Annotated in this window: 52 protein-coding genes and 1 riboswitch (1 of these 53 cut by a window edge); of the genes, 21 read left to right on the forward strand and 31 right to left on the reverse strand. The window is 54.4% G+C overall.

Annotation, left to right across the window (positions count from 1 at the left end):
• Nucleotides 1-45 precede the first annotated feature (45 nt).
• Both M6D89_RS05130 and M6D89_RS05135 read left to right on the forward strand, forming a co-directional pair.
• On the forward strand, nucleotides 46-651 hold the full coding sequence (locus M6D89_RS05130; protein WP_253966948.1) for an FMN-dependent NADH-azoreductase: 606 nt from the start codon (nucleotides 46-48) through the stop codon (nucleotides 649-651).
• A gap of 29 nt (nucleotides 652-680) precedes the next feature.
• Complete coding sequence (locus tag M6D89_RS05135; protein WP_253966949.1) at nucleotides 681-1,532, forward strand: pirin family protein; 852 nt, start codon at nucleotides 681-683, stop codon at nucleotides 1,530-1,532.
• A gap of 48 nt (nucleotides 1,533-1,580) precedes the next feature.
• Here the strand turns inward: M6D89_RS05135 and M6D89_RS05140 are convergent, their stop codons facing one another.
• Both M6D89_RS05140 and M6D89_RS05145 read right to left on the reverse strand, forming a co-directional pair.
• Nucleotides 1,581-2,138: a hypothetical protein gene (locus tag M6D89_RS05140; RefSeq protein WP_253966950.1), complete on the reverse strand. Its 558-nt coding sequence runs from the start codon at nucleotides 2,136-2,138 to the stop codon at nucleotides 1,581-1,583.
• A 32-nt stretch (nucleotides 2,139-2,170) separates the two neighbouring features.
• Entirely contained in the window at nucleotides 2,171-2,560 is a 390-nt protein-coding gene (locus M6D89_RS05145; protein ID WP_253966951.1) for a hypothetical protein, read from the reverse strand.
• A gap of 98 nt (nucleotides 2,561-2,658) precedes the next feature.
• Here M6D89_RS05145 and M6D89_RS05150 point away from each other — a divergent pair, with 98 nt between their 5' ends.
• A complete protein-coding gene (locus M6D89_RS05150) occupies nucleotides 2,659-4,488 on the forward strand; it encodes an ABC transporter ATP-binding protein (protein WP_253966952.1) in 1,830 nt (609 codons plus the stop codon).
• 120 nt (nucleotides 4,489-4,608) lie between these two features.
• On the opposite strand, the gene M6D89_RS05155 is transcribed toward M6D89_RS05150, so the two are convergent.
• On the reverse strand, nucleotides 4,609-4,866 hold the full coding sequence (locus M6D89_RS05155; RefSeq protein ID WP_253966953.1) for a hypothetical protein: 258 nt from the start codon (nucleotides 4,864-4,866) through the stop codon (nucleotides 4,609-4,611).
• A 17-nt stretch (nucleotides 4,867-4,883) separates the two neighbouring features.
• Nucleotides 4,884-7,097, reverse strand: a complete 2,214-nt coding sequence (rlmKL, locus tag M6D89_RS05160) for a bifunctional 23S rRNA (guanine(2069)-N(7))-methyltransferase RlmK/23S rRNA (guanine(2445)-N(2))-methyltransferase RlmL (protein WP_253966954.1) — start codon at nucleotides 7,095-7,097, stop codon at nucleotides 4,884-4,886.
• 419 nt (nucleotides 7,098-7,516) lie between these two features.
• Between rlmKL and rmf the strand changes: the two genes are divergently transcribed.
• Entirely contained in the window at nucleotides 7,517-7,738 is a 222-nt protein-coding gene (rmf, locus tag M6D89_RS05165) for a ribosome modulation factor (protein ID WP_253966955.1), read from the forward strand.
• A 93-nt stretch (nucleotides 7,739-7,831) separates the two neighbouring features.
• On the opposite strand, the gene M6D89_RS05170 is transcribed toward rmf, so the two are convergent.
• The 4 genes from M6D89_RS05170 to M6D89_RS05185 form a co-directional block, all read right to left on the reverse strand.
• Nucleotides 7,832-8,863: a quinone-dependent dihydroorotate dehydrogenase gene (locus M6D89_RS05170; RefSeq protein ID WP_253966956.1), complete on the reverse strand. Its 1,032-nt coding sequence runs from the start codon at nucleotides 8,861-8,863 to the stop codon at nucleotides 7,832-7,834.
• A gap of 62 nt (nucleotides 8,864-8,925) precedes the next feature.
• Nucleotides 8,926-9,132: a DUF2835 domain-containing protein gene (locus M6D89_RS05175; RefSeq protein ID WP_253966957.1), complete on the reverse strand. Its 207-nt coding sequence runs from the start codon at nucleotides 9,130-9,132 to the stop codon at nucleotides 8,926-8,928.
• A 197-nt stretch (nucleotides 9,133-9,329) separates the two neighbouring features.
• Nucleotides 9,330-10,799: an NAD-dependent succinate-semialdehyde dehydrogenase gene (locus tag M6D89_RS05180; RefSeq protein ID WP_253966958.1), complete on the reverse strand. Its 1,470-nt coding sequence runs from the start codon at nucleotides 10,797-10,799 to the stop codon at nucleotides 9,330-9,332.
• A gap of 104 nt (nucleotides 10,800-10,903) precedes the next feature.
• Complete coding sequence (locus tag M6D89_RS05185) at nucleotides 10,904-15,703, reverse strand: NAD-glutamate dehydrogenase (protein ID WP_253966959.1); 4,800 nt, start codon at nucleotides 15,701-15,703, stop codon at nucleotides 10,904-10,906.
• A gap of 261 nt (nucleotides 15,704-15,964) precedes the next feature.
• Between M6D89_RS05185 and M6D89_RS05190 the strand changes: the two genes are divergently transcribed.
• The 8 genes from M6D89_RS05190 to M6D89_RS05225 all read left to right on the forward strand — a co-directional run bounded on the left by M6D89_RS05190 (nucleotide 15,965) and on the right by M6D89_RS05225 (nucleotide 26,898).
• A complete protein-coding gene (locus M6D89_RS05190) occupies nucleotides 15,965-16,918 on the forward strand; it encodes an AAA family ATPase (protein WP_253966960.1) in 954 nt (317 codons plus the stop codon).
• Nucleotides 16,918-17,862 carry a DUF58 domain-containing protein gene (locus M6D89_RS05195; protein WP_253966961.1) on the forward strand — a complete coding sequence of 315 codons (945 nt, stop codon included), beginning with the start codon at nucleotides 16,918-16,920 and terminating at the stop codon, nucleotides 17,860-17,862. The genes M6D89_RS05190 and M6D89_RS05195 overlap by 1 nt, the downstream gene beginning before the upstream one ends.
• A complete protein-coding gene (locus tag M6D89_RS05200) occupies nucleotides 17,859-18,341 on the forward strand; it encodes a DUF4381 domain-containing protein (RefSeq protein WP_253966962.1) in 483 nt (160 codons plus the stop codon). The genes M6D89_RS05195 and M6D89_RS05200 overlap by 4 nt, the downstream gene beginning before the upstream one ends.
• Nucleotides 18,334-19,353, forward strand: a complete 1,020-nt coding sequence (locus M6D89_RS05205; RefSeq protein ID WP_253966963.1) for a vWA domain-containing protein — start codon at nucleotides 18,334-18,336, stop codon at nucleotides 19,351-19,353. Before M6D89_RS05200 ends, M6D89_RS05205 begins: the two co-directional genes overlap by 8 nt.
• Nucleotides 19,350-21,260: a VWA domain-containing protein gene (locus M6D89_RS05210; RefSeq protein WP_253966964.1), complete on the forward strand. Its 1,911-nt coding sequence runs from the start codon at nucleotides 19,350-19,352 to the stop codon at nucleotides 21,258-21,260. Before M6D89_RS05205 ends, M6D89_RS05210 begins: the two co-directional genes overlap by 4 nt.
• 5 nt (nucleotides 21,261-21,265) lie before the next feature.
• Complete coding sequence (locus M6D89_RS05215; RefSeq protein ID WP_253966965.1) at nucleotides 21,266-22,936, forward strand: BatD family protein; 1,671 nt, start codon at nucleotides 21,266-21,268, stop codon at nucleotides 22,934-22,936.
• Entirely contained in the window at nucleotides 22,933-24,042 is a 1,110-nt protein-coding gene (locus M6D89_RS05220) for a metalloprotease (RefSeq protein WP_253966966.1), read from the forward strand. Before M6D89_RS05215 ends, M6D89_RS05220 begins: the two co-directional genes overlap by 4 nt.
• 261 nt (nucleotides 24,043-24,303) lie before the next feature.
• Nucleotides 24,304-26,898 (forward strand): glycoside hydrolase family 9 protein, encoded by a 2,595-nt coding sequence (locus tag M6D89_RS05225; protein WP_253966967.1) that lies wholly within the window; start codon nucleotides 24,304-24,306, stop codon nucleotides 26,896-26,898.
• Between the two features lie 57 nt (nucleotides 26,899-26,955).
• Here the strand turns inward: M6D89_RS05225 and M6D89_RS17360 are convergent, their stop codons facing one another.
• Nucleotides 26,956-27,729: a CPBP family glutamic-type intramembrane protease gene (locus M6D89_RS17360; RefSeq protein ID WP_253966968.1), complete on the reverse strand. Its 774-nt coding sequence runs from the start codon at nucleotides 27,727-27,729 to the stop codon at nucleotides 26,956-26,958.
• 190 nt (nucleotides 27,730-27,919) lie between these two features.
• On the opposite strand from M6D89_RS17360, the gene M6D89_RS05235 reads away from it, so the two are divergent.
• Nucleotides 27,920-30,466 carry a sensor domain-containing protein gene (locus M6D89_RS05235; protein WP_253966969.1) on the forward strand — a complete coding sequence of 849 codons (2,547 nt, stop codon included), beginning with the start codon at nucleotides 27,920-27,922 and terminating at the stop codon, nucleotides 30,464-30,466.
• A 375-nt stretch (nucleotides 30,467-30,841) separates the two neighbouring features.
• Here M6D89_RS05235 and M6D89_RS05240 read toward each other — a convergent pair whose 3' ends face one another.
• The 5 genes from M6D89_RS05240 to M6D89_RS05255 form a co-directional block, all read right to left on the reverse strand.
• On the reverse strand, nucleotides 30,842-31,318 hold the full coding sequence (locus tag M6D89_RS05240; RefSeq protein WP_253966970.1) for a DUF6231 family protein: 477 nt from the start codon (nucleotides 31,316-31,318) through the stop codon (nucleotides 30,842-30,844).
• Nucleotides 31,319-31,412: 94 nt separating this feature from the next.
• Nucleotides 31,413-31,721, reverse strand: coding sequence for a hypothetical protein (locus tag M6D89_RS05245; RefSeq protein ID WP_253966971.1), 309 nt, complete (start codon nucleotides 31,719-31,721; stop codon nucleotides 31,413-31,415).
• On the reverse strand, nucleotides 31,705-32,142 hold the full coding sequence (locus tag M6D89_RS17450) for a class I SAM-dependent methyltransferase (RefSeq protein WP_418930351.1): 438 nt from the start codon (nucleotides 32,140-32,142) through the stop codon (nucleotides 31,705-31,707). The genes M6D89_RS05245 and M6D89_RS17450 overlap by 17 nt, the downstream gene beginning before the upstream one ends.
• A gap of 3 nt (nucleotides 32,143-32,145) precedes the next feature.
• Nucleotides 32,146-32,355: a class I SAM-dependent methyltransferase gene (locus M6D89_RS05250; RefSeq protein WP_253966972.1), complete on the reverse strand. Its 210-nt coding sequence runs from the start codon at nucleotides 32,353-32,355 to the stop codon at nucleotides 32,146-32,148.
• Between the two features lie 8 nt (nucleotides 32,356-32,363).
• Nucleotides 32,364-33,035 carry an HAD family hydrolase gene (locus M6D89_RS05255; RefSeq protein ID WP_253966973.1) on the reverse strand — a complete coding sequence of 224 codons (672 nt, stop codon included), beginning with the start codon at nucleotides 33,033-33,035 and terminating at the stop codon, nucleotides 32,364-32,366.
• 249 nt (nucleotides 33,036-33,284) lie between these two features.
• On the opposite strand from M6D89_RS05255, the gene M6D89_RS05260 reads away from it, so the two are divergent.
• Both M6D89_RS05260 and M6D89_RS05265 read left to right on the forward strand, forming a co-directional pair.
• Nucleotides 33,285-33,608, forward strand: a complete 324-nt coding sequence (locus tag M6D89_RS05260) for a helix-turn-helix transcriptional regulator (RefSeq protein ID WP_253966974.1) — start codon at nucleotides 33,285-33,287, stop codon at nucleotides 33,606-33,608.
• Nucleotides 33,602-34,918 (forward strand): type II toxin-antitoxin system HipA family toxin, encoded by a 1,317-nt coding sequence (locus M6D89_RS05265; protein ID WP_253966975.1) that lies wholly within the window; start codon nucleotides 33,602-33,604, stop codon nucleotides 34,916-34,918. The genes M6D89_RS05260 and M6D89_RS05265 overlap by 7 nt, the downstream gene beginning before the upstream one ends.
• Nucleotides 34,919-34,942: 24 nt before the next feature.
• Here the strand turns inward: M6D89_RS05265 and M6D89_RS17365 are convergent, their stop codons facing one another.
• The 3 genes from M6D89_RS17365 to M6D89_RS05280 form a co-directional block, all read right to left on the reverse strand.
• Complete coding sequence (locus M6D89_RS17365) at nucleotides 34,943-35,788, reverse strand: GIY-YIG nuclease family protein (protein WP_253966976.1); 846 nt, start codon at nucleotides 35,786-35,788, stop codon at nucleotides 34,943-34,945.
• A gap of 410 nt (nucleotides 35,789-36,198) precedes the next feature.
• Entirely contained in the window at nucleotides 36,199-36,951 is a 753-nt protein-coding gene (locus M6D89_RS05275) for a DUF748 domain-containing protein (protein ID WP_253966977.1), read from the reverse strand.
• Between the two features lie 30 nt (nucleotides 36,952-36,981).
• The gene (locus M6D89_RS05280) at nucleotides 36,982-37,338 is read right to left on the reverse strand and encodes a hypothetical protein (RefSeq protein ID WP_253966978.1); all 357 of its coding nucleotides are present in this window, start codon (nucleotides 37,336-37,338) and stop codon (nucleotides 36,982-36,984) included.
• A gap of 90 nt (nucleotides 37,339-37,428) precedes the next feature.
• Between M6D89_RS05280 and M6D89_RS05285 the strand changes: the two genes are divergently transcribed.
• The gene (locus M6D89_RS05285) at nucleotides 37,429-38,997 is read left to right on the forward strand and encodes an FMN-binding glutamate synthase family protein (protein WP_253966979.1); all 1,569 of its coding nucleotides are present in this window, start codon (nucleotides 37,429-37,431) and stop codon (nucleotides 38,995-38,997) included.
• Nucleotides 38,981-39,514, forward strand: a complete 534-nt coding sequence (locus M6D89_RS05290; protein ID WP_253966980.1) for a DUF3806 domain-containing protein — start codon at nucleotides 38,981-38,983, stop codon at nucleotides 39,512-39,514. Before M6D89_RS05285 ends, M6D89_RS05290 begins: the two co-directional genes overlap by 17 nt.
• 181 nt (nucleotides 39,515-39,695) lie before the next feature.
• Here M6D89_RS05290 and M6D89_RS05295 read toward each other — a convergent pair whose 3' ends face one another.
• The 3 genes from M6D89_RS05295 to guaB form a co-directional block, all read right to left on the reverse strand.
• Entirely contained in the window at nucleotides 39,696-40,319 is a 624-nt protein-coding gene (locus M6D89_RS05295) for a YceI family protein (protein ID WP_253966981.1), read from the reverse strand.
• Complete coding sequence (guaA, locus tag M6D89_RS05300; RefSeq protein ID WP_253966982.1) at nucleotides 40,306-41,883, reverse strand: glutamine-hydrolyzing GMP synthase; 1,578 nt, start codon at nucleotides 41,881-41,883, stop codon at nucleotides 40,306-40,308. The genes M6D89_RS05295 and guaA overlap by 14 nt, the downstream gene beginning before the upstream one ends.
• A gap of 80 nt (nucleotides 41,884-41,963) precedes the next feature.
• Entirely contained in the window at nucleotides 41,964-43,439 is a 1,476-nt protein-coding gene (guaB, locus tag M6D89_RS05305) for an IMP dehydrogenase (protein WP_253966983.1), read from the reverse strand.
• A gap of 178 nt (nucleotides 43,440-43,617) precedes the next feature.
• Here guaB and xseA point away from each other — a divergent pair, with 178 nt between their 5' ends.
• From xseA to M6D89_RS05325, 4 genes are all read left to right on the forward strand, one after another.
• Nucleotides 43,618-44,973 (forward strand): exodeoxyribonuclease VII large subunit, encoded by a 1,356-nt coding sequence (gene xseA / locus M6D89_RS05310; RefSeq protein WP_253966984.1) that lies wholly within the window; start codon nucleotides 43,618-43,620, stop codon nucleotides 44,971-44,973.
• 14 nt (nucleotides 44,974-44,987) lie between these two features.
• A riboswitch (TPP riboswitch) is annotated at nucleotides 44,988-45,104 on the forward strand.
• A gap of 44 nt (nucleotides 45,105-45,148) precedes the next feature.
• Nucleotides 45,149-46,294 (forward strand): glycine oxidase ThiO, encoded by a 1,146-nt coding sequence (gene thiO, locus M6D89_RS05315; RefSeq protein WP_253966985.1) that lies wholly within the window; start codon nucleotides 45,149-45,151, stop codon nucleotides 46,292-46,294.
• Entirely contained in the window at nucleotides 46,287-46,511 is a 225-nt protein-coding gene (gene thiS / locus M6D89_RS05320) for a sulfur carrier protein ThiS (protein WP_253966986.1), read from the forward strand. Before thiO ends, thiS begins: the two co-directional genes overlap by 8 nt.
• A gap of 1 nt (nucleotide 46,512) precedes the next feature.
• On the forward strand, nucleotides 46,513-47,304 hold the full coding sequence (locus tag M6D89_RS05325) for a thiazole synthase (protein WP_253966987.1): 792 nt from the start codon (nucleotides 46,513-46,515) through the stop codon (nucleotides 47,302-47,304).
• A gap of 31 nt (nucleotides 47,305-47,335) precedes the next feature.
• Here M6D89_RS05325 and M6D89_RS05330 read toward each other — a convergent pair whose 3' ends face one another.
• From M6D89_RS05330 to csdE, 11 genes are all read right to left on the reverse strand, one after another.
• Nucleotides 47,336-48,229, reverse strand: a complete 894-nt coding sequence (locus tag M6D89_RS05330; RefSeq protein ID WP_336297537.1) for an AEC family transporter — start codon at nucleotides 48,227-48,229, stop codon at nucleotides 47,336-47,338.
• 3 nt (nucleotides 48,230-48,232) lie between these two features.
• Nucleotides 48,233-49,615: a ribosome biogenesis GTPase Der gene (gene der / locus M6D89_RS05335; RefSeq protein ID WP_253966989.1), complete on the reverse strand. Its 1,383-nt coding sequence runs from the start codon at nucleotides 49,613-49,615 to the stop codon at nucleotides 48,233-48,235.
• Nucleotides 49,616-49,657: 42 nt separating this feature from the next.
• The gene (gene bamB / locus M6D89_RS05340) at nucleotides 49,658-50,800 is read right to left on the reverse strand and encodes an outer membrane protein assembly factor BamB (RefSeq protein ID WP_253966990.1); all 1,143 of its coding nucleotides are present in this window, start codon (nucleotides 50,798-50,800) and stop codon (nucleotides 49,658-49,660) included.
• A complete protein-coding gene (locus tag M6D89_RS05345) occupies nucleotides 50,797-51,465 on the reverse strand; it encodes a YfgM family protein (RefSeq protein WP_253966991.1) in 669 nt (222 codons plus the stop codon). Before M6D89_RS05345 ends, bamB begins: the two co-directional genes overlap by 4 nt.
• Before the next feature lie 33 nt (nucleotides 51,466-51,498).
• Complete coding sequence (hisS, locus tag M6D89_RS05350; protein ID WP_253966992.1) at nucleotides 51,499-52,782, reverse strand: histidine--tRNA ligase; 1,284 nt, start codon at nucleotides 52,780-52,782, stop codon at nucleotides 51,499-51,501.
• Between the two features lie 22 nt (nucleotides 52,783-52,804).
• Complete coding sequence (gene ispG, locus M6D89_RS05355; RefSeq protein ID WP_253966993.1) at nucleotides 52,805-53,917, reverse strand: flavodoxin-dependent (E)-4-hydroxy-3-methylbut-2-enyl-diphosphate synthase; 1,113 nt, start codon at nucleotides 53,915-53,917, stop codon at nucleotides 52,805-52,807.
• 12 nt (nucleotides 53,918-53,929) lie between these two features.
• Nucleotides 53,930-54,958 (reverse strand): RodZ domain-containing protein, encoded by a 1,029-nt coding sequence (locus tag M6D89_RS05360; protein WP_253966994.1) that lies wholly within the window; start codon nucleotides 54,956-54,958, stop codon nucleotides 53,930-53,932.
• A 6-nt stretch (nucleotides 54,959-54,964) separates the two neighbouring features.
• Entirely contained in the window at nucleotides 54,965-55,750 is a 786-nt protein-coding gene (gene pilW / locus M6D89_RS05365; protein ID WP_253966995.1) for a type IV pilus biogenesis/stability protein PilW, read from the reverse strand.
• Between the two features lie 17 nt (nucleotides 55,751-55,767).
• On the reverse strand, nucleotides 55,768-56,937 hold the full coding sequence (rlmN, locus tag M6D89_RS05370; protein WP_253966996.1) for a dual-specificity RNA methyltransferase RlmN: 1,170 nt from the start codon (nucleotides 56,935-56,937) through the stop codon (nucleotides 55,768-55,770).
• A 16-nt stretch (nucleotides 56,938-56,953) separates the two neighbouring features.
• Nucleotides 56,954-57,379 carry a nucleoside-diphosphate kinase gene (gene ndk / locus M6D89_RS05375; RefSeq protein WP_253966997.1) on the reverse strand — a complete coding sequence of 142 codons (426 nt, stop codon included), beginning with the start codon at nucleotides 57,377-57,379 and terminating at the stop codon, nucleotides 56,954-56,956.
• Nucleotides 57,380-57,568: 189 nt separating this feature from the next.
• A protein-coding gene (csdE, locus tag M6D89_RS05380) for a cysteine desulfurase sulfur acceptor subunit CsdE (RefSeq protein ID WP_418930339.1) crosses the window boundary here: on the reverse strand, nucleotides 57,569-57,671 show its 3' portion. The gene runs 326 nt beyond the window's last position; only the last 103 of its 429 coding nucleotides appear in the window; the start codon falls outside the window, past its right edge — the gene reads right to left on this strand; its stop codon occupies nucleotides 57,569-57,571.

Genomic DNA, 57,671 nt, shown 5'->3' on the forward strand with positions numbered 1-57,671 from the left:
CAAGGGTTTTAATAACACCATCGAATTCAGCAATGGGAGAAACTAATGAAAACTCTGTTACAGATTAAAAGCAGTTTGAACGGTGACGACGGACAATCAAGCTACCTGAGCAATCAATTTGTCCAACGCTGGAAAGCGCAACACCCAGACGGGCAGGTTGTGGTGCGGGATTTGGCCGCAAACCCGGTGCCTCACCTGGACGGCGAGCGCTTTAACGCTTTTTTAACGCCTGCTGACAAGCGCAGCGCGCAAGAGCAGAAAATCGTCGACTACTCGGATGAGCTGATTGCCGAAATCAAATCGGCGGACGTTATCGCTCTGGGCTTACCCATGTACAACTTTGGGATTCCGTCCACTCTTAAAGCCTATTTTGACCACATCGCCCGCTCGGGAGTCACCTTCCGCTACACCGCCGAAGGTCCAGAGGGGCTGCTGCCCAATATTCCAGTCTATATTTTGGCTGCGCGCGGCGGTATCTACCAGGGGACTCAGGCCGACTCGCAAACCGGTTATATGCAAACATTTTTGGCCTTTTTGGGACTGAAAAATACCCAGTTTATTTACGCCGAAGGCTTAGCCATGGGTGAAGAAGGCAAAGACAGTGCTCTTAATCAGGCTGTTGCAACCATCAAAGACTCGGTAGCCGCATAGAACAGCGGTCAAACAGGAGGCACATTCAAATGAGCCGACAACTAAGACAAGTGATACCCGCCGTTGCCACCAGCGACGGCGCCGGGGTGAAAATTAAGCGCAGCCTGGGGCAGTCTCAGGTCGCACGCCTGGACCCGATTTTAATGCTGGACGAGTTCAACTCGGACGACGCCGCGGATTATTTGGCGGGCTTCCCCTCCCATCCGCATCGCGGTTTCGAGACCGTCACTTACATGCTCGACGGCCATATGCTGCACGAGGACCATATGGGCAACAAAGGCGACTTGCGCGCCGGCGATGTGCAGTGGATGACGGCCGGTCGGGGCATTATTCACTCGGAAATGCCCCAGCAACTTGAAGGCCGTATGCGCGGCTTTCAACTTTGGCTTAATCTGCCGGCGGCGGAGAAAATGAAACCGGCAAATTACCGGGACATCCCCGCAGCTCAGATACCGACAGTGGCGCTCGATAATGATGTCAGCATCAAGGTGATTGTTGGCCCTTTAACACACAACGGAGAAACCACCGACGGGGCCATTAGCGGCGTATCGACTCAGCCTATTTATTGGGATGTCTCTCTCCCCGCTAACACCAGCACAACATTGTCAGTGCCCGAGCATCATCAGCTGTTCGTTTACTCGTACGAGGGAGAAATTGCCCTGGGGGACGATCAACGCCCACTGGACACCAGCCAAGCTGGAATTTTAACCTCAGGCGATACTCTGACACTGAAAAGCAAAGCTCAACCAGCACGCGTGCTGGTTATCGGTGGCAAAGCCATTGGCGAGCCGATTGCGCAATATGGACCGTTTGTGATGAACACCAGTGAGGAAATCGAACAGGCCATTAACGATTATCGCAGTGGCCAACTAGCAGGATAAAAAAATGGGGCCCTGATGGGCCCCATTATTGTTACGAGAGCGGATCCATTACTGAGCCGCAGGGGGTAAATTACCCTCTTCCATATTCTTGGCCATAAAAGCGGAAATTTTATCCCAGTTGTCACTAACCACTTCCACGTCTTCGGGCTTGGCATCTACCTCCCCTGCCATTTCCCGCATCATTTGTTGCTGCTCTTCGGGCATTTTAGCCATCAGCATTTCCCGCATCTGGTAGGCAATCGCCTGGCCGACCCGTGAGCTGACTCGCACGTACTCCCCGGCGCTATCCCAATCGTTGTCCTCTAACACCTTATAAATTTTATCGTATACGCCTTGCTCTTTGAGAACCTCATCTAGCACGTCGTCCTGTTTTTCCAAGCTCATGGCCATAAACTCTTCTTCAGAATACTTTTGCGCCAGCGCCGAGTTTTCCCCTATGGCCTGAAAAACATCTTGCATGGGGATAAACGCCTGGGTGGTTTCCAGCCAGCTGTCGATGGTATCGCTGTCGATTGTTTCCTCGGCCTGCGCCAAAGACACGCCAAAGGTTAACGCCAGCAGTAACACACAGCGGCTAAAAAAAGACTTTGATTTAACGTCGATCATAGTTTTACTCCATTTACGGCCTAAGCCTGTGTTCACGCCAAGCGCAATGTGACAGCGGCCACCATTGCCCACACGACGTAGTAAAGATAAATCACCAAAGGCGTCAACAGGCCCAGCGAAAGCCCGGCAACCCCATACCCTGTGGTGTAAGGATAAATGACGAATAATTGCACCAAGGCAGGGATCAACCCCAACACCCAGGCCTTAAAAAACCAGCGGCTACCGAAAACCGGCAACAACAGCAAAAACCCCCATAGCCCCCCCCATACTAAACGCGGGTAGAGCCAGGCAGCCGATAATGCCGGTGCTATGCGAACATTCAGCGCGTCGGTCAAGCCGTATCGCCCCGCCAGCCACAACGCCAACGCAGCAATCAGTGCACCTAAACTACCCGCACCATAGACCAACAACCATTTTCTCACGCTCAGCCCTCATATTATCGGGCAATAACACAAGTTTACCCGCAGCCTGTTACAATCAGGCCACAGCATATCCGCCCTTTACGGTAAGTTAAAGCCTCATGTTTTCATTTTTCGAACGATTGCTCAAACCCTTTCCCGAAGAACCTGTGCAGCAACCGCCGCGCGGCTTATTCGCCTTTTGTTGGCATTACACCCGAGGCGCCAAGCGTTACTTGCTGTTAATGGCCGCCTTGTCGGCCTGCATTGCCATCATTGAAGTTTTCCTGTTTGGCACTCTGGGCAATTTAGTGGACTGGTTAAACCACACCAACCCGGCAGACTTATGGCGCGATTACGGCACCCAGCTCACCCTGGTGGGATTAACCCTACTGATTGGGCTGCCGCTGGTTATTTTCTTTCACGCTAGCCTTATCCACCAAACCATGCTGGGCAACTTCCCCATGGCAATTCGCTGGAAGGCACACCGCTATTTAATTCAGCAAAGTGTGCACTTTTTTCAGGATGAATTTTCCGGGCGCCTGGCCACACGTTTAATGCAAACCTCGCTGGCGGTGCGCGAAACCGTGATGAAGCTCTTAGATGTAGCGGTTTATATCGGGGTTTATTTCGGCAGCATGATTTTTTTAATGGCCGCTCTGGACTGGCGCCTGGCCCTGCCCATGATTGCCTGGGTGATCGGGTATATCGGTCTATTAGCTTACTTTCTGCCACGCCTAAAACGCATCTCTAGCCGCCAGGCCGATGCCCGCGCGGAGATGACCGGGCGCATTGTCGATACCTACACCAACATCCATACGGTCAAACTTTTCTCTCACGCCGGGCGCGAGTCCAGCTACGCACGCCGAGGAATGGACAAGTTTTTACAAACTGTGCATCCGCAAATGCGAATGGTCACGGTGCTTAGCACCTGCGTCTGGACGCTTAACTCGCTGCTGATCTTCTCGCTGGGTGCACTGGGCATAATGCTGTGGAGCCAGGCGGCTATTAGCACCGGTGCCATTGCCACAGCGCTCGCCCTGGTGCTGCGTATTAACGGTATGTCGCAGTGGATTATGTGGGAAATTTCGGCGCTGTTCGAAAATATCGGCACGGTACAGGACGGCGCCAACACTCTGTCTAAACCTTTGCAGGTGACCGACCGCGAAAACGCCCAAGAACTAACCGTAACCTCAGGCCAGATCGATTTTACCAATGTCAGTTTTCATTACGACAACCAGACCCAGGTAATGGACAGTTTTAACTTGTCTATTAAACCGGGGGAAAAAATCGGTTTGGTCGGCCGCTCCGGTGCGGGTAAGTCAACCCTGGTAAATTTGCTGCTGCGTTTTTACGATTTGCAGAGCGGGGAGCTCAGCATTGATGGCCAAGCGATTAATCAAGTCAGTCAAAAGAGCCTGCGCCAGCACATTGGCATGGTGACCCAAGACACCTCCCTACTGCATCGCTCGATTCGCGACAATTTACTCTATGGCCGGCCCGACGCCAGCGAAGAAGAAATGATCCGCGCGGCGCAAAAAGCCCAGGCACACGACTTTATTCTTGCGCTTGAGGACTCCCAGGGACGCAAGGGATACGACGCCCATGTGGGCGAGCGCGGGGTAAAGCTCTCCGGTGGGCAGCGCCAGCGAATCGCGATCGCCCGGGTGCTGCTTAAAGACGCGCCTATTCTAATTCTGGATGAGGCCACCTCGGCACTGGACTCTGAAGTAGAGTCGATCATCCAGAATAACCTGACCACTTTAATGGGCGACAAGACCGTGATCGCGATTGCACACCGTCTATCCACTATTGCCGCTCTGGACCGTTTGATTGTTCTGGATAAAGGAAAAATTGCCGAACAGGGAACCCACGCCGAGCTATTGGCGCAAAACGGACTTTACGCGCAGCTTTGGGCACACCAATCCGGGGGCTTTTTGGGGGAAGACTAAGGCGGTTGAAAGCGGGCCTAATCGAGGCGTAGTCGGGCGAAAACCCTGGATACTCAAGGGCTCGGCGGCGCGTCCCTGCGCCGCATCATCATTCCCCAAGCCTAAAAATTCGATCGCACACTAGCGACGAAAGTAGTTTTTCCAAATCATCGCGAGCAGGCCAATCAAAAAGCCCACATGGGCCAGCAGCGCGCCGGCGGCAAAAATATACACCAGAACCGGAGGCGTCGGTTTCGCGATTGAGAAAAGGCTGTTGATCATTAAAGGGACAGCGCTAAGCAAAACCAGAATCAGCGACAGAGCAATAAGCTTAATTTCTTTTTCCGCACGAGCGTAAACCACCCGGGTGATTGGGTTGCGCTGCCACACAAAATTCATAAGCCCTTTTAGCATCGCTAATCGGGCCGGTGCTGAATCGACCAGCAATGATGAATTTTTTGGTTGCGGGAAAAGTCTTCGCCAATGGTTTCGCGCGTCATCGGCGTAATAACAAAAGCGCCTAAAGCCTGTTCGTCCAACTTGAAGCTTCTGAGGTTATTGGAGAAAAACAAGACGCCGTCATCGGCCAGCAAGCGCATGGCGCGATCAATCAGGTATACATGGTCACGCTGCACATCCAACACATCGGCCATGCGCTTGGAGTTGGAAAAGCTGGGCGGGTCAAGCAAAATCATATCGAAGCGCTGATCTTGATCTTTCGCCAGCCACTGCATGCAGTCGGCTTGCTCCAAACGATTTTTGGATTCCGACAAACCGTTCAAGGCTAAATTTTTACGCGCCCAATTCAAATAGGTTTGCGACATATCCACACTTAAGGTGAAGCGGGCACCGCCCACAGCGGCCTGGACGCTGGCCGCGGCGGTGTAGCAGAAAAGGTTCAAGAACCGTTTACCTTTTGCCTGCTCGGCAATTTTCAAACGCAGCGGTCGATGATCTAAAAACAACCCGGTATCCAGGTAAGACCACAAATCTACCAGTAAACGCGCCTGCCCTTCTTGCACTTCAAGGGATTCGCCTTGAGCATCGCGCTCGAGTTTTTCGTACTGGCTAGCGCCGCGATTACGGCGTCGCTGTTTATAGCTGATGCAGTCGGGCGCGACTTGCAAAGCCTGGGGCACCGCCGCCTGAATTTCGGCAAAGCGCTCGGCCGCCTTGTCTTCATCCACCGAACGGGGGGGCTGATACTCCTGCACGTGCACCAAACGTTTAGCCTCGCCACTGCCGGTGGATTTACCCGTGTACACGTCAATGGCGCAGGCGTACTCGGGAATATCCGCATCGTACAGGCGGTAGCAGCTGGCCTGGCTGCGTTTTAAGTAATTTTTCAGCTTTTTGGCATTTTTTTGTAGCCGGTTAACCACGGCCTGCGCCCCGTCACTTAACGGGCCCTGTTCTATACTTTGCTCGGTAGCCAGGGGCTTAGGGGGCGCTTTCACAAATTGTTCTTGGGCGATATCGAAGAGCAAAAGCTCGCTGGGAATGGTGCCGTTAAAAAGCTTGTACTTTTTCTTCGAGCGCAATCCCATTTGTTTGCCCAGCTCGGGGTTGCCGGTAAACACCGCCGCCCGCCAGCCGGTAAATTCCTCGCGAAATTTCTCGCCCATATGGGCGTAGAGAATCTTCATGGATTCCACTTCGCCCAGGCGCTCGCCGTAGGGCGGGTTACAGACGATAAGCCCCTCGGGTAGGGGTTTGTGGGTGGGGCGTTTAAACTCGCGCAGTTCTTTGCGCGCGACACGCAGCCAGTCATCCAGGCCGGCGCGAATTATATTTTCCTCAGCGGCGCGAATGACTTTTAAGTTGGCATCATAGCCACGTATTTCGGGCAAATCCTCCCGCGCCAATCCCGCCAAGCGCCGTTCACGGGCCTCGTTCAATAATGACTGCCATTGTTCGGCGTCGTGCTGAAGCCAGCGCTCAAAGGCGAACTGAGAACGAAACAGTCCCGGGGCAATGTCCGCCGCCATTAAGGCCGCTTCAATCAAGAAAGTGCCCGAGCCGCACATTGGGTCCAGCAAGGCCGTTTCTTCGTTAGCGCACCAGCCTGCCCGGATTAAAATGGCCGCTGCCAGGTTTTCTTTCAGCGGAGCTTCGCCCTGCTGTTGGCGGTAACCGCGCCGGTGTAAACTATCGCCAGACAAATCCAGGCTGATATTGGCCTTGCCGCGATTTAAACGGACGTTAACCCGCAAATCCGGGCGCTCTTTTGACACCGACGGGCGAGAACCTGTGAGCTCGCGCAGGGTGTCTACAATCGCGTCTTTAACCTTCACCGCACCGAACTGGGTATTGCGAATACCGCCGCCCTGACCGCTAAAGTCCACCAACAATGTCCCTTCAGGGCCAATGTGCGCTTGCCAGGGCAGGCCTCGCACCAGCTGATACAGCTCCTCGGCGTCTCGCACAGGGCCTGCCGCCAAAGGCAAGAGCACTTTGTTGGCCAGACGCGACCACAGACAAGCGCGGTAGGCGGTGGTCAGCGGCCCACTGAAATAGACGCCAGCGACAGTCTCGCGGCAGCCTTCCCCACCCAGGGTTTTAAGCTCCTCGAGCAGCAGGCCCTCCAGGCCTTTCGGGCAAGTGGCAAAATATTGATGTGTCGCACTCATGTCGTCTATCTCTGTTAGACCCGTGTAGTCTATCTTTGTTAGTTAGAAAATCCCGCCACCGTAACTGTGACAGTTTTAAGACCAAAGCGATCTATTAGATAGCCCGCCTATAAAAATAAATTCGTTCACAAGGTTCGCGCATTTTGGTGTACTGAACCTCCCGCGATGCAAAATACTCAACCGTCGGTGAAGGCCGACCCTTAGCGGGCAATCCAACAACAGTGTATGGCTTTTGGGCCATTCGGTCACTTAATGCGATTAAGTGCGCCGCGGTTTCTTACGGCCCTGAAAAAGCTCACTGCAACGTTAACCTAGGATAGGAGGCAATTCGCTTTACGCAATCTGCTACCGACGGCCAACTGTGTCCGGCTAATCCGGCCTGCCGTCATCTTAATGACTAACCAGAGGTATTGCTAAGCATGAAACGCCAAAAACGTGATCATATTGAAAGAGCATTCGGTAAGGGCTACCAAGCCGGCATTGACGGACGATCCAGAAGTCTTTGCCCCCACGGTACTGGTATGGCCCGACAGCAATGGATGAGCGGCTGGCGCGAGGCGCGCACCGATCAATGGGACGGCTTCAATCGAATGGCACAGGTGCAAAAGCTAAGCAATTTATCGTACGGAGGTATTCATTAACCGACCTATGGCAACCACAAACTGTTAGCTAATGTAAAAACATCGGTCTGCCACTCGCAGCCCAAGCCCGCTAGAGCGGGCTTTTTTGTGCCCCTAAGACTGCTCTTTGCGATACTTGGCAATCGCCTTGGCGCAATCGGCCACAAGCCCAGGTCCCTCGTAAATAAACCCGGAATACACTTGCACCAGGCTCGCCCCGGCGGCGATTTTTTCGGCCGCTGCCGCGCCCGAGTCAATCCCACCCACGCCGATAATCGGCATTTTACCCGCCAGGGTTTGCGCCAACACCTGAATCACATGGGTGCTTTTATCGCGCACCGGTGCTCCGCTTAAGCCGCCTGCCTCCTGGTGTTGCGGATCACTCTCGACCCCTTCTCGGCCGATGGTAGTGTTGGTCGCGATGACCGCGTCCAGCTCTAACTCCAGCAGTGTCTCGGCCACCGACGTGATCGCTTCATCGTCCATATCCGGCGCAATTTTGACCGCGATAGGCACATACTTTTCTTGCGCATCGGCCAGTTTTAACTGCTCTCGCCGAATGCCTCCCAACAAGTCTTTTAAGCTTTCACCAAACTGCAGGCTTCGCAACCCAGGGGTATTGGGGGAGGAAACGTTCACGGTAATATAATCGGCGTAGGGGTAAACCTTGCGCAGACAAATTTTGTAATCATCCAGCGCGTTTTCCACCGGCGTTTTGGCATTCTTGCCAATATTGATCCCCAGAATACCTTGATAGCGACGGCTTTTAACCTGACTCACCAGGTGCTCAACACCCTTATTGTTGAACCCCATACGGTTAATAATGGCGTTATGCTCGGGCAGGCGAAACAGGCGCGGCTTGGGGTTACCCGGTTGGGGTAAAGGCGTTACGGTGCCGATTTCGACAAAGCCAAACCCGAGCTTGCCCAAGGCGTTAAAATAATCGCCGTTCTTATCCAAGCCGGCGGCCAAGCCCACAGAATTAGGAAAACACAGCCCCATGACCTCCACCGGGTCATCGGCAATATCGTCGCCCATAAACCCCGCCAGCCCCAGGCGCTCCGATGCCCCCAGAAGGTCCAGACTGACTTCGTGTGAGGTCTCGGGGTTGAGGCAGAACAAGAGCTTGCGAACGGCGGAGTACATGGTTAATCCTCTTTAATCTGGGCGGGTCTTGGGGGCGGCAAGGATACTTAAAAAACCAGCATTTAGCCAATTTTAAGCAGGCGATGAAATCGGTTGGAATCGTCAAACTCCAGCACGTAATGGCCCTGAATGCCATCGTGGCCCACAAACGGGCGCAACACCGAAACCGGAAAGCGCACCCTGCGCCCGTCCTGGGCGCGGGCCACCACATCTTTGACGCTGCCCTGGTACCAGCGCTGAAGCTGTTCCGGGCTAATTGAAAGGGGCACAATAACTCGCTGCAACCCAAGGTCCTCTAAATCTGGCAATAAAGCGCTATTGTAGCCAAATTACCCATTCAAGGGGACTTGATGATGACCCGGTAAAGCCGGTTTTAACGCGTCATTGGCCGTGACCGGCCCAGTGGAACCGGGCCATTCACTGGACGACCCGACGCGCTTCAGCCGTCGCCAAGATAGCTTAGCCCTTAGCCCTCGGCCCCTGCCTGCCCAAAGCAGATGTATTTAAGCTGCTGATACTCGGCCATGCCCTCGCGACCACCTTCGCGACCAAACCCGGACTGGTCAATACCGCCAAACGGCGCCATGGCATTGGATATTCCACCTTCATTGGCGCCCACCATGCCAGCTTGAAGGGCTTCACTGACCCGCCACACACGGTCGCTCTGCTGGGCGTAAAAATAGGCCGCCAGACCGAAGGGGGTATCATTTGCCGCCTCTATGCCCTCTTGCTCGGTTTCGAAACGCATAACCGGCGCCAGCGGGCCAAAGGTTTCTTCCTGCCACAGCTGCATATCGCGGTTAACGCCGGTTAGGATAATCGGGTCAATGCGATTGTGCGCCAGTTTGCCCGGTCGATCACCCAGAGCGCATGAGGCTCCTTTTTGTAAGGCATCGTCGTAATGGCGCTGGACTTTCTCGACGGCACCGGCGTTGATCAGCGAGGTTTGCTTAACGTCCTCATCAAAACCATCGCCAACCTTCAGCTCGCTTAACGCCGCGCTCAACTTATCCACAAAGGCGTCATGCACCCCAGTCTGGACTAAAAAACGATTAGGACAAATGCAGGTTTGCCCGGTGTTGCGAAACTTAGAGGCTACGGCGCCTTTAACGGCCAACTCTACATCCGCATCATCAAACACTACAAACGGGGCATTGCCCCCCAACTCCAGCGATAGCTTGTGCAGATTATCCGCACACATAGCCATAAGCTTGCGCCCTACCGAGGTAGAACCGGTAAAGCTCAACTTCTTAATGGTGCTTGAAGCGGTCAAAACTTCGCCAATATCCGCTGATGAACCGGTCACCACACTGAAAACACCGGCCGGTAAACCGGCTCGCTCGCCCAGCTCAGCCATCGCCAGCGCCGTAAAGGGCGTCAAACTTGAGGGTTTGACCACCATTGAGCATCCAGCCGCCAAGGCCGCGCCCGCCTTGCGGGTAATCATGGCGGCGGGAAAGTTCCAGGGGGTGATGGCGGCGCTCACGCCCACAGGCTCGGGCCTCACCACAATACGCTGATGAGCCTTTACCGCAGGCACCAGCTGACCGTAGCCACGCTTCGCCTCTTCGGCAAACCACTCGATATAGGACGCGGCATAGTCAATCTCGCCCCGCGATTCATTAATGGGCTTGCCTTGCTCCAACGTCATGATTTTTGCCAGGTCTTCCTTATGCTCGTGCATCAAGTCGAACCACTGTCGAAGCACCTGAGCTCGCTCGGCAATGGAATGCTGCTTCCAGACCTCAAAGCCCTCGGCAGCGGCCGCGATAACCGCCCCCACCTGACCTTGCCCCAGAGAGGGCACCACTCCAATCACTTCGTCAGTCGCCGGGTTGGCCACCTCAATGGTTCCTTCATCGCCCTTATCTATCCACTGGCCTGCGCCATAGCAGGCTTGGCGAAACAGCGTTGAATCTTGCAAGGAAATACTCATAACCTTATTCACCTTTTTACCTAGCAATAAAGTCTTATCATCCCAATCGACTTTATTGTCGTCCTTGAAATATTGGCGCACGTGTGTGCCTATGCGCCACATTATTAATCAGCGGTGTGCCGGGTAACTTGCGCCAAATCAAGCAACTCTCGCAGCGCCACCGCGAACATAGCGTAGTCTGTCGAGGTATTGGCCTGAGTGTGAGCAACCATGCTGCTCCATCGTTTCAAAAGGTGCTCGTGAGCGCTCTCCCACTCGGCCAAAACTTCGCCTGCCGAGCTATCTTGCAAGTGCGGCGCCAAGGTGTAAGTTAAACTGCGAAGCTGGGATTCCAAATCATCCATGTAAGATTCCCGTGCCATGGCTTGCCAATAATTATCCACCCGCGCTTCCGACAACTGCAACGCGAAACCGTCCAGCTGTAGGCGCGCTACCAGGGCAACGTAGAGTTCAGCGACCGGCTGGAAGGGCTGATTTAAACGGTCCGCCACATCCACAATACCCAGGCCCGAATACAGGTAACCGGGTGAAACCACATCTCGGGCCAGATCGTCCTCTACGCCTTCGCGTGTAAACTTTGCAAGTTGCTCATCCCAGTTTGCACGGCTGTCATCCCCCAGCAAGGCGCGCAAACATTCGCGCACCTCTCGCAAGGGCTCGGCAAAGCGCTCTATCTCTTGCTGCAAATCATACTCGCCGCGACGATTGCGCAAAAACCAGCGGCAGGCATGACGCATGCGCTGCATTAACTGCTTCATCAACGCCAGCTGGGTGTGCGCCTCAACGGCAAAATCGAGCTGTTCGACACGCTCCCACAAAGTCGATAAATTCAAGCTGTCGCGCGCCAACACATAAGCGCGAGCTACCGTAACCGGCCCGGCCCCGGAGGCGTCTTGTAGACGTTGAACGAAGGTGGCGCCCTGGTAATTGACAATTTCATTGGCCAGCGCCGTGGCGACGATTTCGCGCCGCAGCTGATGCTGCTGTAAAACCTCTGGGTAATCGCGCTGCATTTTGTCGGGAAAAAACGCTTCGCATAAGGGGGCGATTACCGGGTCGTCGGCGATTTCTGCCACGGCTAAATCTTCCTTGAGCCCCACTTTGGCATACGAGATAAGCACCGCCAGCTCGGGGCGGGTCAAGCCATCGCCGCTGGCTTGTCGCTCTAATAGAACATCGTCGCTGGGCAGGTTTTCCAGCTTCCGGTTGAGGCGTCCGGCCTCTTCCAGCTGGTTGATAAAGCGCCGCAACTCCGAGGTACGCGCCAAGGCATCGCGCTGCACCAAACTGATGGCCTGAGTCTGGCGATAATTATTTTGCAGCACATCTTGCTCGACCTCGTCAGTCATACTTTCAAGCAGCTGGTTGCGTTCGGACTCGGTCAGTTTTCCCGCCTTCACCAATTCGGCCAGGGCAATTTTGATATTCACCTCGTGATCCGAGCAGTCTACCCCCGCCGAATTATCGATAAAGTCGGAGTTGCAGGCGCCCCCCGCGCGACAGAACTCGATGCGCCCGGCCTGGGTCATGCCCAAGTTGCCGCCCTCGCCTATCACTCTGCAGCGCAGCTCACCACCATTGACGCGAATGCTGTCGTTGGCTTTGTCCCCCACATCCGCGTGAGATTCACTCTCGGCCTTCACGTAAGTGCCAATACCGCCATTCCAAATTAAATCCACCGGCGCCTGCAATAACGCATGCAACAGCTCGTTGGGGGTTAAGGATTTGGCCTCAATGTCAAAGCACTCCCGCATTGGCGGCGTAATAGCGATTGACTTGGCTGAGCGCTCAAACACACCCCCGCCCTCGCTAATCAGTTTTTCGTCGTAGTCGGACCACTGGCTGCGGGGCTTTTCAAATAAGCGCTTGCGCTCATTAAAACTAGCCTCGGGCTCCGGATTCGGGTCGATAAAAATATGCATGTGGTTAAACGCGGCGGTTAATTTAAGCGCGCGTGACAACAACATACCATTGCCGAACACATCGCCTGCCATATCGCCAATACCCAGCACCGTCACCGGGTCCTTTTGCACATCAACACCCTGCTCTTTAAAGTGGCGCTGCACACTAATCCAGGCGCCCTTGGCGGTAATCCCCATCGCTTTATGGTCATAGCCGTTGCTACCGCCCGAGGCAAAGGCATCGCCCAACCAAAATCCCGCGTTCTGTGCCACTTCGTTGGCTATATCCGAGAAACTGGCGGTGCCTTTATCCGCCGCCACAACCAGGTAAGGATCATCGCTGTCGTGGCGTACGACTTTGTCCGGCGGCTGAATCTCGCCATCGTGTAAGTTATCGGTTAAATCCAATAGGGCGGTAATAAACTGGCGATAGCAGGCAATACCCTCTTCCTGCTTTTGCTCGCGGTCCAGCCCTGCGGCTTGCTTGCAGATAAAACCGCCCTTGGCGCCACTGGGCACAATCACCGCGTTTTTTACCTGTTGGGCTTTCACCAAGCCCAACACTTCAGTGCGATAATCGAGGAATCGATCAGACCAGCGCAAACCGCCGCGAGCAACGCAACTGCCGCGCAAGTGCACACCTTCAAAACGCGGAGAGAAGACAAAAATTTCAAACTCAGGTTTAGGCTCGGGAATATCGGGGATATCGCGGGCACTGAACTTAAAGCAGAGGAACTCGCGCTCCAGCTTCTGATAAAAGTTACAACGCAGTGTCGCTTTCATGAGCGCCAAATAATGACGGACAATCCGGTCCTGCCCCAAATCGGGCACATCCTCAAGCTGCCGGTAAATTTCGGACTCAATGGATTGACACTGCTCGACCCGATCCCCGGCGTATTCGGGATCAAACTTAATGGTGAAATACTCACACAACGATTTCGCAAGTGCAGGCTGGGCCACCAAGGCGTCGGCAAGAATATCACCGGCGTAGTAAAACTGCGTTTGCTTCATATAAGCGGCGTAAACCCGCAGCATATTAACCTGGCGCCAGCGCAGCCCCGCTCCTAACACCAGCTTATTAAACCCGTCGTTATTGGCAAAGCCATCGCGCACCGCCCAAAGCGCTTGGGTAAAGTCCTCGGCGCCCTCATTAATATCAACGGCATCCGGCATTTGCGGCTGAAGATAGAAATCGTGCAGCCAGACACGCTCACCATTGCCGTCCAAAATGGTATAGGGGTGCTCTGAAAGCACGCAAAACCCAAAATTCTCCAGCACCGGAATAATATCCGAAAGCGCGATCGCCTGATCGCGCACAAACAGCTTGCACCGAATTAGATTGGCGTCGGTATAAATATCCAACGCCTGACGCTGCTGCGGCGCCAGCCGATCTAACAGCAACACATCGCGCCGCGCCTCATCGGCGCTGTAAGCGTCTTGATAACCAGGGCCGAAACTGTCGCCATAACGGTTCAATAAATGGCGTGCACGCTCTTCGTCTAAGCTTTGGCGCAAACTGGCGAACAGTCGGTCATTCCAAGAGCGCGCCAATTCCGCGACATTTTGCTCCAGACTTTCAGCATCAAACTCCGAGCCTGAGCCTTTGGCAATACGAAACACCAAATGTACTCGCGCAAGCACTGACTCGGAAAAAAACGTATTGAACTCCTGATCGCAAGCGCCAACTTTATCGGCAATATACTGCTGAATTTTTTCCCGCAAGCGGGTCGAGAACAGGTCGCGCGGGACATAGAGTAAACAGGTAACAAACTTACCGAAACGATCACGGCGTGCGAACAGCCGCACCTGATAGCGCTCGCTAATGGATAAGATACCTTGCAAGGTATCGTATAGCTCCGAGGCACTGGCCTGGAACAACTCATCACGGGGAAAGGTTTCTACAATTTGCTCCAATGCCTTGCCTTCGTGGCTCCACTCGTTTAGCTCCATACGCTGATAAATATGCGCGATTTTTTCATCCAGCAAAGGAATTCGGCGCGGCGAAATATTGTAAACACTCGAAGTGTATAAACCTAAAAAGCGCGCTTCGCCGCATACCTCGCCGGCATCATTATAGCGTTTTACCACCACGTAGTCGGGGTAGGCATTGCGGTGCACCCGCGAGCGCTGGGGCGATTTGGAGAAGGCAATAGGCGAAGGCGACAAATAAAAGCGCTCGACTCCGGGATGAGCGTCGTCCAGCACCTTGTATTTGGCTTTGCTGTCGTCATCGAACAAGCCCAGACGAGCCTCGCGATTCTCCCTCAGGGTAGACTTTCCTTCGCGCTCGATTAAATCAAATTCGGTATAGGCCAAAAAGGTAAAATGGTTATCCGCCAGCCAGCGTAAAAAATTCTGGGTTTGCGTCGCTTCATTGACCTGGGCTTTGTCACGCACCACCTCAAGGTTGTCTGCAGCGGCTAACATTTTTTTCTTTAGGGGCGCAAAGTCAGCCACGACTTGCTGCACCACGGCCAGCACCTGGCAAAATGACTCCTCCAGCTGGTTCAGTAGCTGCTGATCACTTATGGCACCAATCTCTAAGTAGACTAACGCTTCGGCGGGAGTTTCGGGCGAGCCGGCAAGCTCAAGGTGCTGCAATTTGCCCGCCTCGCGGGTGGCGCAAAATGGGGTACTCTTAATGCTGTAAATAGGAATATTGCGGGCCGCCAACTCAATGCGAATAGAATCGACTAAAAAAGGCATATCCTCTTGCCAAATGGCGACCAGCGTATAGGGGCTACTCCAACCATGCTGATCTTTATCGGGGTTGAACACGCGAACTTTGGGGGCAGCGCCCGCGCTGTTTAACAAGCGCCATAGAAAACGCACGCAGGCAATTTTTGCCTCTGCGCCCTGGGCCGCCATTTCCTCGGGGCGGTAGTGGTGAAAAAACAGCCGTACAAATTCTGTACAGGCGCGACACTCATCTTCAGGCACCGCCTCGCAGACGGCGCGGCTTATAGCTTCCACATCAATGGCTGAGTTTTCTTCATGGCCCATGTAAAACACTCCCTTGGGATATTCGCGGTCGGCCTTGAGCTTATCAAAGCCGTCAATAAAAGACTGCAGCGCAGGCGTGCCATCCTAACCAGTGCGTGCGCCGCATAACAAACACGGCGACCTTATTAGGCCTAAAAGTCGTTGATTACCAGTATAGAACACCCTCGCCCCCAAGCCTGCGCTTGAAATTTACGGAACTGCCACCACATGGCAATGTCATATAGCGCCAATAAAACACCAGCATTATTAAAGGGTATTGACATGCAGCAACAGCTCGCAACGCTTACGGACTGGCTCGGCAGCCAGATCATCGGTCAGGAGCATCTGGTACAGCGCCTTTTGATCGCGCTTTTGGCGGACGGCCACCTGCTGGTCGAGGGGGCACCGGGGCTTGCCAAAACCAAGGCCATCAAAACCCTCGCCGACGCCATTGAGGGCGACTACAACCGCATTCAATTTACCCCCGACCTGCTGCCGGCGGATGTCACCGGCACCGATATTTACCGCCCCGAACAGGGCGTGTTCGAATTCCAGGCAGGCCCCATCTTCCATAACCTAGTGCTGGCCGACGAAATTAACCGCGCCCCGGCCAAGGTACAGTCGGCTTTGTTAGAAGCCATGGCCGAACGCCAGGTAAGCGTGGGCAATAAAACCTACCCCCTGCCCCCGCTGTTTATGGTGATGGCAACCCAAAACCCTATTGAACAAGAAGGCACCTACCCGCTGCCCGAAGCTCAGTTAGACCGCTTTTTACTGCATGTGAATGTGGATTACCCAAGTGTTGAGGCCGAGCGCAAGATTCTCTCGCTGGTGCGCGCCGAAGCGACCCACGACGCCCAGGCAGCCCCCGCTCCCTTGTCAGAAGCGACCGTTATGCAGGCGCGCCAGGAGATTCTCAAGCTGCATATGAGCGAGGCGGTAGAGGAATATATTGTTCAGCTGATTAACGCCACCCGCCGTCCCGGCCAGTACAGCGAACCACTGGCAGGGCTTTTGGAATACGGCGCCAGCCCGCGCGGGACCATTGCCCTGGAGCGCTGCGCCCGGGCCCATGCCTGGCTGGCGGGCAAAGATTTTGTCAGTCCCGACGATGTCGCGGCGGTATTGCACGACTGTTTGCGCCACCGGATTATCTTAAGCTTTGAGGCCGAAGCCGACGGCACGACTCGCGACCAAGTCATTGACCTGTTGTTGAAAACTGTCCCCATCGCCTGATGAGTCAAAACAAGACCGAAAATTTGGCGCGCGGCCCATACTGCGACCTGCAGGCTCTGCTGCGCGAGCGCTTTATCGCAAACGAGCTTAACCTGTTTGCCCGCAAAACCGTGCAAAGTGTGCAAAGCGGTCGCTTTCGCACGCGATTTCGCGGCCGGGGCGTCGACTTTGAAGAGGTGCGGCTGTACCAGCCGGGCGATGATATTCGCTCGATTGACTGGCGCGTAACGGCCCGTACCCAGGTACCCCACACCAAGCTTTACAGTGAGGAGCGCGAACGCCCTGTTTATATTTTGTGCGATCAACGCGCGCCGATGTTCTTTGGCAGTGTAAACTGTTTTAAAAGTACCCTCGCCTGTCATATCGGCGCCCAGCTAAGCTGGGCGGCGCTTAACAGTGGCGACCGCTTAGGGGCCGTGATTTTTGGCGATAACCAGTTTCGCGACATTCGCCCCAAACGCAGCAAACACACAGTGCTGCAAACTCTGCAGCTGTTGCATAAGTTCAATGCCGAGCTCAACTCGCCCATCGTGACTCAAGCAAAGCTCGATTTAACGCAAATGCTCAAAGACACCCGCCGCATCGCTACCCCCGGCGCGGCCTTGTTTGTCATCAGCGACCTGCACGATTTGGACGACCAGGCCGAAAAGCAGCTGTTCCACCTGGCGCGTCACCTGGATATTACCCTCATTCAAACCACCGATCCGCTAGAGCACCAACTACAGGCGGCGGCTGCGTTGAACATTACCGACGGCAAGCACAAAACCCAGCTGCCCGCTCACGACCGTCAGTTTCAAAAGGCCTACGCCCAGCAGGCCCGCCGACAGCAGCAGGCCTTGGAAGACCGGGCCCAGCGGCTGGGATTAGAAGTTATCAACATATCAACCGCTGGCAATTACAGCGAGCTGCTACGCCAGCGCTACGGCAACAGGAGGCGCGCGTGAATCCCTCCGATCCGCTGGCACAGTTAAAAGACATTCACAGCCCCGAGGCCATTGGCTGGTGGCCGCTTGCGCCACTGTGGTGGGTCATAATCGCTATCGCCCTGCTTGCGGTGGTCGCGCTGGCTTTTGCGTTACACCGTCTTTATCGCGCTAACCAATACCGGCGTGATGCCCTGGCTGAACTGCGCCAAATGCCCGATGACAAAAACAACCAGGACTTTGCCCGGCGCATTAACACCCTGTTAAAACGCACCGCCGTGGCATGTTACGGCTTTGAACGCTGCGCCACTCTACACGGCCAAGCCTGGGTGGATTTTTTGCAAACCAGCGCCCCCAGGATTAATTCAGCTAACGCCCACGTATTAGCGGATGCGCCCTACCACCCCGCCCCCGAGCTGGACCAACAAGCGCTACGCGATTACGCCGCACGCTGGATAAAGCAACACCGCAAAAACCTACGGGAGGCCAACAATGTTTGAATTTGGTCTGCTCTGGTTGCTGGTGCTTTTACCTTTACCGCTGATCATGCGTTGGGTGAAACCCAAAACCGATTCGGCGCCCGCGGTAAAAGTCCCTTTTTATCACACGGCCGCCGAGCTGGCCGGTAGCAGCCCGCTCAAGCGCAAGCGCTGGGGCCATGGCATCACGCTCTGGCTCATCTGGGTTTTGCTGGTCATCGCCGCGGCCGACCCGCGCTGGATTGGCGAGGCGCAATCACAACCCTACAGTGGTCGCGACATGATGCTCGCAGTGGATATTTCCAAGAGTATGGAAATACGCGATATGTTGCCCCCCGGCATCGTCGCCATGCAGTTTCAAAACGGCGAACCTATTAACCGTTTAACCGCCGTGAAAGCCGTGGTGGGCGACTTTGTTACCCGACGCACCGGAGATCGCCTGGGTCTTATTTTGTTTGGCGATCAAGCTTACGTGCAGGCACCGCTTACTTACGACACCCAAACCGTAAACCAACTGCTGCAAGAGGCGCAGATTGGTTTTGCGGGCGGCGCCACTGCCATCGGCGATGCTCTGGGCCTGGCCATCAAACGCTTGCGCGAACGGCCCGAAGGTAGCCGCCGCATTATTTTATTAAGCGACGGCGCCAATACGGCGGGCAACACCGAACCTTTAGAGGCTGCGCGCATCGCCGCCGATATGGGCGTTAAAGTTTATACCATTGGCTTTGGCTCCAACCGCTCCACCGGTGGCTTTTTCAGCCGTAGCGCTTCAGCCGATTTAGACGTGCGCACCCTCCAGCAAATTGCCGAGAGTACCGGAGGTGAATTTTTTCGCGCCGAATCCACCGAAGAGCTGGCCGAAGTACACAAACAATTGGACGCCCTGGAGCCGATTGAATTAGACGAGCGCACCGTGCGCCCCATGAACCGCCTGTTTTACTGGCCGTTAGGCCTTGCGCTCTTGCTGTCGGCGTTGCTGGCCGCAAGCCGGATTCATCTGCGCCGCGCCAACCTAGCGGGAGGTGTATCGTGAACCTGCTTGCCGACTTTCATTTTATTCGCCCCTGGGCTTTGCTTGCACTGGTACCGCTACTGCTAATCGCGGCGCTTCTGTGGTTTTCGCGGACCCGCCTGGGGGGCTGGCAATCGCTGATTGCTCCCGAGCTACTGTCCGCCTTAAGCGACGGCCGCCAGCAGCGTCAATCGCGTTTTTATCTCATCATAGTCGCCATCGCCTGGCTTATCGCCTGCCTCGCAATGGCGGGCCCCACCTGGGAGCGAGCCCCCAGCCAGGTGCACAGACAATCGGACGCTTTGGTGCTGTTACTGGATTTATCTCCCTCGATGATCGGCGACGATATTAAGCCCAGCCGCTTGGTGCGTGCGCGCTTAAAAATTGCCGACATCCTGCAACGGCGTGATCAGGGCGAAACCGCATTGGTGGTATACGCCGACGATGCCCACACGGTTACCCCGCTGAGCGAAGACACACAAACGATTCAGTCGCTCTTGCCGGTGTTATCACCGGGCATGATGCCGGTCCCAGGCAGCCGCCCCGAGGCGGCGGTTGAGCGCGCTATTGAGCTGTTGCGTAACGCGGGCTTTGACCGCGGGCGATTATTACTGCTGACCGATGGTGTTGCCTCCAGTGCGCAAACGGCGGTTGCCGAGCTGCTAAACGATACCCCCTATTCGCTATCCATTATGGGAATAGGCAGCGACGAATCAGTGCCCATTCGCTCGGGCCAGGGCGGCTTTTTGCGCGACGGGCAGAATAATATTGTGACCACTGAGCTCGGCAGTGGCGATCTGCAGCGCCTGGCGCAACAAACCGGCGGGCGCTATATCACCAGTACCTTTGATACACGCGATGTGGAGTACCTCAGCGAAAATGTGTCGGCCCTGAATGCCGAACACCGCAAAACCGATTCCAGCATGGATATCTGGTTGGATCGCGGCCCCTGGCTGGTGCTAGTGCTGCTACCCATTGCCCTTTATACCTTTCGTCGGGGCGTTTTATTGGCGCTAATGCTCGTGCCTTTTGCCGCTTTTAGCCCGCAACCTGTACAAGCGCAAACTCTGCCCGACGTTCTGTTAACCCCCGATCAACGCGGCGCCCGTGCCTTGGAGCAAAACCAACCCGAAGCCGCCGCCGAACAATTTGAAAACCCCGCCTGGCGCGGCACCGCGCAATATCGCGCGGGCGAGTACGAGGCCGCAGCCGAAAGCTTTAACCAAGTGGATACCGCCCAGGGGCACTACAACCGGGGCAACGCCCTGGCCCGCGCCAATCAATTGGAAGCAGCGTTAGAAGCTTATGATGAGGCTCTAAAACGCGACCCCAATTTTGCCGATGCCCAGGCCAACAGAGAACTGGTTGAGCAATTAAAACAACAGCAGCAAGACCAGCAAAATCAACAAGGCGACAACCAGCAAAACAACGAACAAAATCAAGATAAGCAACAAGATCAATCGCAGCAGAACAGTTCACAAGGGCAGCAAAACGAAGAACAGGGAGAGCAGCAAAGCTCACCCAGCAGCGACAACTCACCCTCGCAAAATCGGCCGCAACAAGGACAGAATAGCTCCCAAGGTGAGCCGCAAAATCCGCAGAACCAACAGGGGCAATCATCCAGCGCCAGCAGTGGCCAAAACCAAGAGGCCGAACCGCAAACGGACGCGGGACAATCATCCTCGGCCCAAGGCGCGCAGAGCTCGAGCGCCGGCGCCGAGCAGGCCGGTGAACAGGCTCAAGCGCAAGCGGCGCCCACACCTGAAGAGCTGGAACAACAGCAAGCGCAAGAACAATGGCTGCGCCAAATACCCGACGACCCCTCGGGCCTGATGCGCAATAAATTTGAATACCAATATCGGCAGAAACGCCTGGAATCCAAGCTCAAACAGCTAAATGATATGGGCAATACGGAGCAACGCTGGTGAGGCACATGAACACGCACAAACACCTTTTACCCCGCACCCTAGTCGCCGTTTTTTTGCTGTGTCTGGCCTCGCCCCTGTGGGCTGCCAGCTTAACGGTAGAACCGGGACGCAACAGCATTGCCATTACCGACCAACTGAACGTTAATGTCACCTTAAAAGATGGCAACACCAACGACGAACCCAACTTCGCCGTGCTGCGCGATGATTTTGATATTCTCAACATCAATCGCCGGGTTCAATCAATCAGTGTTAACGGCCGCAGCGAGTCATCTATTATTTGGCAACTGGCACTCGCCCCCAAACGCCGGGGTGACATTATTATCCCGAGCTTAGAAGCCGCCGGCATCCTCTCCGAGCCGGTAACCATTACGGTCACCAATGCGCCCGACTCCCCAGCCGATACCGATGCCGAGACATTCTTGCAAGTAACCGCTGACAAAAACTCGGCCTATGTCCAGGAACAGGTCTTGGTCAGTGCCAAGCTCTACTCCAAATACAACTGGACCGGCCGCGAATTGGGTAATTTTGAACTAGACAATGCCTTGGTCGAGGCGGTTAGTGAGGACGAATATGTCACCACCATTAACGGCACCGAGCACTTGGTGTACGAAGTCGTATTTGCGTTCTACCCGCAAAAAAGCGGCACTTTGCATATTCCGCCCTTACAGTACGCCGCCCAATTGCGCAGCGGTGGTCGCTCGCTGATGAGCTTTAGCTCCGGCCCGGTAAGACGCGGCCGCAGTCAACCCATTGATATTAAAGTCAAACCCATTCCCGCTGCCAGTGGTGCCGATACCTGGCTGCCAGCACAAGACATTAAGCTAACCCAACACTTTAGCCACGACCCGGAAACGCTGGTGGCGGGCGAGCCAGTTACGCGCCGCGTCACCATTGAAGCGAAAGGCTTACTGCCGACCCAACTACCGCCTATCGAGTTTGGCGATATTGAAGGCTTCAGTAGCTACAAAGACAAAGCGCAAACCGACCAACAGCGAAGCGACACAGGGGTGAGCAGTACCCGCACCGAAACCCTGGCACTGGTACCCAATGCCGCCGGTCGCACCACCTTACCCCCGGTGGAGCTGCGCTGGTTTAATACCCAAACCGGCGAATTTGAAACAGCAACCCTGCCCGCGCTAGAAGTTAACGCCACCTTGCCCAGCACCCCAGGCAAAGCGGTTAATGTCGCGCAAGAACCGGAAACCTCGGGCGGCTCGGGTAAAGTGACCGTGGTACACCGTGCCCCTATGTGGTTAATCATCACTCAAGCGGTAACCGGGCTGCTATTACTCATTGTCGCCTCACTTTACTTTTTTGTCCCTAAAAAGCGGAAATCCAAAACAGTACCCGCCGGTGCACCCAGCGATAAAGCCCTATGGAAACAGGTAAAACGCAGCGCTGCTGATCAGCATTGGCCCCAGCTACGCCAAGACTTATTACAGTGGGCCAGCGTGCATTGGAATACCTCGGTAAAAGGCTTGGACCAGCTGGCGCGCCTTGCACAAAATCCCGAGATTGCGGAGCAATTGCACGAGCTGGATAAAGCCAACTACAGCGCCCAAAACCACAGTTTTGATCCGGGTAAACTGCTACCCGCACTGCAAAAGCTAAGGGTGGATAAACGCGATGGTAAAACTCAGCCACTGGCACCGCTCTACCCTACGGGTAATCCGTGACCGAGCTGCTTAATCTGGAACTTGCCGGGCACAAAGTCCAGCTAAGGCGTCAGCAAGCGACGCTGGATGAGCTGCGCCTGGACGGTAAGGTGGTCTCACTTAATGTGCGCCACGAGTGGCACGGCGTGCACGCGTTTAACCTGCCAGGCTACGGTACCGTGACCTTGGAATACTCCCTGGACGACACCGCCCGACACTGTGTTTACCGCTTTTATACCGATAGCGAAACTCTCGCCCAGGGCAAAAGCCCGATAAACGGCCCCTTGGGACAAGCCTCCGTACAGCAAACCACATCCGCCGAAAGCCGCACGGGCGATACCGCCACCGCCGGCAAAGCCACCGAAGCCGCAAAACATCACGGCATTGCCCTGTTCGGGTTATTTTTTAAACTGATAAAAAGCGCTGGCGCCTTAAAAGCTGCTCTTGCCGGTACCGCTTTGGCCGGCTGGGCCTGGCTGTTTAACTTAGAAGTGGCCATTTGCATTATTGCCGCACTTTTTATTCATGAGTTTGGCCATGTGATGGCCATGCGCCAGTGTGGTTTAAAAGTAAAAGGTATTTACCTTATTCCCTTTTTGGGCGGCGCGGCGGTTAGCGAACAAGCCAAAACCCGCTGGCAGGATTATAAAATTTCCATGGCGGGTCCGGTTGTGGGCGGCGCCGGTGCCGTTGCCGGGTGGCTGGCATGGTTAATAACCGACAACCAAACCCTGGCTATTTTTGCCGCCGTTAGCTTGCTTTTAAATATATTTAACCTCTTACCTATTGTCCCGCTGGATGGCGGCCAGGCCATTAAAGCCATTGCCTACAGCAAACCCGGCAAGCTCGGTCATACTATTATGCTGGCCTTAAGCGCGGTACTGGTGGCCGGAGCCGCCGTCTTCGGTTTTACCCTGCTGGTGTTTTTTGGCATTTTAGGCGCGGTAGATTTGCTCGCCAGCGGCAGCAAAGAATATCAACGCCAGGTGCCCATGAACACTTATGGCATGACCGTCTGCGCCGGGCTCTACTTTTTTATAGTTGCGGTGCTGGTGGCTATATCCTGGGCGATGGCCGACTCTGGCATTGCTGGGGCGAACCTGCCGTTTGTGTTTTTATCGAGCTAATGCACATTACCAGCAAAAGCGCTATTGCCAGCAAACCCTGCTCGCTTACCCTTAGCCAATAAAAATTTACAAACCTTATCCCGCGAGCATTTCCCACGTATATCCGCCAACCCCGCCCTCTCCGGACCTATACGCCCTTTTCGGTGGCGTTTACACACGCTCGCAATTCTGTCTGTTTTGCGCTATTTTACACCCACTAATAGTCATTATGAACATAACAATAGTCACCGACCGCGAAGTCGGAATACCAAGGAGACCACAATGTATCAGCTCTCTCGCTTTACTTGGCGCCCACTAGCGGCGGCCATTGCCGGGGCAACGCTGCTAGCCGCTTGCGCCAGCCAACCCACATCAAGTCAGAAGTCAGCCTTTAGCATTAACGATAAAGAGTACTTTGACTCCGCCGCCGTCGATGTTTTTGCCTTTTCCAGTAAACCCGGAGGCCTGTTCTTTGATTCCAAAACCGCCGGTATCGAGATCGTTCAGCACGGCGAGCGCACGGCCACCAATGGTGATGTGCGTCTGCTGCACACCCCCGAGCAGTGGGATGGTATGGGGCAATTTGTGAACCGCGAGGTAAACTCTCAAGCTGGCACCATCACCACCGAACTGGCCTACCCCGAGCACGGCTTTAGCTACCGTGTGCAAGCCACATCGACCGCTACAGGCTTAACTGTCAGCGTGCATTTAGACCAGCCGCTACCGGCCGACCTAGAGGGCAAAGCCGGTTTCAATATGGAATTTGTGCCCGCTGAATACTGGGATAAAACCTATTTGGCCGACGGCAAGCCGGGCCAATTCCCTCGCTCAGCATCCACCACCGACGGCATGTTGATGAACGAGAAAGGCTTAACTGAGCCCACACCCTTTGCCAGTGGTAAAACCCTGGTACTGGCGCCTGAAGATGACGAGCGCCGCGTGACCATAAGCGAGGCCTTGGGCGATGGCGAACTGATGCTGTTTGACGGCCGCACCAAGGCACAAAATGGCTGGTACGTGGTGCGCGATATGATTCCCGCCGGCACTACCGGTAAAGTGGTGGAATGGAACATCGAAATTAGCGCCATCCCTGACTGGGTGCGCGAACCCGTCGTCGGCTATTCGCAGGTGGGTTACCACCCAGCGCAGCCCAAACAGGCGGTGATTGAGCTGGACCCCAACGACACGCCCGAGAGCACCGTAGAACTGCTGCGAATTAACGCCGACGGCAGTACGGAAGTGGCTCGCAGCGGCAAACCCGAGGCCTGGGGCGATTACCTGCGCTATCAGTACCTGACCTTTGATTTCTCCGAAGTTAACGAACCCGGCCTGTACCAATTGCGCTACGGCAGCCAGACCGGCAATGCCTTCCCTATCAGTGAAGATGTACTGGCCAAAGTCTGGCAGCCGACGCTGGACTTTTTCTTCCCCGTGCAAATGGACCATATGCTGGTGCGCGAAGCCTACCGCGTGTGGCACGGCCGCTCGCATATGGACGACGCCCTGCAGGCGCCGCCCAACTACGAGCACTTTGACCTCTACGCCCACGATGAAAACCTGGACACCGACTTTGCGCCCTTTGAGCATATCGACGGCTTGAACTACGGTGGTTGGTACGACGCGGGCGACTACGACATTCGCACCCAGTCGCAATACCACACCGTACAAGGGCTGGTACACGCCGTTGAAGAGTTTGGCATTGAGCGCGACAACACCACCGTCGACCAAGCGAAAAAATTCACCCAGATAAATCGCCCGGACGGTCAGCAGGATATTCTGCAGCAAATCGAGCACGGCACCCTGGCGTTGATTGCCCAGCACCGCGCCATTGGCCACGCCATTCCGGGTATTGTCGCGGGGCGTTTATACCAATACCCCCACTTAGGCGATGGCTCCACCAAAACCGACAATATGGTTTACGACGCCAGCATGGACCCCCACGCCGATGAACGTGCAGTAGGCGATATGTACGAGCCCTCGACTGTCGACCCCACCGCCGGTGAAGACCTGATGCCCGAAAACGGCACTCACAGTGGCCGCTTTGACGACCGATGGGCCTTTACCAGCAATACCACAGCTCTCAACTATGGCTCGGCCGCTGCCCTGGCCGGTGCCAGCCGAGTATTGGGGTCGCTAAACGCAGATCTTGCCGCCGAAAGCCTGGAAACGGCGAAAAAAGTGTGGGAATACGAAGCGGGCCGCGAACCCAACACCTACCGCTTTGGCAACACCACCGGTGGCAAATTGGAAGAAGAGCACCTGAAAGCCGCGGTGGAATTATTGCTAGCCACCCAAGAGCAAAAGTACGCCGATGCAGTGCGTTTACTACTGCCTCAGGTAAAAGAAAATTTCCGCGGTGAAAACGTCGCCATGCTGGTCGCCGCCCTGCCCTACATGGATGACGCCTACGCCGCCGAGCTGAAAACCCTGGCGCGCGAGTACCGGGACGGCATTAGCGAAATCGAAAAAGATAATCCCTACGGTGTGCCTATTACTCGCGGTGGCTGGGCCGGTAACGGTTCCGTGATGGGTTTTGGTATCACTAATTACTGGCTGAACAAAGCCTTCCCCGAGATCGTAGAAAAGGACTTGGTATTCCGCAGCCTGAATTATATTTACGGCACCCACCCGGATTCCAACTACTCTTTTGCCTCGGGCATAGGCGCCGAGTCACAAACCGCCGCCTACGGCAGCAACCGTGCGGACTTTTCCTATATTCCCGGCGGGGTTGTGCCCGGGGTACTAGTATTAGCACCGGACTTACCCGAGAACAAAAGCAACTGGCCGTTCTTTTGGGGTCAGAACGAGTACGTAATTCCAATGGGCAGCCGGTATTTGTTTTTAACCCATGCCGCCCAGGCGCTGTTAGAAAAGTAGTTTTGCATGGAGATGTGAGCCTTGGGTCGACACCCCTATGGTGTCGGCCTTTTTTAATTACCCCTCAGCTGCCCCCAGCAGCACAATACCGAAAATTACCCAATCATTAATAATGTGCGCGCCGGTAGAAACCAGAATATTCTTGGTTTTGATATACGCAAGCGTCAACACCAATCGAGCCGTGCCAATCACCAGCAAGCACTGGAGCCAATTCCAGTTGTAAGATGGCAAATGCACCAACCCAAACATCAAGGAAGAAAGCAGCCAGGCAATCAATACCGCTTTAACACGGGACAGCCCGAGACGCTGATAGCAAAAATAAAGTATGGCCAACATGGGTAAAAGCGTGAGCACTTCTTCGCCAAACAGCTGGGGAATACTGCGTAGAAAAAACCATTCGCGCTCAGTACTACTCTGACCAGCCAAGGCTTCTACGGCCACATTCGCCTCGGCACCCAAAAACTTCATCACCAGTACGCCTACCAGCGAACTGATCACCAAATTTAGCGCCGCAACACCTAGCATCCAGCCAAAGTCCGCCCTACGAAGCCGACGAAACAGCGCTCGCCAATGCGGGCCAGCCAGCGCTCGCAACACCACAAGAGGAATAACTGGAAACAACAGGGCGCGAATAAAAATACCCAAGTCGCCGGTCAACACTGGTACCTTGAGTGTTAGGCACATAAAGCCCACAGCCACGGCGGCGAGCACGATCAGCCACTGCCCCGCCGACACTGTGACTGGATGGCCTGCGTAGAACGGGAAATCTATTCCCGTACTCTTCAGAAACTCTATATGAGCACTCTGGCGATGTGCTTTACTGTTATTCACGGGCACTCCTATTCAATGATAGTTTTCACTTGTACAAGCGCCGGTCAGACTACAACCAGGGTGCTCTGTCGCACATCATTTCCCTGTCCAATTTAGGGGTATCAGCTCCGGGCGCAAAACAATAGTCAAAGCATAGCCAGTCGCCCTATAATGCAGGAAAATACTATAATTAAAGCCATATGAGGCCCCAATGCACTTCACGGCAGATACCTCGATGGAACAACTGTTGTTGCGCACCTTGGCAGCCAACTCGTTGGACCTGATCTACGCCAAAGATCGCAATGGTCATTTTTTATTTGCCAATGTCGCACTGGCCAAGCTCTTCGGCCTTAACTCACCCCAGGACATGCTGGGTAAAAGCGACTTTGACCTTTACCCCGACCATTTGGCGCGGGGCTACCACCAGGATGATCAACAGGTTATTGACTCGGGCGAGCCGATCGCCGACCGTGAAGAACAAATGATTGATATTGCCAGCGGCGAACATCGCTGGTACTCCACCACTAAAATTCCGTTAAAAGATGTCAACGGCGCCATTATCGGCCTTGTGGGTATTACCCGGGACATTACCGCCAGTCGCAACACCAAGGTGCAAACCCAGGCCTTAAACCGCGAGCTTAAAGGCCGCGAAGCGCTGCGCAACAAAGAACTGGAGCAGCTATCGGCCACCCTCGAAAAAGAGCGGCAGCTAATGCGCACTTTAATTGACGCCCTGCCCGACAACATCTACGCCAAAGATTTAAATAGCCAGTTTCTACTGGCCAATCACTCGGTGGCCGATAGCATGGGCACCACCTCGACAGAAATTTTGGGCAAAGATGATTTCGACTTCTACCCGGCTGAACTGGCCCAGCAGTATCGCGACGATGAACAAAAAGTGCTTACCACAGGCAAAGCCCTGCTTGAGCGCGAAGAACCCGCTGTAGATCAAACCACCGGCAGAACTCGCTGGCTGCTCACGAGTAAAATCCCCTTTCGGAATAAATCTGGTCGAATTGTTGGCCTGGTCGGTATAGGGCGGGATATTAGTCGCCGTCGGCTCGCGGAATTGGCGCTTCGGCGCAGTGAAGAAAGGTTCCGTAGTCTCACCGAGCTTTCCTCGGACTGGTACTGGGAGCAAGATGAACGCAGCACTTTCACAGACCTTACCGACCCCAACGGCAAATCCGGCTTTAACCGCAAAGACATACTGGGTCGCAGTATTACTCAACTTCCCTATTGCGAACCCTTGAGCGGCTGCTGGATCGAGCTTGAGCACACCCAAAGCGAGCGCGAGCCCTTTCGCGGGTTTGAGCTACGCTGCGAAAAACCCGGACAAAAGCCGCGCTTTATCAGCTTAAGCGGCATGCCTGTGTTTGATGATAAGCAAAATTTTTGCGGCTACCGGGGCATTGGCCAGGACATTACCGCACGCCGCGAATCCGAAGACCGGGTGCATTTTCTCGCCACCCATGACAGCTTAACCGAGCTACCCAACCGGTTTATGTTTCACGAAATTCTCGACGTTGCTTTAAAATCGGCCCAACGCCATAACCGCGCACTGGCGGTATTGTTTATCGATCTTGATCGGTTCAAAAACATTAACGACACGCTGGGCCATGATGCCGGCGACCAACTGCTTCAAGTTATTGGTCAACGTTTCACCCAGACATTACGTGCCAGCGATGTGGTTGCGCGCCTGGGCGGCGACGAATTTGTGGTACTGCTGCAAGACATTCATACCGAGCAAGACGCGCGTATAGCGGCGCAAAAACTGATAGCCGCTGCCGTTAACCCCGTCATCATACGCGACCAGGAATGCCGGGTAACGGCGAGCGTGGGCATTTGCATGTACCCGGCCGATGCCGACGACGGCGAAAGCCTGATGAAAAACGCCGATATCGCCATGTACTTGGCTAAAGAAGAAGGCAAAAACACCTACCAGTTCTACTCCCCCAACCTTCAGGCCCGCTCGCGCGAGCGCCTGGAGCTAGAAAATCACCTGCGTTTGGCCGTAGAGCAGGATCAACTGTTTTTACACTACCAAGCCAAGCGCGACTTAAAAACCGGCGCTGTAGCCGGGGTTGAAGCGCTGGTGCGCTGGCAACACCCAAGCCTTGGTGTAGTTCCGCCTAACGACTTTATTCCCCTGGCTGAAGAAACCGGCTTAATTGTGTTAATCGGCCGCTGGGTACTCAAAACGGCCTGCCTGCAGAGCGCTCACTGGCAGCAGCAAGGGCTATTGCCTGTGTGTATGTCGGTAAATTTATCGCCGCGCCAGTTTTACGATGAATATTTGATTGAAGACATTCGCCTAGCCCTTCAAGAGTCCGGACTCGCGCCCGCCAACCTGGAGCTGGAAATTACCGAAAGCATGGTTATGCAAAATACTGATCGCGCTATCGATATTTTACGCAGCCTTAAAGCGCTGGGGGTTCGCCTGGCCATTGATGACTTTGGCGTAGGCTATTCGTTGCTGGCACAGATCAAACAGTTTCCGGTAGATACTCTTAAGGTCGACAGCTCATTTATCCGCGACATTCCCGCCAATTTTGAAGACAAAGCCATTACCCAGGCGATTATTGCGATGGGCAAAACCCTCAGCTTAACGGTCATCGCCGAAGGTGTAGAAACCCTCGAGCAGGAATCGTTTCTGCGCGAGCACAACTGCGACCAATCCCAAGGTTATTTCTTCAGCCGTCCCATTGCGGCCGAAGGATTAGAGGCCCTCTTAAGAGACAACTCCACAGCAAAATAAACACCGGAAATCATACGCCCTGAAGATCGCACTACGCCCTGTTCCTCCAGTCGCCAATCACAAGCATTGCCACACAGCTAAACCAAATAGCTACACCGTAAAACAACGACAAGTTATCGCCATTAAAAAGACTGCGCCCTATCAACATTGCCGTGGGGGTAGCAATACCGCCCGCCATAATACCCACGCAAATGGATTGCCTTAGGTTAGACCGTAAGTCTTTTTTATAGAATTTTCCACAATGGGGACAACCGAAGGATTTTTCTGGATTGCGCCAGTCCTCGCAAAGCGCCTGTTGAGCGGTGAAAATTTGATTGCAGCTGGGGCACTGGTAGGACATATCAACGCCTTGATAATTATGTTTTTTAAGCGCGCCTACCAACGGGCCTTATCCCACATCTCGGGGTTGGCCCAAAAGCGCGGATTATTCCAGGTTCGTTTGTGATTATAATTGCTGATATTATAAGTGTAGAGTGCCAAGCTTTCGCCATTTTCCTCTATCTTTGCCTGTCTTTTAAAACCCAGGCCGACGAAATCACTTTGATTCCAACCGCTATTTTCAGTGACTAACACTGCAATTTGGCGGGTACCATAATTGCGCAGCAGTCCGATTAAAGTTTGTCCCCGAGCGTGATCGATGTGCTCAAGGGTATCGGTAATCATGGCAAGATCTTGAACCTCTGGCAGTGTCAGCCCCTCTTTCGCATCATCCGGCGTCAGAAAAGTAGCGTCACAGCCATGATGCTCAGACCAGCGGCTCGCCAGCTTCTCGCTGGTTTCTCCCAGAGCAACCATGGTTTTGGGCTGGCAACCGTCGATGATGTTGGCGAGCGCTTGTATTGGTTCAGACATAAAGGTTTGATAAATTCATGAATTCAACGTCAGTATCACACCTTACCCTAATGCACCGCAAGGCGATAACCAACGACTAATCCCAGCTTTGGGGCTACCTCAAAACGATACCGCAACCCGGGCACTCCACCCTGTCAGACTTTTTCAGATCCAAAGCCGTTATGCCGCCCATAGGTAATGAGGCGCCACAGGAAGGACAGCGCCAAAAAACTCGCATTAAACCATAAATGATGATCGCTACGACACCAAGCAAGCCCACATCCGGCCAGCCAAGCTCTGAATCATGCACTGGATGAATCGCACCCAAAACCCCAAACCCTAACAGCACCACCAACACCGAGCTGATGCTGAACACTCTGCGGCGAGCTCGGAATTTTCGGGACAAATCATCTGCAAAAAACATATTCTTTCAATCTCGAATAACAAGTTTTACCACACGCGAGAATGGTCGGTTTTTCAACGGGACTTTTGAAAAATGCTCGATAATTATTTTCTGGACTGCCACCTATCGTCCAAGTATTCATAACGTCATCCCACAGGCATACGAACTCGCTGAACAAGTTTCTATAATCACTAGGCCTACTGTAGCGCATATCCACACCAAAGCTTGATGAAAACTCCTTTTCCTCAGAAGCACTAAACTCTGACAGGTGAACAATGCCACCGGGCTTTAGCACACGCATAATCTCCTTCACTGTACGCTTTCTCTCTTTTTCTACCGCAATAGTCGTCAAGACCGCACAAATGACGACAGCATCAAATGAGTCGTCAGCGAAGGGTAAACCTTTCTCGCATGAGTTTATCAGCGGGAGAGTCGGACATATCCCTTAGCCGCGCAAAACCATGCAAAAAGCGGAGTCAACCCCCACCACATTGAGGTAACCATTATGGATAAGCTTTTTACCTATCCGCCCGTAGCCACATCCGAAATCAAGCAGCCTCGCCTGGGGACAAACCAAGCTCTGAAATTTACTCCACTCTATTTCCAAGTTAAAATTAACCTGCTTCGCGGCTTTATCCCAAGCTTCAGCATCCATAGAGCACCTCAGTCAACTCGCTCAAGCGCGCGTAAGCACCGCGCAAGCTCTCCCACCCCAGATACAATACCGTCGCATAGTTGAGGCGCCGAAAAGTATTCACTTTTAACCCATACCGTGAACATACCAAGCTTTCTGGCGGGCTCAATGTCTGCGGTAGGGTTATCGCCAACAAATAACGCCTCGTCTGCTGCTACTGACAACTCATCAAGACAGGCTTGAAAAATAGTCGCATCCGGCTTTTTACAGCCAAGCGATTCGGATATACAAATAGATGAGAAGAAGCGTTTGATACCACTGGCTTCAATTTTCGCCATCTGCCCTTTGACTCTTCCGTTGGTGACTAGCCCCAGCTGATACCTCCCATGCAGCTGTTTGAGTGTTGCCATAACACCAGAAAACAGGACTGGCCGCTCGCCATAACGATCTTTAAAGTCGACAAAAAGTCGTTGCGCTAAGCCCGAGCTCCCGACTCCCAACTCATGACATGCCGATACATAGGCATCTAGCTTATCGGCATAGCCATTCGCCTGCTGGCTAAGGCACACAGCTGAGTACACTGGTGCTGAGAATGCCGCTAGTTCAGCAAACAAACCATGCTGCTCCAGTAAAAAACGCCGCATGGTTTCCGTTCGATCAATAAGCGTTTCATCCAGATCAAAGAGAATTGCTTTAATCATTGTAGTACCCGAAGAAATTGAACAGCTTACGAGCCTACTAAGGCCAGGCAAAGGAGCCACAGCGCTGGGGGACAGAACCGAACGCCGTTGCTGGCGAGAACCGACAACCCCTAAAGTACATTAAAACGCACTTTACGCCAAATATGCTTCTCTACATCCAACATTCAGGACTTACAAAAACAATCTAAAAGTGCTATCTTTAAAACATAAGCCTCAAAAATCGACTTAAGGTCCTGATTTTTACACATTATGAGACAAAATTACGCCAAAACCACTGCCGCCGACCTGGGCGAACGCCTGAAGCAGGCGCGCCTTAATCTCGACCTAACCCAAGTGGAGACCGCCGAGCGCGCGGGTGTTACCCGTAAAGCGGTGTTAAACGCCGAAAAGGGCCAGGCCACACTGGAAGTGTTTGTTGCCATTATGCACGCACTTGACCAGGCGGCGCAGCTGGACAACTTTCTGCCGCCTCCGCCCATCTCGCCAGTGCAGCTGGCGAAGCTGCAGGGCAAAAAACGCAAGCGCGCCTCCGGCAGTCGTAAAGAAGACGAACAGGAGCCCAGCACATGGTAATGGAAGTGGTGGCCGTCACCTACGGTGAACACGAGGTGGGTGCAGTGACCTTTGATACTGCCACAGGCCTGGGAGCGTTTGAATACACCCAGAGCTTTATCAAAACCGGCATCGAGCTGTCGCCCCTGAAAATGCCGCTGGCACAGCGGATTTACACCTTCCCCGAGCTGGACTTTCATACCTTTAAAGGCCTGCCAGGAATGATTGCCGACTCGCTACCCGACGACTTTGGCAACGCGGTACTTAACGCCTGGGTCGCCAGTCAGGGCAAACAGACCGCCGACATCACCCCCTTGCAGCGGCTGCAATACACCGGCCGTCGGGGCATGGGGGCGCTCGAATACCACCCCGCCACCCGCTTAAAAAGTCTGAATGCATCCACCCAGGTTGAAGTGGAGCAACTGGTGACGATTGCGCAGGAAATTCTGGACCAGCGCGAGGAATTTAAGGTTTCCCTGCAAAGCGATGGCAGCGACGAGCGCGAAGCCATGCTAGCGTTGTTATCGGTGGGTATGAGCGCGGGCGGCGCGCGACCCAAGGCCGTACTGGCTTTTAATAAAGACTTTACCCAGGTGCGCTCGGGCCAGGCGCGGGTGCCAGAAGGCTTTGAGCACTACATCATGAAATTCGACGGCGTAAGTGAACACAATGCCGACCGCGAAACCTTTGGCGACCCCATGGGCTTTGGCGCCATGGAATATGTGTACTACCTAATGGCGCAAAACTGCGGCATTAGTATGATGCCCTGCCACTTAATCAACGAGGGCGAGCGGCGCCACTTTATCACCCAGCGCTTTGACCGCGCGGGCAATGACAAAATACACGTTCAAACCCTGAACGGGCTGGCTCACGTGAACTACAAAATACCCGGCTCTTTTTCCTACGCCGAACTATTTGAAATGGCACGGCAATTAAAATTGCCAGCCGAAGACGCCGAGCAACTGTTAAAACGCTTGGTGTTTAACATCGTCGCCCGCAACCACGACGACCACGCCAAAAACTTCGCCTTCACCCTGCAAGATAACACCTGGCGCCTGGCCCCGGCCTACGATATCGCTTACAGCTACAAACCCGGCAGCCGCTGGGTAAACAGCCACTGGATGAGCTTAAACGGCAAACGCGACCACTTCACCCGCGACGACCTGCACAGCCTGAGTCAAATAAGCCCCCTATTCACCCGCAAAAAAATCGACCAAACCCTGAAACAAACCTACGACAGCGTAAACGAATGGAAAATGCTCGCCACCGAACATGCCGTACCCAAAAGTTTGATTCGAGAAATTGAGGGGAATTTTAGGCTGGACTTGTAACTGGACAGAGTAACCAAGAGATCATCACTCACTCTCCACGTCCTTTAATGTCCGACCATGCGCATCCTTCCATGCAACCAAGCCATTAGCACTACCACCGTGAATAACAGCCGCCGCTGCACTTGGGCTAGAGAACTCCGTATCTTTAACAAAGACCCATCTTCCCTCCTGATGAATCAAGCCGCCCTCTTCGATTAGCTTATTCCTATGAGCTAAAACAGTCGGCCACTTTTTGGCAGATGCGCGCTCTTCCAACACCGCCTGCGAACCGGCCTTAACCAACATACCGTTGGGTGTAAGATAACCAGTAGCTACTGCATCTTTAATCGCACAGGTTAATAGCTCATGCCGCTGACCGGGGCTTTCACTTCCTCCAGTTTTAACAAAACTTTCAATACCCAACACTGGAAGAATTTGCAGCACTTTTTCCAAAAAGACTTCCATCTCCTCACGATCGGACTCGGGTAGTTTCGAGCCACTACCCTGACCATTCATAACAACAGATCGACCTACAACCTTAGCCTCTTCAATAAGCCGACCTTCGATATAGCGCACATGAGCCTTGGTTAAATTTTCATCTTTACTAATAAAAAATGCAATCTGGTTCCAGTAATCTTTGGATAGATGCGCTTTTACCCGATCTTTTATAGATTCAGCCTCACCGACGTAAATCACACTTTTATCATTATCAGGATCTGTGCCTGTCAAGAAGTAAACTCCCGAATTTTGCGACTCTTCACGCTCTAAAATACGGTCAAATTCACTGCGAGGTCCCGCTACAGCCTTGCCGGTCCAATTCGACAACTCCACAGTGCGCAACCGCTTGGGATCACCAAAAACCAAAAACATCTTCAATGTCGCCGTTGCCACAAATCTATCCTTTTACATTTTTATAACCAACAGTCACCAACCAATCCGGACAGAACACATCTCAAAGGCATGTTTAGCAGTGCTCACGTAGCCACCACCGGAAATTGCAATGCTCGAGAAAGCTGCCCATGTCTGACTTTGGCACACACGGGGCCCCTGAGAGCGAGCCGAACGGAGATCGATTTTAGGGGGTAAGCAAACAGGAGGTTTGCGCAAGTATCGCCAGGGCATGGACGCCCTGTCGATACGGCCTCCTAAAATCGATTGGAGTGAGGGCACCCGGAGGGCCGCGAACCGGGGTGGGCTTTTCTTTTCGTTAGTTTTCTTTTTCCCACAAAAAAGAAAAGTAACTCGCCCGCCCGGCGACCCGGGCAAACAAAAAGCCCGCTGCGCTCAGCAGCCCCTAAACTTTACTGCCCCAACAATCCTTTCAACTGATTCACTTTTTCCTGATCTTCCTCAGAAAGGTTTTCCTCAATCGCCTTCTGCGCAGCATCCTGGGCACGAGATCTAATTTCTTCCTCGGCGCGGTCGCGGGCTTTATCGATAACCGGCTGTACGATCGCGCGGACCAACTCTTTAGCGGTTAAGCCAGTTTCGCGATCACCCAAATTGGTACGAGAAAAATCGCTTAAGGTTACGTTTTGGTTTTCATACTGGGGCGATATTAAATCCATAGAAATATCGGTAAAGCTCAGCTTTTCGACCATAAAGCGGGGTTCGGCACCGGTGGAGTCCTGCGAGGACGAGCTTGAACCGCCTTTATTAAGGCGCTGCATAAGCTCTTGCATATTGGTTTGCGCAATACCCTTGTCTTCCACAGTCAGTTGCAAGCCATCCACCATAATTTCATCAATCACAATAACCGGCTCGCGCAGACTGGCGGGCTCGACCTGCAAGGCAATTTGCTCCAACTGGAACAAATAGGGCTCGTTAAAGCCCTCCAGGTTGGCGATGGATAAACCATGTAGCTCGCCGCGACCTTTTTTCAGCTCGAAATTTGCCGAATCCAGGCTGACTTCGGTTTGCAGCACCTCGGTGCCGATGCGCTCAATACCCCCGGCGACAATGGTGTCGAGGTTTTTAACCAGGTAATAAATACCGCCGCCAATCAGCAGCACAAGCACCAATAGGATAATAAGAATAATTTTTACGGCTTTCATATCAGTCGTCCTTTTCTTGAATGGTTAATATTAGGGCGTGGCCGGCGCTGGCTGAGACGCGTCAGTCGCCGGCTCCTCATCTAAATGCTCTAACGCTTCGCGGGCTCGATCCATTTCGGTCTCGACCGAGTTTACAATCGCATCCCAACCCTGCACGATGACCTGATTGGCTTTTTTGACCATTGCCCCTACCGAGTCCTGCTCCATTTTCTTGATAGTCGCTTTCAGACCATCGGCCTGGGCCTGCAGTTCAGCTTGTTGGGCTTCGAGGGAAGTCACCCGCGCTTTAAGATCCATATGTTGCTCATAGCCCCAGTAAAGCGCCGCGCCCTGGGCGCATACCGCCACAACTAATAAAATCAGCAATAATCTCGCAAAAAAGCCCATATTCACTTCCCTCAAGCAATGCGTTCGTCGCCAAAAACGCCTATCATAACGCGCGCTACGCCTTAAAACACAAGTAAAAAGCCTGTATCCATGAATGATAGCTCTATCGCGTTAAACTTACTGGGCATTATTGCCGTTTTATTCACCGGTGCCATCATCGCCCTAATTATCACGGCGGTGGTGATGTATTTTATCGATGTCAATCAAAGCGCCCATACCATTCGCCGCAACTACCCGGTAATTGGCCGTTTTCGCTATTTATTCGAGCACTTGGGGGAGTTTTTTCGCCAGTACTTTTTCGCCATGGACCGCGAAGAACTGCCCTTTAACCGCGCCGAACGGGCCTGGGTGTATCGCTCGGCCAAAAACGTGGATGCCAATGTCGCCTTCGGCTCGACCCGGGATTTATCCAAAACCGGCGAGGTAATGTTTTTAAACTCCGCCTTTCCCACCCTGGAAAAGGACGCCGCCCTGCCCTCAGAAGTGATTGTAGGCCCCTACTGCCGCAAGCCCTACACCACCAGCTCTATTTTTAACATCAGCGGCATGAGCTTTGGCGCCCTGTCCAAACCGGCGGTGCGGGCGCTATCGGCGGGCGCGGCCAAGGCGGGCTGCTGGCTCAATACCGGCGAAGGCGGCCTGTCGCCCTACCATTTAGAGGGCGGCGGCGATGTGGTATTCCAAATAGGCACCGCCAAATACGGGGTGCGCGACCACGAAGGCCACCTAAGCGATGAACGCCTAAAGCACCTGGGTGAGCACGACCAAGTCAAGATGATTGAGCTTAAACTGAGCCAGGGCGCCAAACCGGGGAAAGGCGGTATTTTGCCCGGCGAGAAAGTCTCCGCCGAGATTGCGCAAATTCGCGGCATCCCCGAGGGGCATGCATCCATCAGCCCCAATGGCCACCCGGACATTCGCTCGATCGACGACTTACTGGATATGATTGAGCATGTGCGCGAAGTCACCGGCAAGCCTGTGGGCTTTAAAGCGGTAATTGGCGACAAACAGTGGCTGCGCGACCTGGCCACCGCCATTAAAGGGCGCGGCATCGACCGGGCCCCGGACTTTATTACCATTGACAGCTGCGATGGCGGCACTGGCGCCGCGCCTCAACCGTTAATTGATTATGTGGGCCTGCCGCTCAAAGAAAGCCTTCCCTGGGTATGCGACCTGCTTAAACAGCACGGTTTAAAAGATCGCATTAAAGTGATTGCCTCGGGTAAGTTGGTCACGCCATCCAAAGTGGCCTGGGCACTGGCCTGCGGCGCCGATTTTACGGTCAGCGCGCGGGGCTTTATGTTCGCCTTAGGCTGTATTCAGGCCATGCAGTGCCACAAAAACACCTGCCCCACCGGTGTAACCACCCACGACCCCAAGCTACAGCGCGGCCTGGTGCCCGCCGACAAGGCCCAACGCGTGGCCCACTACCAGCGCAATATGACCTATGGGGTGGGACTGATTGCCCACGCCTGCGGAGTGAGCGAGCCGCGCCTGTTGCGCCGCGAGCATGTCCATGTGGTAATGGCGACCGGATTATCGGCCCCTTTAAGTGAACTTCACCCCGAACCTGTGACTCTGATAGACGATGAATCCGAGGTCCGCCCCGAGGGCCCCGACGTAGAAGTAAAAGAGGTAACCCATGATACGCACGCTTAAATGGCTTATTGTCGCAACCAGCCTGGTAGCGGGTTTAGCCCAGGCGCAAGAGCGCGACCCCAATGCCGTGACCATCAGCGACCTTAGCTGGACCGACGAAAGCTTTTTATCCACCCAGCGCGCCACCATAGATCGCCTGGCACGGGAAAAACTGGGCAGCCAGGTTCGCGGCAATAAAACCGATTTAAACACTTTACAGCGTATTATCGATCGCGAACTGATCGATCAGGACGACGCCATTACCCAGCAAGCACTGGGCGTAGTGATGGGCGATTTAATGCTCAAAGATGAAAAAGAGTTGGAGTGGAAAGTCTACGAAGACAAACTGGGCCGCTCCCGCGCTCTGTGCGCAATGACGGTAGAAGAGTGTTTGTTCCCCGTCACCATGCTCTCGCGCCGCATGCGCGTGGGGTTAAAGCCGGATGTAAAAAAAATCTACGTTGAGGCGCTGGAACTCATCGCCGAATCCCTGCCCGAGCTTCCCTATGGCGAGGTGCGGGAGTATAGAGCCTACTAAACGGAATTTGTACTAGAGCAAATACGCTCGGACTGCGCCCTGTAATACCTTCGGGTCGCCCACTAATTGTCGTTACCGTTTATCGATTAATAGGATACATCTTCGAAATAACGACTAAAAAGCAAACCCGGCTGACAGGTTAAGGGTAGGTAAGAAACCTTATGCTGAAAAAGATATTTTGTTAACGCCGAATAAATTCTGCGTATATCTCGACCGCAACGTTATCCCCCACAGCGGGAATATATTTATCCATTGCAAAAGCAGAACGTTTGAAATGTAGTCTAGCCTCAAAACCCAAAATGTAATCACCATTCAAGCGGTTGGTGGTGGCGCCATTGATGGTAACACCGAGCTCGGCCGGTTGTCGTACCCCCCGAAACAACAACTCCCCGGTAAAGATGAGGCGATTGCCACTCTGATTGGCGCGGCCTTTTGACTCAAAACGGGCTTCGGGGTAGCGCTCGGCGCACAACCAATCACAACTTTTTAGGGTTTCAGCAAAATCCGGCCGATTCACATCCAGCGAATCTATATTCACACTGGCGTGAATAGCGCTTGCGGCCGAATCGTCGGGACGATAATCAAGCTCCGCACGCGCGCGATTAAAACGCCCCACAAACTGGGACACACCCAGGTGCGATACTTTAAAGAGAACGGTGGTGTGATGGGGATCAAGAGTGTAGTTACCCGGCTCTAAGGCTGTTAAGTCGGTCTCTACACTCCCCGACAGCAGTGCCCCACAGCCACTTAAAAGCTGCGAAACGAAGAAAAGAATAACGCACGCCCGCGCGTTATTCCCACTCAATGGTCGCGGGCGGTTTACTGGACACATCGTAGGTTACCCGGGATACCCCGGAGATTTCGTTGATAATACGGTTGGAGACTTTCTCGAGAAGCTCGTAGGGCAAGTGTGCCCAGCGGGCGGTCATAAAGTCGATGGTTTCCACCGCACGCAGGGCGATCACCCACTCGTAGCGGCGACCATCGCCCACCACGCCCACAGATTTAACCGGTAAGAAAACCGCAAAGGCCTGGCTGGTTTTGTGATACCAGTCGGCGTTGTGGAGCTCTTCAATAAAAATGGCGTCGGCTTCGCGCAGAATATCGGCGTACTCTTTTTTGACTTCACCCAATATACGCACGCCCAAGCCCGGCCCGGGAAAGGGATGGCGATACACCATGTCATAAGGTAAGCCCAACTCCAGGCCAATGGCCCGCACTTCGTCTTTAAACAGTTCGCGCAACGGCTCTACCAGTTCAAGCTTCATATCCTCGGGCAAACCGCCGACATTATGGTGCGATTTAATCACATGAGCTTTACCGGTTTTGGCTGCGGCGGATTCAATCACGTCCGGGTAAATGGTGCCCTGGGCCAACCAATTAACGTCTTTAATATTGGCGGCTTCTTCGTCAAACACTTCAATAAACGTATTACCGATAATTTTGCGCTTGCGCTCGGGGTCGTCTTCGTCTTTCAAGCGCCCCAAAAACAAATCTTCTTTGTCAGCACGGATGACATTAACGCCCATATTTTTGGCGAACATATCCATAACCTGATCGCCTTCGGCTTTGCGCAGCAGACCATTGTCGACAAACACACAGGTGAGCTGGTCGCCGATGGCTTTGTGCAGCAACGCCGCGACCACCGAAGAATCTACCCCGCCGGATAGCCCCAGTAACACTTTATCTGTGCCCACCTGCTCGCGCACCTTGACTATGGCATCGTCAACGATATTGGCGGGCGTCCAAAGGGCTTCGCAGCCACAAAGCTTGAGGACAAAGTGTTCGAATATGCGCTTGCCCTGCAGGGTATGAGTGACCTCGGGGTGGAACTGCAAACCGTAAAATTCTTTTTCTTCACAGTGCATCGCCGCAATCGGGCAGGACGGCGTTGAGGCCATAACCTTAAAACCCTCGGGCAGCGTAACCACCTTATCACCATGGCTCATCCAAACATCCATAAGGGCGCTGCCGTCAGCATCCACATGATCTTTAATGTCATGCAACAAAGGGCCGGCATCTTCGACTTTTACCTGGGCGTAGCCAAATTCTTGCACCGCCGACCCCTGCACCGCACCACCAAGTTGCTCGGCCATGGTTTGCATGCCATAGCAGATACCCAATACCGGTACACCCAGGTTAAAAACTACCTCGGGCGCGCGAGGGGAGTTTTCTAAGGTAACCGATTCCGGGCCACCCGCCAGGATAATACCGCTGGGATCAAATTCGCGGATTTCCTCTTCACTCATATCGAATGCGCGGATAATAGAGTAGACGCCTACTTCGCGCACCCGGCGAGCGATAAGCTGGGTGTACTGCGAGCCAAAATCGAGAATCAGAATGCGCTGAGCGTGAATGTCCTGAGTCATGGGTGTTCCATTGCTAGTGTGAAAATGAAAAACCCCTGCAGGTGAATACAGGGGTTATCTGTGCAGAATAAGTAACGCGATTAGCGTCCGCTTACGGGATAGTTGGGAGCCTCTTTGGTGATCTGTACATCGTGTACATGGCTCTCACCCATACCGGCCGAGGTGACCCGAACAAACTTGGGCTGAGTGCGCATTTCTTCCACGGTGCGACTACCGGTATAACCCATCGCCGAACGTAAGCCGCCCATTAGCTGATGCACAATAGCGGTCAGTGGACCTTTGTAAGGAACACGCCCTTCAATACCTTCGGGCACCAGCTTTTCTGCGCCTTCGCTGGCATCTTGAAAGTAACGGTCGGAGGAACCCTGAGTTTGCGACATGGCACCCAGCGAGCCCATACCGCGATACGCTTTATAAGTGCGGCCCTGATACAGCTCGACCTCGCCCGGCGCTTCTTCGGTACCGGCGAACATTGAGCCCATCATCACGCAGTCGGCGCCAGCAACGATCGCTTTGGCCAGGTCACCGCTAAAACGAACACCGCCGTCGGCGATAACCGGTACATCGGTACCTTTTAGGGCCTCAACGACATTGGCAATCGCGGAGATTTGCGGCACGCCGACACCACTGACAATACGGGTGGTACAGATAGAGCCCGGACCAATGCCCACTTTAACCGCATCGGCGCCCGCCTCGGCCAAGGCTACAGCGGCTTCGGCGGTGGCGATATTGCCGCCTACCACCTGTACTTCGGGAAATTGCTGTTTAATTGAGCGAACCCGGTCAAGCACATTCTTGGAGTGACCGTGAGCGGTGTCCACCACCAGAACGTCAACCCCGGCCTCAACCAGGGCTTTAACGCGATCGTCGGTATCGGCGCTGGTTCCTACGCTGGCGCCCACTCGCAAGCGACCTTCGGGGTCTTTGCTGGCACTGGGGTATTTTTCGGCTTTGTTGATATCCTTCACGGTGATCATGCCGCGCAGTTCAAACTGCTCGTTTACCACCAGCACTTTTTCAATACGGTGTTTGTGCAAGAGTGCGCGAATTTCATCGGCGCCTGTGCCCTCCAAAGTGGTCACCAGCTTTTCTTTGGGGGTCATGATGCTGGAGACTTTGGCCTCTTTATTGGCCTCAAAGCGCACATCGCGGCGAGTAACGATACCCACCAGGTTGCCGTTTTCTAACACCGGCACACCGGAAATATTATGGGCTTTGGTGAGCGCCAGCAGTTCGTTGATGCTGGCACTGGACTCGATGGTGATAGGATCTTTGACCACCCCGGCTTCGTATTTTTTCACCGCCCGGACTTGCTGGGCCTGCTTCTCAATGGACATGCTTTTGTGAATAATACCGATGCCGCCTTCCTGGGCAATGGCAACCGCAAGACGCGCTTCAGTGACGGTGTCCATTGCCGATGAGATCAGGGGAATGTTTAAAGCGATACCGCGAGTCAGGCGGGTCTTGAGCGACACATCTTTCGGCGTCACCTCGGAATACCCGGGCACCAGCAAAACATCGTCAAATGTGAGTGCTTCTTCTGCGATTCGCAACATAGCTATCCAACCTTCGCGCTTGGGAAAAATAAGCGCGAAATTATACCTTACAGTAAGCGCTTAGGTAAACCAGTTTTCACCTTGTCGCAAAACGGTAACCTGCTGAAATTCTTTTAATTTTGCCTGTCATTACCAGCGCGCAACAACCGCTTGCAAAACCCTCTGGTACAATGGCGCCATGAACCCACTAAACCCTACCGAGATTCCCGCCGAACGCGAAATTTTGAGCGTATCGCGCCTTAACTGGATCAGCCGCCAATTGCTGGAAACACACCTGCCCCTTATTTGGGTGGAAGGCGAAATATCCAACCTGGCCAAACCCAGCTCGGGGCATTGGTACTTCACGTTAAAAGACGATAAAGCCCAGGTGCGCTGCGCCATGTTTCGCGGCCGCAACCAACAGGTACGCTTTCCAGTGCAAAACGGCCAGCAGGTGCTCTTACGCGCCCGAGTGAGTATTTACGAGGGGCGCGGCGACTACCAGCTGATTGCCGAACACCTGGAAGAAGCCGGCTTGGGCGCTCTGCAAAGGGCCTTCGAAACATTAAAAAACCAACTGGCCAGCGAAGGGCTTTTCGCCCCCGAGCGCAAGCAACCCTTGCCCGCAGCGCCCCAGCATATTGGCGTGATCACCTCGCCCAGCGGCGCGGCGGTGCGCGACGTACTCTCGGTCATCAAACGGCGCTACCCCACCCAAAAAGTGACCGTCATCCCGGTGCCCGTCCAGGGCGTCCAGGCGGCCCCGGAAATCATTCGAGCCTTAGACTTGGCGGTGCGAGCCGGGGGCATAGACCTGTTAATCATCACCCGCGGAGGCGGTTCGATTGAGGATTTGTGGGCGTTTAATGATGAAGCCCTGGCGCGAAAAGTTGCCGCCTGTCCGATTGCAACAATCAGCGCAGTAGGCCACGAAACCGATTTTACCATTGCCGACTTTGTCGCCGACGTGCGCGCCCCCACCCCCTCGGCGGCAGCGGAAATTGCAGTCCCCGATATCCGCGAGCATTTGAGTGCCCTTAAACAGCGCGAGCTGGCATTGGGCAAAGCCATAGCCGGACAACTCAAACAGCAGCACACCCGGCTGGAGGCCCTGCAAAAACGTCTGCGCCACCCGGGCGAAGCGCTGCGGCACCAGGCGCAGCGCCTGGACCAACTGGAAATACGCCTGACCCGCAGCGCGCAACAGCGGCTTAATCAAGCTTCGCAAACGCTGGATACCCTCAAACGCCGGCAGCAAGCTCAGCACCCGCAAGCGCGCCTGACCCAGGCGAGCAAACAATTGCAATCGCTTAGCCACCACCTTCAACACAGCATGAACACCCGACTCAAAAACTATCGCCAGCAGCTGCACGAAAAAGCCCGCGTACTCGATAGTGTCAGCCCCTTGGCGACCCTTGATAGGGGCTTTGCCGTAGTGCGCGACGATCGGGGCCAGGTGGTTCGCCAAAGCGGCGAGCTCAGCCCTGGGCAAAAGTTAACCACCAAGCTGGGACGCGGTGAATTTCAAAGTGAGGTGATTGCAACCTCCGAGTAATGCCATTATATTGATCCCACTTGTCGGGGCGCCTTGATCATATTGTTGATACGAAGGCTGAGATCGGTACGGCCGAACCCGTGGAACCTGAACAGGCTGATACCTGCGGAGGGAACAAGTAGCGCCCTCGCGGGCGTCCTCCCGCCGCCATTCAGCCTCTGCGCACGAGGCTATTTTGAACCCAACATTTTCCCCTTTGCTACCTGCTGATTCAGGCGCACATATTGGCATCGCGGGCGCCGGTCTGCTAGGGCAACTGCTGGCGTGGCAATTGAGCATGAAAGGTTTTCAGGTCAGCTTGTTCGACGCGGCCTCTGCCTCATCTCCCAATAGCGCGGCGCACACCGCTGCGGGCATGTTGGCCCCCATAAGCGAGGCGGCCGTGGCCGGCCCCGAAGTCTATACCATGGGGCTTTATGGCCTTAAACGCTGGCAAACGTGGCTCGGTCAGTTAGGCCCCCAGGCCTCTCAGTGCTTTCATCGCCAAGGTAGTCTACTGGTGGCTCACCCACAGGACGAATGCGAGCTACAGCAATTTCTGGCCGATACCCGTTGCTTGAACAACGAACCCGATTGCGCCATTAACTCTTTAAACCAAGCGCAGTTACAGCAGCTGGAACCAGACCTAAGCCAGCAGTTCCGTTCGGGCCTGCTTCTGGAGCCCGAGGGACACCTGGATAACCGGGAAATACTGGAATATCTGCGCCAGGTATTACAGTCGAACAAAGTGGCCTACCACGAACAGACGCCGGTCGAGGTGGCCCCCTACACCCTTAAAGCTATCAACACCGCGCAACAATGGCGGTTTGACTTGGTAATCGACTGCCGCGGCGCCGGAGCCCGCCACAGCAATAGGGGCCTGCGCGGGGTGCGCGGAGAAACCTTGCACCTGCAAACGACCGAAGTTCATTTTATTCGTCCGGTGCGCCTGATGCATCCGCGCTACCAGCTGTACGTGGTGCCCAAACCCGATCATCGCTTTGTGATCGGCGCCACCCAAATTGAGAGTGAAGACACCTCACCGATTTCTGTACAGTCGAGTCTCGAGCTGTCCAGCGCCGTTTATACCCTCGCGCCAGCCTTTGCCGAGGCGAGAATTTTGGAAGCGGGGGTCAACCTGCGCCCTGCGTTTTCCGACAATTTACCCCAATGCTTTTCACGGCCGGGGCTCTTGACCGCCAATGGCCTGTTCCGGCACGGTTACCTTTTGGCGCCCGCCTTTGTCGATCATTTATTGGCACAAATCAGCCAGAGTGCGCCATCGCCATTCGCTTCTTATTTACCCACACATCACCATTACGACGAGCCAGTGTATGAGTAATCGCACGATCGAAGTTTTTTTAAACTCAGAACTCCACGAACTGAACCAGGGCACCGATCTCGCCAGTGCCGCCCAACGTTGGCGTGAGCAAAACCTGATTCCAGAACAATTCGCCGCCGCCATCAACGGCGAGTTTGTGCCCCGCTCGGCTTACGCAACCACCCTACTGGGAAGCGGTGATCTAGTGGATATCGTCGCGCCGGTGGGAGGGGGTTAGTATGAACAACGACCCATTAACCCTATACGGACAGAGTTTTAACAGCCGCTTTTTGTTAGGCACGGCCCTTTATGAGTCGCCCCAGCAAATGCTGGACAGCGTCGCGGCGGCGCGGGCCGACATAGTCACCCTGGGGCTGCGCCGGCAAAACCCGGCCAGAGGCGACGGCGAACGGTTTTGGCAACATATTCGCGAGACGGGCTGCACTCTGTTGCCCAACACCGCAGGTTGCAAATCGGTAAAAGAAGCCGTGAATCTGGCGCTTATGTCGCGGGAAATATTTGCCACCGACTGGATCAAACTGGAAGTGATCGGCGACGACTACAACCTGCAACCCGACCCTTTCGCGCTGCTAGAAGCAACCCGCGAGCTGATTGCGCAAGACTTTAAGGTCTTGCCCTACTGCACCGATGATTTAATCCTGTGCCAAAAACTAGTCGAGGCGGGCTGCGAGGTGTTAATGCCCTGGGGGGCGCCCATCGGCACCGGACGCGGGCTGCTTAATCGCTATGCCTTGCGAACATTGCGTCAGCGTTTTGACTGCCCATTAATTGTTGATGCGGGCTTGGGGGCGCCGTCACAGGCGGCTGAAGCCATGGAGATGGGATATGACGCAGTGCTGCTTAATACCGCCGTCGCCAAAGCGCAAAATCCTCCGCTGATGGCCCGTGCCTTTGCCGGTGCCATCGACGCTGGGCGCGATGCTTACTTGAGCGGTCTGATGCAGACCCGACAAACGGCTAGCCCCAGCACGCCCACCATAGGCCAACCTTTTTGGCATCAGACGAGTTAGATGTCTGACGTCTGACGTCTGACGTCTGACGCTACAGTATCGCTCGCCAGACAAAGAGCGCGGCGATGCCCACAGGCAGACTATAGCCCACCAGCGATGCGGCCAACTTGGGGGCTAGCTCATAGCGCATCGCGAGCACCCCGGCCGATATCATCGCGGGCATGCCGGCTTCCAAAATCACCACCTGGCGGGCGACGCCCTCACCGCCAAGCCAACCAGAAAACCAATAAGCCAGGGCTGGCTTGGCAATGCAGAGCGTTAGCAACGCGCCGACAAATACCTTGAGATCGGCGCGATCAAGCTTTAAATGCCAGGCAATCCCCACGGCGACCATCACCACGGGCACCAAAGTCCAGGCCACGGCCTCTAAACCTTGCATTAACCACCTTGGGTAGTCCCACCACAACAGGGCAAACGCGACCAGTAAACTGATAAAAGGCGGAAAGCTAAAAATCCGTTTGGCGAGCTGATTGGAGGTGGTGTGTCCGCCGCTGTAACCCACCGCGATGGCTATACCAAAAGTATTCAGCGCCAAAAAGGTGCCAAACTGATCGTAAAGAATCGCGTAGCCAATTCCCTCGGCGCCAACCAGAGCCTCAATAAGCGGAATACCGACAAAGCCTGTGTTACCCAGCGGCAAAACCAATAACAGACAGCCCGTCACCTGGCGAGACAAACTGACTAGGCGCGACACCAGCAAAACGCCCAGCGCAGTCGCAACCATCACCGACCAGGCCACCACCACCGGCAAGAATACACGCGAATCAAATTGCAGTTTGGGAAGTTCGGAAAGAATCAGCGCCGGCAGGGCCAGATTAATAACATAGGCGTTTAATCTGGCCGCTGCCCGTTCGCCCGCCAGGCGCGTAAACTGCAACACCAGTCCAGCGCCAAGACATACAGCAATCAGAACAAAGGGGTTCACCGTCTAGCGGCTACCTTTGCGCGGCGCGCGGCGCGCGCTGCGAACCGGTGCCTGAGATTTCTTTTTACCCGAGAAGGGGTTCTCGCTGGATTTAAACTCTACCCGGACGGGAGTGCCGCGCAAATTTAACGCCCGGCGAAAGGTTTTTTCCAGATAGCGAACATAGTGTGCAGGAACCTTTGCAGTCTGGTTGCCGTGCACCACAATCACCGGCGGGTTATTGCCCCCGGCATGAGCGTAACGCAGCTTAATGCGGCGACCGTTAATCATGGGCGGTTGATGTTCTGAGACCGCGTCCTGCAGAATTTGGGTCAAAAAGCTGGTAGACATTTTATCGGTGGCGCTCTGGTAGGCCTGCTCCACCGATTTATACAAATCCCCTACCCCCGTTCCATGCAGAGCCGAGATGTAGTGGATATTGGCAAAGTCCACAAAGCGCAGACGCCGATCAATTTCATTTTTAACGTATTGCTTGTGACTGTCTTCCAGGCCATCCCATTTATTGAGGGCCACCACAAGGGCACGCCCCTGCTCGATCACCGTACCCATAAGGTGCAGGTCTTGCTCGACTACCCCTTCGCTGGCATCGATGACCAGAATGACCACATTGGCATCTCCAATGGCTTGCAGGGTTTTAACGATTGAGAACTTCTCTACCGCCAGAGAAACATTTTTGCGCCGACGTACCCCGGCGGTGTCGATAATAGTGTAGGCCTTGCCAAAGCGCTCGTACTGAATATAAATACTGTCGCGAGTGGTGCCGGGCAGATCGTAAACCACGACCCGGTCTTCGCCCAGCATCCGGTTCACCAAAGTAGACTTACCCACGTTGGGACGCCCCACAATGGCCATTTTAATGCCCTTGGGAGCGGGCTCTTGCTCGGGCTCGGCGGCCGGCGGAATTTGCTCCAGCACCGACTCCACCATGGACTTAACCCCGCGACCGTGGGTAGCCGTGGTGGCAAAAACTTCGCCCAGGCCCAACTCGTAAAAAGGTGCCAACGCAATATCCGGGTCCATGCCATCAATTTTATTGGCCACCAGATAGGTTTTTTTGCCGCGCTGGCGCAGCTCTTTGGCAATCATATAATCGGCGGCGGTAAGACCATCGCGCGCCGACACCATAAACAGCACAATGTCAGCTTCTTCAATCGCCTGCAATGACTGCCCGGCCATGACGGTATCAATCCCCTCTTCCTCGCCGCTGATACCGCCGGTATCAATCAGAATAAAGCGGTGATCGTCGAGTTGGACCTCGCCATACTTGCGATCGCGCGTCAGGCCGGAATAATTGGCCACAATCGCATCGCGGCTGCGGGTCAGACGATTAAACATGGTGGACTTACCGACATTGGGACGTCCGACCAGAGCAATTACAGGGATCATAGTTTTGGTATCTGCTGATGCCGCCCGCAGGCGGCATGGGGATTATTTTGGCGCAATACGGTAGGCGGCTAATTTGCCGTCGTTGGCCAGAACATAGATAGTTTCGCCGTCGCTCCACAAGGGCGCGCGCACCCCGGAACCATCGATATTAGTGCGGGCGGCAAAGCTGCCATTGTTGCGATTTAATATATGAATATAGCCATCATCGTCCGCCACCGCAATATATTCACCGGCGGCCACCGGTCCGGTTAGCAACCGGCGCAGCATTTTTTCATTGCGCCACTTTTCGGTACCACCATTGGCGTCATAGCTGACCACAGCACTGTTATCTTCGGTAATAAACAGCTCGTTCTCATCGTACCAAAGCTCTTGGTAGCTGGAGGAATCTATCCCCCACAGTGGACGACCGCTGCCACGGCTGATAGCCATTAAGCGCCCTTGATAGCCGCTGACATACAAAATGCCATCCACCAATACGGGGCTCGCCTGAATATCCACCATTTTTTCCAAATCGGAACGTCCCTTGGGCATGGCGACACGCTGCTCCCAGAGAATCAGGCCGTTTTTGGGGTTAAACGCCATCAGGCGGCCGTTGGAAAAACCTGCGTAAATGGCCGATGGCGTTACCACCGGTGATGAGCGTCCGCGCAAGGTCAAGGTAGGCGGGGGGTTATCGTAAAACCACAGTACTTCCCCCGTGCTGGCGTCCAGCACCGACAGACGGCCGTCCAAGGTGTGAGCGGCAACAACCGTAGCGTCTCCCACTGGGGTGGACATAATTTCACTGCTGAGCTGGGTGCGCCACAGCTCGCTGCCATCGTTAATATCCAACGCCAGCACTTCGCCCTCGTCGGTGCCCACTAACAGCTGGCCACTGCCGAGGCCCACACCGCCGGCAAGCACCGTGTCCAAATCGCGATCCCACTGAACTTTTCCAGTCTCGCGGTTAATCGCCGACAGCTCGCCGCGATAATCGGCAACGTACAAGAGTTCGGAATCAAACGCGGGTTCCAGGCGCGTGTAACCATCGCCCTGCCCCACGCCGGTGCCGCGCTTCCATAAACGTTCGATCTCGACGGTGGGCTCGAATTCCACTAACTCCATGGGCTCGGTGCCGTCTTTGTCGCTAAAAAGCGAACAGCCCGACAGCCCCAATACCAATAACAGTGAGATTAATACTCTCATGCCGAAGGCTCCGTGGCAGCGGGCTTGGTATCATTCACTTTCATTTGCAGAACCACATTGCGCTGTTGCTGATCAGTGTCGAGGTTTTCCAGCGCCTGGTTGTAGGCCTGGTTGGCAGCCACTTTATCGCCTTTAAAGTTAAAAATGTCGCCGCGCACTTCGGCCTGCTCGGCGGCAAAGCCTTTTGCGGGGGTATCGCTGACCAGTGCCAGGGCCGCATCATAATCTTCTTTCGCGGCTAGTACCCGGGCTAAACGAATTTTTGCCAATTGCTGAAAGCCCGCATCTTCAGAATTATCTAGCACCCAATTTAACTGAGTTTCGGCGCCTTCTAAGTCCTGGTTTTCAACCGCGGCTTTCGCGGCAAAAAACGCGCTGTTGATGGCGTAGGCCGAATCACTGGCGCTGTCTTTAATTTGCCCGGCCAAGTGGGCGGTGGTCGCTTCCGATTCTTCTCCAGACGCCTCGGAAGTGGCCGAAGCCATCAGCTGTTCATAGTTATCGGAAGCCTGAGCAATACGCTGCTGCTCCGACTGCTGCCAATAGTTCCAGCCAAAATACGCTGATGTGGCAACCGCGACGCTGGCAATGATTGTGGTGCCATACTCTTTCCACAGTCGCTTTAAATTTTCTACTTGTTCTTCTTCGGTCAGATGATCGCTCACAATCTACTCCTAGCGGTTTTCATTCAAATTCGGTTATTTAGAGGATTCTACCAGCGGCTGTAAGAGTGCCGCGACCTCTGTCTGAGCACACACTTGCTGAGGCTTGTCATCGCGCAGATATTTAACCGCGACTTCACCACTGGACGCTTCGTTTTCACCTAAAATAAGGGCCACAGCCGCGCCGCTTTTATCGGCTTTTTTCAACTGGCTTTTAAAGCTTCCGCCGCCGCAGTGCATACACACCCGAAGGCCGGGCACAGACTCGCGCAGCTGCGCCGCCAACATCAGCGCCTGGGCTTGCACGTCGCCCACAGCGGTCAAGTAAACATCCACCGATTGATCCAATTGCTCGGGCACCTCGCCCTCACTTTGCAGCAGCAACACCAATCGCTCAAGACCGATGGCAAAGCCCACGGCGGGGGTATCGCGCCCCCCTAACTGAGCGACCAGATTGTCGTAACGGCCTCCAGCGCACACCGCGCTTTGCGCACCCAACTTGTCAGTCACCCATTCAAACGCCGTGCGGGTGTAATAATCCAGGCCCCGCACCAAACGGCGGTTAACGGTATAGGGGACACCGGCGGCGTCCAAGAGTTGCGTTAAACCGGCAAAATGCTGCTCTGACTCTTCATCCAGATAGTCGGCTAAGCTGGGGCCTGCATCCAGCAATGCCTGAGTGGCGGCGTTTTTGCTATCCAGAATGCGCAGCGGATTGGTCTGCAGGCGGCGCTTACTATCTTCGTCCAATTGGTCTTGGTGATCGCTTAAATAAGCCACCAGGGCATCGCGAAATTTGGAGCGCGCCTCATCACTACCCAGCGAATTTATTTCGAGGCTGACGCAATGATCGAGTTTTAACGCTTTAAACAAATTAAAGCTGAGCAACAAAAGCTCGGCATCAATGTCCGGCCCCGCCAGGCCATAGGTTTCAATACCCACCTGATGGAACTGACGGTAGCGACCTTTTTGCGGCCTTTCGTAGCGGAACATGGGGCCCATATACCACAGGCGCTGAGTCTGGTTATAAAGCAAGCCGTGCTCTTCGCAAGTACGCACACAGCTGGCCGTGCCCTCGGGGCGCAGCGTTACGCTCTCGCCATTGCGATCCTCGAAGGTGTACATTTCTTTTTCTACGATGTCGGTGACTTCACCGATAGAGCGTTTGAATAAATCGGTTTGCTCCATCACCGGAAAACGAATTTCGCTGTAACCAAAACCCGCCAGAGTTTTCTTAATCACCGATTCCAGATACTGCCACACGGCGGTATCCGCCGGCAGCAAATCGTTCATTCCGCGTATTGCCTGAATCTTTTTCAATCTAAACCCTTACTTTGTGCTGTTAAGCCCGGGCGATAATATCTTTATCGGCCTGCTCTTTCTCGGCGGCTTTGCGCCGAATCAATCGTTCTAAATCATCTACCAGGGTATCGTTACCCAATTTGCTGTCGGCCTGACCGTCGACATACACCAAATTGCTGGGGGCACCACCCGCGAGCCCGAGGTCGGCCTCTTTGGCCTCCCCCGGTCCGTTGACCACACAGCCGATCACCGCTACATCCAAAGGGGTGGTGATATCTTCGACACGCTGCTCCAGCTCGTTCATGGTTTTAATCACATCGAAGTTCTGCCGCGAGCAGCTGGGGCAGGCAATAAAATTTACGCCCTTGGTGCGAAGTTTTAGGCTCTTTAGCAGATCCCAGCCGACTTTAACTTCTTCCACCGGGTCGGCAGCCAGAGAAATGCGCAGAGTGTCGCCGATACCGTCCATCAGCAGCGCCCCCAGCCCTACCGCCGATTTAACCGTTCCGGCGCGCAAGCCACCGGCTTCGGTAATACCCAGGTGCAGCGGCTGCTCTATTTCTTTGGCCAACAGCCGGTAGGCCTCCACCGCCATAAAGACATCCGAGGCCTTCACACTGACTTTAAAGTCTTGAAAATCCAGCTTATCTAAAATATCCACATGACGCAGCGCCGACTCTACCAGCGCCGCCGGCGTGGGTTCACCGTATTTTTTCTGAATGTCTTTTTCCAACGAACCCGCGTTGACACCAATACGAATAGGAATGCTCAGGTCGCGGGCTTTATCCACCACCGCGCGGATGCGTTTTTCACGGCCAATATTGCCCGGATTAATACGCAGACAATCGACGCCCAGGTCGGCCACCCGCAAGGCGATGCGATAATCAAAATGGATATCCGCAACCAGCGGAACGCTTACCTGCTTGCGGATTTCACCGAAGGCTTCCGCGGCCTCCATGGTAGGCACCGACACCCTCACGATATCGGCGCCGGCGTTTTCCAGACGCTGAATTTGCCCCACGGTTGCGGCCACATCGCAGGTTTCAGTGTTGGTCATACTCTGAACCGCGATGGGCGCATCACCGCCCACGGGAACATTACCCACCATTATTTGGCGAGATTGACGGCGTTTTATAGGAGACTCATGCTGCATAGTAACTCACACCTATTCCACCGCACTTGCGGTAAAGTTGACCACATTGCCCGCCCCGGATTGGGGGATGCTGATGGTTTCACCATTGACATAAGCGCGCACCCCGGCGCTATTGCCCAGGCGCACGTCGAAAGGCGCTTCACCCTGAACGTCGCTCTGAGTACCGGCTTTTTTAAGCGTTTGCAGCAGCACTTCGCCCGAGGCGTCGATAACCCGAACCCAGCAATCTTGCGCGAAAGCGAGGCTCAGAGTATCAACCGAGGCCAAAGGCTCTGCCGGGGTGTCGGGCGATGCCTGGGGAGTTGTATCAGCGGCTACCAATTCGGAAACATTCGATGCGCTAGGGTCTTCTTGGACGGGGTTTGTGCCTATCGAATCGACCGAACCCTGAAGGCTGTCCGAACCACCGACCGTTTGTGACTCTATGCTATCGCTGACCGGCGCTGGCTCACCAGCCGTAGCCGACACGTCTAGCTCAAGGCTGTCGGCGGCCTCACTGTCATCAATACCCGCTGTATTAAATGAACCCGTATCACTCGCTGCATTCATATCTTGCACCGCCGATGCGGGTTCCAAGTCGCGATTGCTTTGCTCACTGGCAGACTGAGGTAGGCTCGGTGTCTGGACGGGTGACTCGCTCGCGTTGCGATCAGCAAAAAACCAGTAAGCTATTACCCACAACAGTAAAATCAAGACAATTAAAAACAAGCGCCCGGGCCAGGCCGAGCGCTTACGCCCCATTTTCACATTCAGCGACTCGGCCGCGGGCAAAGGCTGCTCTTGTTCCGGCATCAGCTCGCTCAAGCGCTCTACCAAGGGCTCGCTTTCCAGGCCTAAATATTTGGCATAGCTGCGAACATAACCCCGGGCAAAAACCTGAGAAAACATTTTCTCGTATTCGCCTGACTCCAGCGCATTTAGTTTATTGAGCTGAATATTCAGATCACCGGCCACCTGTTCAGCGCTGAGTTTTTGTCGCTCGCGCTCGTATTTCAGCAGTGGCCCGGGATCGAGCTCGTTGAGGTGTTCAGGTTGCGTCATACCGGTTTACTTCTCCAGCATCTGCTTGTATTCCAAATATTCCTCAGAATATGGATAGCGGTTTTTCAATAACAGCGCGTAACTGTCCTCTTTACCCCGGTTGCCAAATATACGCTCAAGCTTGATTCCCAGCAGCAGCGTTTGCGGTGCCGGACGCGCTATTTGATCATAGGCATCTAAGTAGTTTTTGGCTTCGGCATAATTTTTCTGCTCAAAATACAGCGAGGCCAGCTCGTACTTTACGGTCGGCATCGCGGGGTTTAAGCGATTGGCCTGCAAAAATACCGATTCTGCTTTTTCCGGGCGATCCAAGTGCAAAGCCGTACGTCCCAGGTTCACCATGGCCTGAGCGCGGTTGTCGTAGTCGTAGTCGGCCGCCGCCGCTTCAAACTGCTCGTAGGCGTCTTGGTAGCGCTCGTGAGAATACAAAAACACGCCGTAGTTGTTCCGCGCGCGGGTGTAGTCGCGATCCAGCCGCAGGGTTTTCTCGAAGTACTCTTCGGCCATTTCCGGTTCGCCCTCTAACTGATAGAGCATGGCCATCGCGAAGGTCGCGTCCACAGACTTCGGGTCAATTTCAAAGGCTTTGCGCAAATGGTGGCGCGCCGACTCGCGGTTTTGCGAGTCGATATATTTCAATGCCAGGGTGACATGGCTGTCCAGCGCTTTTTCTTCGTCCACTTGGTACTTGGACGGTGGCATAGTGCTGACGCAGGCACTCAATAGAAAAACCAAGCCTGCCAGGATAAAAAGGTTTGCCTTAATCGTCTTGGGTTTTAATGCTCGCGACACAATTCAGCCTCTTGTTGTTATTGAGTGACAATAGTAACCGGCTCCGCCTGGGAAAACTGTGCTTTGTATCTCTGTGACCGTTTTGTGATGTCGTTGACCTCGCCCGCCAACTGCCCACAGGCCGCGTCGATATCGTCGCCACGGGTGGTGCGTACCGTGGTGATGTACCCCTCCTGCATTAAAATATCCTGGAACCGGCGCATGGCATTATTGCTAACGCGCTTATAGTTGGACAAATTAAACGGGTTAAAGGGAATCAAGTTAATCTTCACCGGCACATCGCGCAGTAGCTCTGCCAATTGGCGAGCGTGCTCGGGCCGATCGTTAACGTGATCGATCAAGGTATACTCGATGGTAATTTTGCGGTGGGTATCGGGCAGCGACTCAATGTAGCGCTTGGCCGAATCCAAGAGCATGGCAATGGGGTATTTTTTGTTAATGGGGACCAGCTCATTGCGCAGCTCGTCGTTCGGCGCATGCAGCGAGATGGCCAGGCAGGCATCGGTGTACTCGCGCAGCCTATCCAGCTGCGGCACCACCCCCGAGGTACTGAGGGTTACGCGACGCTTGGAGATCCCGTAGGCGTTGTCATGCATCATCAGATTCATGGCATCGACCACATTGTCGAAATTCATCAACGGCTCGCCCATACCCATCATCACCACATTGGTGACCTTGCGCGGGCCATTGGGCGCCAGCTGACCAAACGATTTGGCCGCAATCCACACCTGGGCAATAATTTCCGCTGCACTCAGGTCGCGATTAAAGCCCTGCTTGCCTGTCGCACAAAAACTGCAATCCAGCGAGCAGCCCACCTGTGAGGACACACATAAGGTGCCGCGCTCGCCATCGGGAATAAACACGGTTTCGACCACACTGCCGCCGGTGACCCGGATCAGAAATTTACGTGTACCGTCGGTAGAATCCAGCTGACGCAAAACCTCGGGGGCGCGAATCTCACACTGACTTTTCAGCTTTTCGCGCAGCGCCTTGCTAATATTGGTCATCTCATCGAAGTTGTCCACGCCCAACTGATGAATCCATTTGAGCACTTGAGCGGCGCGAAAGCGCTTTTCCCCCAAAGTCTCAAAAAACGCCACCAGCTTGGCCTCGGGCAACCCCAAAAGGTTGATTTTCTCGCCCGCTGGCGCTGCGGTGGCATCGGAGTTGGATACAGAGTCGGTCATGGTGTCACCTTCGCGCTCAGCGCGGGTAAATCTCCTGAGAGTTGAAAAAGTAGTCAATTTCGCGGGCCGCCGATTCCGGCGAATCCGAGCCGTGCACGGCGTTGGCACTAACAGCGGTAGCGAAGTCGGCACGGATAGTGCCCGCTTCGGCCTCTTCGGGGTTGGTAGCACCCATCAGCTCGCGGTTGCGCACAATGGCATTGTCGCCCTGCAAGACCTGCACACAGACAGGCCCGGACATCATAAATTCCACCAGCGAGGGGAAGAACGGACGTCCCTCGTGTTCGGCGTAAAAGCCTTCGGCCTGGGCGCGGGTCAGTTGTAGCATTTTTAGCGCCACCACTTTCAAGCCCGCTTCTTCAAAACGAGCCACAATGGCGCCGATATGGTTATCCCCTACAGCATCTGGCTTAATAATCGATAGTGTTTGTTCTTCGGCCATCTGGCACTCCATATTCCATCACACCCGGGCAGTAAACCCGAAAAATTTGCGCTTATGGGGCTAAAACGCGCGCCCTGGGCGAAGCCCTTGACGCCGTTAATATCCCATATACCTAAAACCCGCGAATTATACGCGGGTTTTAGGTATATTTATACGCAATTCAGCCTTTGCCGGGGCTGGCTGCGCGGGTTATTGGGCGGCGATGGCCTGAATTTTCTGCACCATGGCTTTCAGACCATTGCCCCGGGTCGAACTCAGGTGGTTCAGCAAATTAAGCTCGGCAAAATAGGCA

It is taken from the genome of Gilvimarinus xylanilyticus (assembly GCF_024195295.1).
Classification (GTDB): Bacteria; Pseudomonadota; Gammaproteobacteria; order Pseudomonadales; family Cellvibrionaceae; genus Gilvimarinus; species Gilvimarinus xylanilyticus.

What these genes read in the sequence shown, in the direction of transcription:
- M6D89_RS05130 (WP_253966948.1), top strand. Translation starts at nt 46, where the DNA reads ATGAAAACTCTGTTACAGATTAAAAGCAGTTTGAACGGTGACGACGGA.
- M6D89_RS05135 (WP_253966949.1), top strand. Translation starts at nt 681, where the DNA reads ATGAGCCGACAACTAAGACAAGTGATACCCGCCGTTGCCACCAGCGAC.
- M6D89_RS05140 (WP_253966950.1), bottom strand. Translation starts at nt 2,138, where the DNA reads ATGATCGACGTTAAATCAAAGTCTTTTTTTAGCCGCTGTGTGTTACTG.
- M6D89_RS05150 (WP_253966952.1), top strand. Translation starts at nt 2,659, where the DNA reads ATGTTTTCATTTTTCGAACGATTGCTCAAACCCTTTCCCGAAGAACCT.
- M6D89_RS05155 (WP_253966953.1), bottom strand. Translation starts at nt 4,866, where the DNA reads ATGAATTTTGTGTGGCAGCGCAACCCAATCACCCGGGTGGTTTACGCT.
- rlmKL (WP_253966954.1), bottom strand. Translation starts at nt 7,097, where the DNA reads ATGAGTGCGACACATCAATATTTTGCCACTTGCCCGAAAGGCCTGGAG.
- rmf (WP_253966955.1), top strand. Translation starts at nt 7,517, where the DNA reads ATGAAACGCCAAAAACGTGATCATATTGAAAGAGCATTCGGTAAGGGC.
- M6D89_RS05170 (WP_253966956.1), bottom strand. Translation starts at nt 8,863, where the DNA reads ATGTACTCCGCCGTTCGCAAGCTCTTGTTCTGCCTCAACCCCGAGACC.
- M6D89_RS05180 (WP_253966958.1), bottom strand. Translation starts at nt 10,799, where the DNA reads ATGAGTATTTCCTTGCAAGATTCAACGCTGTTTCGCCAAGCCTGCTAT.
- M6D89_RS05185 (WP_253966959.1), bottom strand. Translation starts at nt 15,703, where the DNA reads ATGGGCCATGAAGAAAACTCAGCCATTGATGTGGAAGCTATAAGCCGC.
- M6D89_RS05190 (WP_253966960.1), top strand. Translation starts at nt 15,965, where the DNA reads ATGCAGCAACAGCTCGCAACGCTTACGGACTGGCTCGGCAGCCAGATC.
- M6D89_RS05195 (WP_253966961.1), top strand. Translation starts at nt 16,918, where the DNA reads ATGAGTCAAAACAAGACCGAAAATTTGGCGCGCGGCCCATACTGCGAC.
- M6D89_RS05205 (WP_253966963.1), top strand. Translation starts at nt 18,334, where the DNA reads ATGTTTGAATTTGGTCTGCTCTGGTTGCTGGTGCTTTTACCTTTACCG.
- M6D89_RS05215 (WP_253966965.1), top strand. Translation starts at nt 21,266, where the DNA reads ATGAACACGCACAAACACCTTTTACCCCGCACCCTAGTCGCCGTTTTT.
- M6D89_RS05225 (WP_253966967.1), top strand. Translation starts at nt 24,304, where the DNA reads ATGTATCAGCTCTCTCGCTTTACTTGGCGCCCACTAGCGGCGGCCATT.
- M6D89_RS05235 (WP_253966969.1), top strand. Translation starts at nt 27,920, where the DNA reads ATGCACTTCACGGCAGATACCTCGATGGAACAACTGTTGTTGCGCACC.
- M6D89_RS05240 (WP_253966970.1), bottom strand. Translation starts at nt 31,318, where the DNA reads ATGTCTGAACCAATACAAGCGCTCGCCAACATCATCGACGGTTGCCAG.
- M6D89_RS05245 (WP_253966971.1), bottom strand. Translation starts at nt 31,721, where the DNA reads ATGTTTTTTGCAGATGATTTGTCCCGAAAATTCCGAGCTCGCCGCAGA.
- M6D89_RS05250 (WP_253966972.1), bottom strand. Translation starts at nt 32,355, where the DNA reads ATGGATGCTGAAGCTTGGGATAAAGCCGCGAAGCAGGTTAATTTTAAC.
- M6D89_RS05255 (WP_253966973.1), bottom strand. Translation starts at nt 33,035, where the DNA reads ATGATTAAAGCAATTCTCTTTGATCTGGATGAAACGCTTATTGATCGA.
- M6D89_RS05260 (WP_253966974.1), top strand. Translation starts at nt 33,285, where the DNA reads ATGAGACAAAATTACGCCAAAACCACTGCCGCCGACCTGGGCGAACGC.
- M6D89_RS05265 (WP_253966975.1), top strand. Translation starts at nt 33,602, where the DNA reads ATGGTAATGGAAGTGGTGGCCGTCACCTACGGTGAACACGAGGTGGGT.
- M6D89_RS05275 (WP_253966977.1), bottom strand. Translation starts at nt 36,951, where the DNA reads ATGAAAGCCGTAAAAATTATTCTTATTATCCTATTGGTGCTTGTGCTG.
- M6D89_RS05280 (WP_253966978.1), bottom strand. Translation starts at nt 37,338, where the DNA reads ATGGGCTTTTTTGCGAGATTATTGCTGATTTTATTAGTTGTGGCGGTA.
- M6D89_RS05285 (WP_253966979.1), top strand. Translation starts at nt 37,429, where the DNA reads ATGAATGATAGCTCTATCGCGTTAAACTTACTGGGCATTATTGCCGTT.
- M6D89_RS05290 (WP_253966980.1), top strand. Translation starts at nt 38,981, where the DNA reads ATGATACGCACGCTTAAATGGCTTATTGTCGCAACCAGCCTGGTAGCG.
- guaA (WP_253966982.1), bottom strand. Translation starts at nt 41,883, where the DNA reads ATGACTCAGGACATTCACGCTCAGCGCATTCTGATTCTCGATTTTGGC.
- guaB (WP_253966983.1), bottom strand. Translation starts at nt 43,439, where the DNA reads ATGTTGCGAATCGCAGAAGAAGCACTCACATTTGACGATGTTTTGCTG.
- xseA (WP_253966984.1), top strand. Translation starts at nt 43,618, where the DNA reads ATGAACCCACTAAACCCTACCGAGATTCCCGCCGAACGCGAAATTTTG.
- thiS (WP_253966986.1), top strand. Translation starts at nt 46,287, where the DNA reads ATGAGTAATCGCACGATCGAAGTTTTTTTAAACTCAGAACTCCACGAA.
- M6D89_RS05325 (WP_253966987.1), top strand. Translation starts at nt 46,513, where the DNA reads ATGAACAACGACCCATTAACCCTATACGGACAGAGTTTTAACAGCCGC.
- der (WP_253966989.1), bottom strand. Translation starts at nt 49,615, where the DNA reads ATGATCCCTGTAATTGCTCTGGTCGGACGTCCCAATGTCGGTAAGTCC.
- bamB (WP_253966990.1), bottom strand. Translation starts at nt 50,800, where the DNA reads ATGAGAGTATTAATCTCACTGTTATTGGTATTGGGGCTGTCGGGCTGT.
- ispG (WP_253966993.1), bottom strand. Translation starts at nt 53,917, where the DNA reads ATGCAGCATGAGTCTCCTATAAAACGCCGTCAATCTCGCCAAATAATG.
- M6D89_RS05360 (WP_253966994.1), bottom strand. Translation starts at nt 54,958, where the DNA reads ATGACGCAACCTGAACACCTCAACGAGCTCGATCCCGGGCCACTGCTG.
- rlmN (WP_253966996.1), bottom strand. Translation starts at nt 56,937, where the DNA reads ATGACCGACTCTGTATCCAACTCCGATGCCACCGCAGCGCCAGCGGGC.
- ndk (WP_253966997.1), bottom strand. Translation starts at nt 57,379, where the DNA reads ATGGCCGAAGAACAAACACTATCGATTATTAAGCCAGATGCTGTAGGG.